The sequence below is a fragment of the Proteocatella sp. QWL-06 genome (genome assembly GCF_058684135.1).
Genome location: NZ_CM178755.1, coordinates 2,129,694 through 2,187,364, shown reverse-complemented (window position 1 = coordinate 2,187,364; position 57,671 = coordinate 2,129,694). Strand labels below are relative to the sequence as shown.

The 57,671-nt window shown below is 36.5% G+C and carries 56 protein-coding genes (2 of these 56 cut by a window edge); 52 read left to right on the top strand and 4 right to left on the bottom strand.

All coding sequences use genetic code 11. From position 1 onward, the window contains the following. Positions 1-774, top strand: the 3' portion of a protein-coding gene (galU, locus tag AC4PGZ_RS10520) for a UTP--glucose-1-phosphate uridylyltransferase GalU (RefSeq protein ID WP_492158577.1). The gene continues 90 nt to the left of window position 1, outside the view; the window shows 774 of its 864 coding nt (coding positions 91-864); its start codon lies off the left edge, out of view; the stop codon is at positions 772-774. On the opposite strand, the gene AC4PGZ_RS10515 is transcribed toward galU (AC4PGZ_RS10520), so the two are convergent. Continuing rightward, positions 771-1,526 carry an exodeoxyribonuclease III gene (locus AC4PGZ_RS10515; protein ID WP_492158576.1) on the bottom strand — a complete coding sequence of 252 codons (756 nt, stop codon included), beginning with the start codon at positions 1,524-1,526 and terminating at the stop codon, positions 771-773. The two genes, galU (AC4PGZ_RS10520) and AC4PGZ_RS10515, sit on opposite strands and share 4 nt — an antisense overlap. A 280-nt stretch (positions 1,527-1,806) precedes the next feature. Between AC4PGZ_RS10515 and AC4PGZ_RS10510 the strand changes: the two genes are divergently transcribed. The 30 genes from AC4PGZ_RS10510 to AC4PGZ_RS10365 all read left to right on the top strand — a co-directional run bounded on the left by AC4PGZ_RS10510 (position 1,807) and on the right by AC4PGZ_RS10365 (position 31,781). Then, positions 1,807-2,310 carry an NADH-quinone oxidoreductase subunit NuoE family protein gene (locus AC4PGZ_RS10510; protein WP_492158575.1) on the top strand — a complete coding sequence of 168 codons (504 nt, stop codon included), beginning with the start codon at positions 1,807-1,809 and terminating at the stop codon, positions 2,308-2,310. Between the two features lie 26 nt (positions 2,311-2,336). Next, the gene (locus AC4PGZ_RS10505; RefSeq protein WP_492158574.1) at positions 2,337-2,696 is read left to right on the top strand and encodes a (2Fe-2S) ferredoxin domain-containing protein; all 360 of its coding nucleotides are present in this window, start codon (positions 2,337-2,339) and stop codon (positions 2,694-2,696) included. A 15-nt stretch (positions 2,697-2,711) separates the two neighbouring features. Further along, entirely contained in the window at positions 2,712-4,499 is a 1,788-nt protein-coding gene (nuoF, locus tag AC4PGZ_RS10500) for an NADH-quinone oxidoreductase subunit NuoF (protein WP_492158573.1), read from the top strand. Positions 4,500-4,524: 25 nt separating this feature from the next. Continuing rightward, positions 4,525-6,264 carry an NADH-dependent [FeFe] hydrogenase, group A6 gene (locus AC4PGZ_RS10495; protein WP_492158572.1) on the top strand — a complete coding sequence of 580 codons (1,740 nt, stop codon included), beginning with the start codon at positions 4,525-4,527 and terminating at the stop codon, positions 6,262-6,264. Then, positions 6,197-7,567: an ATP-binding protein gene (locus tag AC4PGZ_RS10490; RefSeq protein ID WP_492158571.1), complete on the top strand. Its 1,371-nt coding sequence runs from the start codon at positions 6,197-6,199 to the stop codon at positions 7,565-7,567. The genes AC4PGZ_RS10495 and AC4PGZ_RS10490 overlap by 68 nt, the downstream gene beginning before the upstream one ends. After that, positions 7,557-8,240 carry a hypothetical protein gene (locus tag AC4PGZ_RS10485; protein WP_492158570.1) on the top strand — a complete coding sequence of 228 codons (684 nt, stop codon included), beginning with the start codon at positions 7,557-7,559 and terminating at the stop codon, positions 8,238-8,240. The genes AC4PGZ_RS10490 and AC4PGZ_RS10485 overlap by 11 nt, the downstream gene beginning before the upstream one ends. 75 nt (positions 8,241-8,315) lie before the next feature. After that, a complete protein-coding gene (locus AC4PGZ_RS10480) occupies positions 8,316-8,885 on the top strand; it encodes an N-acetylmuramoyl-L-alanine amidase family protein (RefSeq protein ID WP_492158569.1) in 570 nt (189 codons plus the stop codon). 105 nt (positions 8,886-8,990) lie between these two features. Further along, the gene (rfbA, locus tag AC4PGZ_RS10475) at positions 8,991-9,869 is read left to right on the top strand and encodes a glucose-1-phosphate thymidylyltransferase RfbA (protein ID WP_492158568.1); all 879 of its coding nucleotides are present in this window, start codon (positions 8,991-8,993) and stop codon (positions 9,867-9,869) included. A gap of 48 nt (positions 9,870-9,917) precedes the next feature. Next, positions 9,918-10,466 carry a dTDP-4-dehydrorhamnose 3,5-epimerase gene (gene rfbC / locus AC4PGZ_RS10470; RefSeq protein WP_492158567.1) on the top strand — a complete coding sequence of 183 codons (549 nt, stop codon included), beginning with the start codon at positions 9,918-9,920 and terminating at the stop codon, positions 10,464-10,466. A gap of 30 nt (positions 10,467-10,496) precedes the next feature. Further along, positions 10,497-11,516: a dTDP-glucose 4,6-dehydratase gene (rfbB, locus tag AC4PGZ_RS10465; protein ID WP_492158566.1), complete on the top strand. Its 1,020-nt coding sequence runs from the start codon at positions 10,497-10,499 to the stop codon at positions 11,514-11,516. Further along, on the top strand, positions 11,470-12,441 hold the full coding sequence (locus AC4PGZ_RS10460; protein WP_492158565.1) for a glycosyltransferase: 972 nt from the start codon (positions 11,470-11,472) through the stop codon (positions 12,439-12,441). Before rfbB ends, AC4PGZ_RS10460 begins: the two co-directional genes overlap by 47 nt. Before the next feature lies 1 nt (position 12,442). Beyond that, positions 12,443-13,288 (top strand): dTDP-4-dehydrorhamnose reductase, encoded by an 846-nt coding sequence (gene rfbD / locus AC4PGZ_RS10455; RefSeq protein ID WP_492158564.1) that lies wholly within the window; start codon positions 12,443-12,445, stop codon positions 13,286-13,288. Positions 13,289-13,292: 4 nt separating this feature from the next. Further along, the gene (locus AC4PGZ_RS10450; RefSeq protein WP_492158563.1) at positions 13,293-14,069 is read left to right on the top strand and encodes an ABC transporter permease; all 777 of its coding nucleotides are present in this window, start codon (positions 13,293-13,295) and stop codon (positions 14,067-14,069) included. Positions 14,070-14,078: 9 nt separating this feature from the next. Beyond that, the gene (locus AC4PGZ_RS10445; RefSeq protein WP_492158562.1) at positions 14,079-14,801 is read left to right on the top strand and encodes an ABC transporter ATP-binding protein; all 723 of its coding nucleotides are present in this window, start codon (positions 14,079-14,081) and stop codon (positions 14,799-14,801) included. 18 nt (positions 14,802-14,819) lie between these two features. Then, on the top strand, positions 14,820-18,923 hold the full coding sequence (locus tag AC4PGZ_RS10440) for a glycosyltransferase (RefSeq protein ID WP_492158561.1): 4,104 nt from the start codon (positions 14,820-14,822) through the stop codon (positions 18,921-18,923). A 3-nt stretch (positions 18,924-18,926) separates the two neighbouring features. After that, on the top strand, positions 18,927-19,955 hold the full coding sequence (locus tag AC4PGZ_RS10435) for a GHMP family kinase ATP-binding protein (protein ID WP_492158560.1): 1,029 nt from the start codon (positions 18,927-18,929) through the stop codon (positions 19,953-19,955). Positions 19,956-19,976: 21 nt separating this feature from the next. Beyond that, complete coding sequence (locus AC4PGZ_RS10430; RefSeq protein WP_492158559.1) at positions 19,977-20,624, top strand: D-sedoheptulose-7-phosphate isomerase; 648 nt, start codon at positions 19,977-19,979, stop codon at positions 20,622-20,624. Positions 20,625-20,629: 5 nt separating this feature from the next. Next, positions 20,630-21,331 (top strand): nucleotidyltransferase family protein, encoded by a 702-nt coding sequence (locus AC4PGZ_RS10425; RefSeq protein ID WP_492158558.1) that lies wholly within the window; start codon positions 20,630-20,632, stop codon positions 21,329-21,331. Then, positions 21,324-21,797: a D-glycero-alpha-D-manno-heptose-1,7-bisphosphate 7-phosphatase gene (locus AC4PGZ_RS10420; RefSeq protein ID WP_492158557.1), complete on the top strand. Its 474-nt coding sequence runs from the start codon at positions 21,324-21,326 to the stop codon at positions 21,795-21,797. The genes AC4PGZ_RS10425 and AC4PGZ_RS10420 overlap by 8 nt, the downstream gene beginning before the upstream one ends. Beyond that, entirely contained in the window at positions 21,778-23,979 is a 2,202-nt protein-coding gene (locus AC4PGZ_RS10415; protein WP_492158556.1) for a hypothetical protein, read from the top strand. Before AC4PGZ_RS10420 ends, AC4PGZ_RS10415 begins: the two co-directional genes overlap by 20 nt. A gap of 40 nt (positions 23,980-24,019) precedes the next feature. Further along, on the top strand, positions 24,020-25,162 hold the full coding sequence (rffA, locus tag AC4PGZ_RS10410; RefSeq protein WP_492158555.1) for a dTDP-4-amino-4,6-dideoxygalactose transaminase: 1,143 nt from the start codon (positions 24,020-24,022) through the stop codon (positions 25,160-25,162). A gap of 1 nt (position 25,163) precedes the next feature. Then, positions 25,164-26,186, top strand: a complete 1,023-nt coding sequence (locus AC4PGZ_RS10405) for an ATP-grasp domain-containing protein (RefSeq protein ID WP_492158554.1) — start codon at positions 25,164-25,166, stop codon at positions 26,184-26,186. 20 nt (positions 26,187-26,206) lie between these two features. After that, positions 26,207-27,097 (top strand): NAD-dependent epimerase/dehydratase family protein, encoded by an 891-nt coding sequence (locus AC4PGZ_RS10400; RefSeq protein WP_492158553.1) that lies wholly within the window; start codon positions 26,207-26,209, stop codon positions 27,095-27,097. Then, the gene (locus AC4PGZ_RS10395) at positions 27,094-27,795 is read left to right on the top strand and encodes a metallophosphoesterase family protein (RefSeq protein WP_492158552.1); all 702 of its coding nucleotides are present in this window, start codon (positions 27,094-27,096) and stop codon (positions 27,793-27,795) included. The genes AC4PGZ_RS10400 and AC4PGZ_RS10395 overlap by 4 nt, the downstream gene beginning before the upstream one ends. 13 nt (positions 27,796-27,808) lie before the next feature. Continuing rightward, a complete protein-coding gene (locus tag AC4PGZ_RS10390) occupies positions 27,809-28,456 on the top strand; it encodes an acetyltransferase (RefSeq protein WP_492160270.1) in 648 nt (215 codons plus the stop codon). Between the two features lie 35 nt (positions 28,457-28,491). After that, positions 28,492-29,424 (top strand): glycosyltransferase, encoded by a 933-nt coding sequence (locus AC4PGZ_RS10385; protein ID WP_492158551.1) that lies wholly within the window; start codon positions 28,492-28,494, stop codon positions 29,422-29,424. After that, on the top strand, positions 29,417-29,782 hold the full coding sequence (locus AC4PGZ_RS10380) for a DMT family transporter (protein WP_492158550.1): 366 nt from the start codon (positions 29,417-29,419) through the stop codon (positions 29,780-29,782). Before AC4PGZ_RS10385 ends, AC4PGZ_RS10380 begins: the two co-directional genes overlap by 8 nt. After that, the gene (locus tag AC4PGZ_RS10375; protein WP_492160269.1) at positions 29,772-30,116 is read left to right on the top strand and encodes an EamA family transporter; all 345 of its coding nucleotides are present in this window, start codon (positions 29,772-29,774) and stop codon (positions 30,114-30,116) included. Before AC4PGZ_RS10380 ends, AC4PGZ_RS10375 begins: the two co-directional genes overlap by 11 nt. A gap of 18 nt (positions 30,117-30,134) precedes the next feature. Next, positions 30,135-30,653 carry an acyltransferase gene (locus AC4PGZ_RS10370; RefSeq protein ID WP_492158549.1) on the top strand — a complete coding sequence of 173 codons (519 nt, stop codon included), beginning with the start codon at positions 30,135-30,137 and terminating at the stop codon, positions 30,651-30,653. Positions 30,654-30,680: 27 nt separating this feature from the next. Beyond that, positions 30,681-31,781, top strand: coding sequence for a glycosyltransferase family 4 protein (locus tag AC4PGZ_RS10365; RefSeq protein WP_492158548.1), 1,101 nt, complete (start codon positions 30,681-30,683; stop codon positions 31,779-31,781). Positions 31,782-31,798: 17 nt separating this feature from the next. Here AC4PGZ_RS10365 and AC4PGZ_RS10360 read toward each other — a convergent pair whose 3' ends face one another. Further along, complete coding sequence (locus tag AC4PGZ_RS10360; protein ID WP_492158547.1) at positions 31,799-32,248, bottom strand: COG2426 family protein; 450 nt, start codon at positions 32,246-32,248, stop codon at positions 31,799-31,801. A gap of 134 nt (positions 32,249-32,382) precedes the next feature. Next, entirely contained in the window at positions 32,383-33,246 is an 864-nt protein-coding gene (locus AC4PGZ_RS10355; RefSeq protein ID WP_492158546.1) for a hypothetical protein, read from the bottom strand. 201 nt (positions 33,247-33,447) lie between these two features. Between AC4PGZ_RS10355 and AC4PGZ_RS10350 the strand changes: the two genes are divergently transcribed. The 3 genes from AC4PGZ_RS10350 (at position 33,448) to AC4PGZ_RS10340 (ending at position 40,048) form a co-directional block, all read left to right on the top strand. Further along, positions 33,448-35,559: a stalk domain-containing protein gene (locus tag AC4PGZ_RS10350; protein WP_492158545.1), complete on the top strand. Its 2,112-nt coding sequence runs from the start codon at positions 33,448-33,450 to the stop codon at positions 35,557-35,559. A 244-nt stretch (positions 35,560-35,803) separates the two neighbouring features. Continuing rightward, the gene (locus tag AC4PGZ_RS10345; RefSeq protein ID WP_492158544.1) at positions 35,804-38,005 is read left to right on the top strand and encodes a stalk domain-containing protein; all 2,202 of its coding nucleotides are present in this window, start codon (positions 35,804-35,806) and stop codon (positions 38,003-38,005) included. A 156-nt stretch (positions 38,006-38,161) separates the two neighbouring features. Beyond that, entirely contained in the window at positions 38,162-40,048 is a 1,887-nt protein-coding gene (locus tag AC4PGZ_RS10340; protein WP_492158543.1) for an O-antigen ligase family protein, read from the top strand. A gap of 99 nt (positions 40,049-40,147) precedes the next feature. On the opposite strand, the gene AC4PGZ_RS10335 is transcribed toward AC4PGZ_RS10340, so the two are convergent. Beyond that, on the bottom strand, positions 40,148-41,533 hold the full coding sequence (locus AC4PGZ_RS10335) for an undecaprenyl-phosphate glucose phosphotransferase (protein WP_492158542.1): 1,386 nt from the start codon (positions 41,531-41,533) through the stop codon (positions 40,148-40,150). A gap of 269 nt (positions 41,534-41,802) precedes the next feature. On the opposite strand from AC4PGZ_RS10335, the gene AC4PGZ_RS10330 reads away from it, so the two are divergent. The 18 genes from AC4PGZ_RS10330 to AC4PGZ_RS10245 all read left to right on the top strand — a co-directional run. Next, positions 41,803-42,003, top strand: a complete 201-nt coding sequence (locus tag AC4PGZ_RS10330; protein WP_492158541.1) for a stalk domain-containing protein — start codon at positions 41,803-41,805, stop codon at positions 42,001-42,003. Positions 42,004-42,279: 276 nt separating this feature from the next. Then, positions 42,280-42,657 (top strand): hypothetical protein, encoded by a 378-nt coding sequence (locus AC4PGZ_RS10325; protein WP_492158540.1) that lies wholly within the window; start codon positions 42,280-42,282, stop codon positions 42,655-42,657. 253 nt (positions 42,658-42,910) lie between these two features. After that, positions 42,911-44,746 (top strand): vWA domain-containing protein, encoded by a 1,836-nt coding sequence (locus AC4PGZ_RS10320; RefSeq protein WP_492158539.1) that lies wholly within the window; start codon positions 42,911-42,913, stop codon positions 44,744-44,746. Between the two features lie 17 nt (positions 44,747-44,763). Continuing rightward, positions 44,764-46,218 carry an NADase-type glycan-binding domain-containing protein gene (locus tag AC4PGZ_RS10315; RefSeq protein WP_492158538.1) on the top strand — a complete coding sequence of 485 codons (1,455 nt, stop codon included), beginning with the start codon at positions 44,764-44,766 and terminating at the stop codon, positions 46,216-46,218. Between the two features lie 15 nt (positions 46,219-46,233). Next, positions 46,234-47,238, top strand: coding sequence for a UDP-glucose 4-epimerase GalE (gene galE / locus AC4PGZ_RS10310; protein WP_492158537.1), 1,005 nt, complete (start codon positions 46,234-46,236; stop codon positions 47,236-47,238). Continuing rightward, positions 47,238-48,131: a UTP--glucose-1-phosphate uridylyltransferase GalU gene (galU, locus tag AC4PGZ_RS10305; RefSeq protein WP_492158536.1), complete on the top strand. Its 894-nt coding sequence runs from the start codon at positions 47,238-47,240 to the stop codon at positions 48,129-48,131. The genes galE and galU (AC4PGZ_RS10305) overlap by 1 nt, the downstream gene beginning before the upstream one ends. 189 nt (positions 48,132-48,320) lie before the next feature. Beyond that, entirely contained in the window at positions 48,321-48,659 is a 339-nt protein-coding gene (locus AC4PGZ_RS10300; RefSeq protein ID WP_492158535.1) for a helix-turn-helix domain-containing protein, read from the top strand. 3 nt (positions 48,660-48,662) lie between these two features. Next, positions 48,663-49,421 (top strand): ImmA/IrrE family metallo-endopeptidase, encoded by a 759-nt coding sequence (locus AC4PGZ_RS10295; protein ID WP_492158534.1) that lies wholly within the window; start codon positions 48,663-48,665, stop codon positions 49,419-49,421. Further along, positions 49,414-49,725, top strand: coding sequence for a hypothetical protein (locus tag AC4PGZ_RS10290; RefSeq protein WP_492158533.1), 312 nt, complete (start codon positions 49,414-49,416; stop codon positions 49,723-49,725). The genes AC4PGZ_RS10295 and AC4PGZ_RS10290 overlap by 8 nt, the downstream gene beginning before the upstream one ends. A gap of 301 nt (positions 49,726-50,026) precedes the next feature. Continuing rightward, complete coding sequence (locus AC4PGZ_RS10285; RefSeq protein ID WP_492158532.1) at positions 50,027-50,839, top strand: DUF6602 domain-containing protein; 813 nt, start codon at positions 50,027-50,029, stop codon at positions 50,837-50,839. A 286-nt stretch (positions 50,840-51,125) separates the two neighbouring features. Continuing rightward, positions 51,126-52,538, top strand: coding sequence for an ATP-binding protein (locus AC4PGZ_RS10280; protein WP_492158531.1), 1,413 nt, complete (start codon positions 51,126-51,128; stop codon positions 52,536-52,538). 240 nt (positions 52,539-52,778) lie between these two features. Continuing rightward, a complete protein-coding gene (locus tag AC4PGZ_RS10275; RefSeq protein WP_492160268.1) occupies positions 52,779-52,913 on the top strand; it encodes an NAD-dependent epimerase/dehydratase family protein in 135 nt (44 codons plus the stop codon). 356 nt (positions 52,914-53,269) lie between these two features. After that, the gene (locus AC4PGZ_RS10270) at positions 53,270-53,626 is read left to right on the top strand and encodes a VOC family protein (protein WP_492158530.1); all 357 of its coding nucleotides are present in this window, start codon (positions 53,270-53,272) and stop codon (positions 53,624-53,626) included. 253 nt (positions 53,627-53,879) lie between these two features. Further along, a complete protein-coding gene (locus AC4PGZ_RS10265; RefSeq protein ID WP_492158529.1) occupies positions 53,880-54,062 on the top strand; it encodes a hypothetical protein in 183 nt (60 codons plus the stop codon). 2 nt (positions 54,063-54,064) lie between these two features. Continuing rightward, positions 54,065-54,289 (top strand): DUF3791 domain-containing protein, encoded by a 225-nt coding sequence (locus AC4PGZ_RS10260; RefSeq protein WP_492158528.1) that lies wholly within the window; start codon positions 54,065-54,067, stop codon positions 54,287-54,289. A gap of 111 nt (positions 54,290-54,400) precedes the next feature. Next, complete coding sequence (locus AC4PGZ_RS10255) at positions 54,401-55,858, top strand: lipopolysaccharide biosynthesis protein (protein ID WP_492158527.1); 1,458 nt, start codon at positions 54,401-54,403, stop codon at positions 55,856-55,858. A gap of 46 nt (positions 55,859-55,904) precedes the next feature. Then, the gene (locus tag AC4PGZ_RS10250; RefSeq protein ID WP_492158526.1) at positions 55,905-56,537 is read left to right on the top strand and encodes a DsbA family oxidoreductase; all 633 of its coding nucleotides are present in this window, start codon (positions 55,905-55,907) and stop codon (positions 56,535-56,537) included. A gap of 24 nt (positions 56,538-56,561) precedes the next feature. Then, on the top strand, positions 56,562-57,671 hold the 5' portion of the coding sequence (locus AC4PGZ_RS10245) for a transporter substrate-binding domain-containing diguanylate cyclase (RefSeq protein ID WP_492158525.1). Its footprint extends 588 nt past the window's final position; the window shows 1,110 of its 1,698 coding nt (coding positions 1-1,110); its start codon is at positions 56,562-56,564; its stop codon lies off the right edge, out of view.

Below are 57,671 nucleotides of genomic sequence, written 5' to 3'. Positions count from 1 at the left end.
ATCGTGGACAAGCCGACGATCCAGTACATCATAGAGGAAGCCGTAAAGAGCGGCATAACCGACATACTCATAATAACCGGCAGGAACAAGCGGGCCATAGAGGACCATTTCGACAGGTCCATAGAGCTCGAGCTCGAGCTTGAATCAAAGGAAAAATACGACCTTCTCGAAGAAGTCAGATCCATATCCGAGATGGTAAACATACAGTATGTAAGGCAGAAGATGCCAAAGGGCCTTGGCCATGCGGTGCTCTGCGCAAAGAGCTTCGTCGGAAACGAGCCCTTCGCAGTGCTCCTGGGAGATGACATAGTCGACTCTGAGGTGCCGTGCCTCTCTCAGCTGATGAAGATACATGAGACCTTTTCGGCGAGCGTGCTCGGAGTCCAGCAGGTGGATGAGCAGGACGTCAGCAAATACGGCATAGTGGACGGCAGGGAGCTCACCCCGGGCATATACGAGGTAGAAAACCTAATCGAAAAGCCATCCTCAGAGAGCGCACCGTCAAACATAGCGATACTCGGGAGATACATAATATCTCCGGCCATATTCGAGATCCTCGAAAACACCGAGCCGGGAGCAGGCGGAGAGATACAGCTCACCGACGCCCTCAGGGAGCTTGCATCCAGAGAACAGGTGCTCGCATACGAATTCGAGGGAAGAAGGCATGACGTGGGAGACAAGCTCGGCTTTCTCCAGGCGACCGTAGAATTCGCGCTAAAAAAAGAAGACCTCAGAGACAGCTTTACGCAGTATCTCAGAGATCTTATATGTTAAATTTCAATTTCAAGCATTACAGGGCAGTGGTCTGATCCGAGAATAGCGGAGTGGATCTCTGCCTCTTTTATTTTTTCCTTCAGCCTTTCAGAAACGCACCAGTAGTCGATTCTCCAGCCTGCATTCCTGTCTCTGGCCTTTCCAAGGTATGACCACCACGAATAAGCGCCCTCGGCATCAGGATAAAGGTACCTGAAGGTATCGATAAACCCTACGCCTAGCAGCTCCGTCATCTTGCCCCTCTCCTCATCCGTAAACCCGGCAGAGCGCCTGTTGGTCTTTGGATTCTTGAGGTCTATCTCATTGTGCGCCACGTTGAGGTCTCCGCAGAAAAGCACGGGCTTCTTCTCGTCGAGCGCAAGCAGGTGATTCCTGAAGGCATCGTCCCACACCATGCGGTAATCGAGCCTCTCGAGCTCCGTCTTGCTGTTCGGGGTATAGCAGGTCACCACATAATAGTCCTCGTACTCCGCGGTTATCACTCTTCCCTCATTGTCATGCTCCTCGATTCCGAGGCCATAACTCACAGAGATCGGCTCCTTCTTAGAAAAAAGCGCCGTCCCGGAGTAGCCCTTCTTCTGAGCATAGTTCCAGTACTGGTGGTAGCCGGGCAGGTTCAGATCTATCTGGCCCTCCTGCAGCTTGCTTTCCTGAATGCAGAACACGTCCGCATCCACATCGTTGAAATAGTCCATAAAGCCCTTATTCACGCAGGCCCTTATTCCGTTCACGTTCCAGGATATCATCTTCACAGGCATTCTTCCTTTCTGTCTCAAACATCATATTCCATATTCAAAAACCATCCGCATGGAGCGCGAATGGTTTTACCAAATTTATGTCAATTAAATTTTCAGAGGGCACACATTACCCTGACTATATTCTATAATATACTGAGGAGATATGCAAGACCATTTATTTTTTTAACAGATTGCCTAAATATTTTTGCAATATTGTAAAGATACAGAAAATATAGTAAAATAAGATAGCAAAACTAAACAAATTAAACTTTGTATAAGCAGGAGGCTACATGTGATGTGCGATTGTAAACCAGGTGTCAAATTTGCAGGCACCATAGAACAGGAACAGAAACTGAAAAGCATAATCGAAGAGCACAGGGAAATGCCGGGAGCCCTTATGCCGGTGCTCCAGAAGGCTCAGGAGATTTACGGCTATCTTCCTATAGAGGTCCAGAAGATGATAGCAAAGGGACTGGGGATGCCGCTCGAAGAAGTGTATGGAGTTGTGACATTTTATTCACAGTTCTCGCTGGCTCCAAAAGGCAAGTACAAGATTTCCGTATGCCTTGGTACGGCGTGCTATGTAAAAGGCTCAGGCGACATCTACGAAAAATTCGCCAAAGAGCTGGGCATAAAAGACGGTGCATGCACAGAGGACGGAATGTTCTCGCTCGAGGCCTGCCGCTGCATAGGCGCATGCGGACTCGCACCGGTAATAACGGTAAACGAAGACGTACACGGAAGGCTTACAGTGCAGGACGTAGAAAAGATAATCGATTCTTACAAGCAGAAAGGCTAAATACCGCGGTATAAGAGGAGGAAAACATGAAAAGCATACAGGAGCTTAATCAGGCAGCAGCAGAAGCAAAAAGGCAGCTGGGAATAAGAGAAGCCGACACATGGAGATACAGGATAAACATAGCAATGGGAGACTGCGGGATCGAAAAAGGGGCAAAGGGCATAGTACATACAGCGATGGAAGAACTCGAAAGGCTTGACCTCCATGACGTAGCGGTAGTACAGACAGACTGCATGGGCATGTGCAACTACGAGCCCACGGCAGAAGTCATAGACTCCGGCGGCAAAAAAACGACATACCTCAATCTCACCCCACAGAAAATGAGAGACATAATAGAAAAGCACATATCCGGCAATCAGCCAGTCACTGAATATACCAAAGCCTAAGAGGAGGAAAACTACATGTACCGTTCACATATACTTGTTTGCGGAGGAACCGGCTGTACCTCGTCAAACAGCGAAAGAATAATACAGCTCCTTGAAGAAGAAATCCAGAGCAGATCCCTTCAGGACGAAGTAAAGGTAATAAAGACAGGCTGCTTCGGACTCTGCGCCCTCGGCCCTATAATGATAGTGTATCCTGAGGGAGCATTCTACTCAAGAGTAGAGCCTGAGGACATAAAGGAAATAGTTTCAGAGCACATCGAAAAAGGAAGAGTCGTAAAGCGCCTCCTCTACCAGGAAACCGTAAAAGACGGCAAGATAGAGCCGCTCACACATACAGACTTCTACAGAAAGCAGAAAAGGGTAGCCCTCAGGAACTGCGGAGTCATAGACCCTGAAAACATAAACGAATACCTTGCTACAGACGGCTACCAGGCGATAGCGAGAGTACTTACAACCATGAGCCCGGATCAGGTCATAGACACGATCAAGGCATCAGGCCTAAGAGGAAGAGGAGGCGGCGGCTTCCCTACAGGGACAAAATGGGCCCTTGCGAGAGCCAATGAAGACGACCAGAAATACGTATGCTGCAACGCCGACGAAGGAGACCCGGGAGCGTTCATGGACAGGAGCATACTTGAGGGAGACCCTCACGTGCTCATCGAGGCCATGGCCATAGCAGGATATGCTATAGGAGCCACAAAGGGCTTCGTATACGTGAGAGCAGAGTACCCGATAGCGGTACACAGGCTCCAGATAGCTATAGACCAGGCCAAGGAGAGAGGCATGCTGGGAACAGACATCCTCGGCACAGGCTTTGAGTTCGATCTTGAGATAAGGCTCGGAGCAGGAGCATTCGTGTGCGGCGAGGAGACTGCCCTCATGACCTCGATAGAAGGAAAAAGAGGAGAGCCACGCCCAAGACCGCCATTCCCTGCGCAGAAGGGACTATTCGGCAAGCCGACAGTATTAAACAACGTGGAGACCTACGCCAACATCCCGAGGATAATAATGAACGGGCCACAGTGGTTCGCAGCCATGGGCACCGAAAAATCAAAGGGCACCAAGGTATTCGCGCTCGGCGGAAAGATAAACCACACAGGACTCGTTGAAGTACCTATGGGCACCACACTAAGAGAGATAGTAGAAGAAATCGGAGGCGGAATCCCGGGCGGCAAGAAATTCAAGGCAGCTCAGACAGGCGGACCGTCAGGCGGCTGCATACCGGCTCACCTCATAGATACCCCGATAGACTATGACAACCTCATAGCCATAGGTTCCATGATGGGCTCAGGCGGACTTATAGTAATGGACGAAGAAAACTGCATGGTAGACATAGCCAAATTCTTCCTCGAGTTCACCGTGGACGAGAGCTGCGGCAAATGCTCCCCTTGCAGGATAGGAACAAAAAGGCTCCTCGAGATCCTCGAGAGGATAACCAAGGGCCAGGGCGAGATGGCAGACATAGACAAGCTTATAGAGCTTAGCAACCACATAAAGCAGAACTCGCTGTGCGGACTCGGACAGACAGCGCCAAACCCTGTGCTTTCAACGCTCAACTATTTCAGGGACGAATATATAGCGCACATAAAGGATAAGACATGTCCATCAAAGGTATGTCGAAGCCTTCTCAGCTACTACATCCTCGAAGACAAGTGCGTAGGCTGCACCGCATGCGCGAGAGTATGCCCGGCAGATGCTATCACAGGCGAAGTAAAGAAGGTCCACAGGATAGATCTCGAAAAATGCATCAAGTGCGGAGCCTGCATGGAGAAATGCAAATTCGGCGCCATAATAAAAAAATAGTCCACTGAATGTCAAGGAGGAAAAGATGAGTACCGTAAACGTTAAGATAAACAACATATCATATCAGTTTCCCAAAGGACTGACCATACTGCAGGCCTGCAACCAGATCAACATAGAGGTCCCAACCCTCTGCTATCTCAAGGAGATAAACGAGATAGGCGCCTGCAGGATATGCGTAGTAGAAGTAAAGGGAGCAAGAAACCTCGTAGCATCATGCGTGCATCCGCTCTCAGAAGGAATGGAGATACTCACGCATTCAGAAAGAGTCCTAACCGCGAGAAAGCTAACCTTAGAGCTCATACTCTCGACTCATGACCGCAGCTGCCTCTCATGCATCAGGAGCGACAACTGCGAGCTTCAGAAGCTCTGTCATGACTTCAAGGTAGACGATGAGGCCAAATTTGACGGCCACAACCAGGTATACAAGACTGACGACTCAGCCATCCACATGTACAGAGACGACAACAAGTGCATCCTGTGCAGAAGATGCGTCGCGGCCTGCAGCAAGCTCCAGAGCGTAGGCGTAATCGGCGTGAACGACAGGGGCTTCAAGACCCATGTAGGCTGCGCATTCGAAGAAGATCTGGGCAAGACCGACTGCGTATCCTGCGGCCAGTGCATAGTGGTCTGTCCTACAGGAGCAATAGCCGAAAAAGACGACACCGACAAGGTTTGGGCAGCCCTCGCAGACCCGAGCAAGCACGTAATAGTGGCAACGGCTCCATCGATCAGGGTAACCCTTGGAGAGGCATTTGGAATGCCAGTGGGCACCAACGTCAAGGGCAAGATGGTAACCGCCCTCAAGCACCTTGGATTCGCAGGAGTGTACGACACGGATATAGCCGCAGACCTTACCATAATAGAAGAATCGCAGGAGCTCATCAGCAGGATACAAAACGGAGGCCCACTTCCGCTCATAACCTCATGTTCACCGGGCTGGATCAAGTTCTGCGAGCACAACTTCCATGACTTCATACCAAACCTCTCAAGCTGCAAGTCACCGCAGCAGATGTTCGGAGCAGTCGTAAAGACCTGGTACGCCGAGAAGAACAACCTCGATCCGCACGATATAGTGGTGGTATCTGTAATGCCTTGCACCGCAAAGAAATTCGAGGCAAGAAGAGATAACCAGTCCGCAGCCGGAGTTTATGACATAGACATAGCTATCACGACGAGAGAGCTCGCAAGGATGATAAAGAGAGCTGGAATCCAGTTCAAAAACCTCGCAGACAGCAACTTCGATGATCCACTTGGAGTATCCACAGGCGCAGGCGCTATATTTGGAGCTACAGGAGGCGTTATGGAAGCAGCCCTTCGTACCGCAGTCGAAAAGCTCACAGGACAGGAGCTTACGAACCTTGACTTCACAGAGGTCAGGGGAACAAAGGAAATCAAGGAAGCTACCTACAAGGTGGGCGACCTCGAGGTAAACGTAGCAGTAACGAGCGGCCTTGCAAACGCAAGACATCTTCTCGACGAGATAAGAGCAGGCAGAAAGAACTACCACTTCATAGAGATCATGGGATGCCCTGGAGGCTGCATCAACGGCGGAGGACAGCCGGTACAGCCTGCATCGGTGAGAAACTTCGTGGACCTCAAGACCGAGAGAGCAAAGGCCCTCTACGAAGAGGACAAAAACCTTCCACTCAGAAAATCTCATGAGAGCCCGGTAATAAAGACCCTCTACGAAGAATATTTTGGAGAGCCAGGCAGTCACAAGGCCCACAAGGTGCTCCATACAACATACAAGGAAAGGGAGTATTAAGATTATAATACGAATCCGAAAGATAGGACTGAAAGACTTCAAGAATGTCGAAAACGGCACCATCAGCCTTCCCTGCGCAGACAGGGAGCTCGATGAGGACATGGAGTCTGAAATAATAGGAATATACGGACAGAACGGATCCGGAAAAACCGCTGTGGTTGAGGCTATGCACATGCTAAGGCTCATCCTCAGCGGGAATCCGCTTCCCGAAAACTCAGGAGACTACATCCACCAGGCGGCAGAAAGCGCAGAGCTGAGCTTTGAATTCGACGTACAGCTCCATCAGGAAACCTGCGCAGTCTATTATCAGGCCCAGCTTGAGAGATACGGCTCCAGCAGCGCAAACATCTCAAAGGAAAAGCTCTCATATAAGATTCTCCCATCGAAGAAGGAGACCATAATAGAGTTCGACGCTCAGGAAAAGGGCTATGCCTTCAGGCCGCTCAAGAATCTCAAGCGGCTCAACCACAAGAGCCCCGAGAACAACGTGGACCTTCTTGTCTCCAAAAAGATGTCCCAGAAAAACAGGACCTCCTTCATATTCAGTGATGACACCTATGAGATCCTGAGGAATGCATACGACTTTGCTGACTACAGGGATATAATATTCGGCCTCAGGCATTATGCGCACTCAAAGCTGTTCATAATACAGCACGGCAATGGATATCAGGACTCCCCGCTTGCACTCAGAGAACCTTCAGTAGTGCCTGCAGAGCTGTATGAGTCCATGAAAAAGGCAGCAGAGCAGATAAACATCGTGCTCAGCGCGATAATCCCCGGCCTTGAGACGGACATAAAAAATTACGGCAGCCAGCTCGGCGCAGACGGCAGCAGGGGAATAAGGGTAGAGACAGTATCAAGGAAGCAGGGCCTCGAGATCCCTATGAGATATGAATCAGACGGCATAAAGAAGATAATATCCATACTCAGCTCCATGATAAAGATGTACAACGACCCGTCGGTGTGCCTCGTAGTGGATGAGCTCGATTCAGGGATATTCGAATATCTTCTGGGAGAGCTGCTTGAGATACTCGCAGAAAATGCGAGAGGCCAGCTCATTTTCACGTCCCACAACCTCAGGCCGCTCGAAAAGCTCAGCACGGACTCGCTCATATTCACCACCACCAATCCCAAAAACAGGTACTACAGATTCTCAGGAAAAAACGGCAGAGAAAGCCTGAGAGGAAGATACTACAGATGCATAAGCCTCGGAGGTCAGAGAGAAAATCTCTACGAGCAGACAGACCACTTTGAGATCAGCCGGGCCTTCAGGACAGCCGGGAGGATGACAGATGAAAGCTAAAAAAGCAGTCATATTCATAGTAGAAGGAATAACAGATAAGATATCCCTGGGCTCCATAACGAGCAGGCTCTCAAGAGACAGGGATATCCGTTTTTATATAATGAACGGAGACGTAACGAGTGACGGCGCCACCAACAGAAAAAACGCCGTAGACAAGATGACCTCGAGGATAAACCGCTACTGCAGGGACAACTTCCTCAAACGCTCGGACGTAGAACGGATAGTCCATCTCGTAGATGCAGACGGAGCATATATCGAGGACAAGTATATAGAAAGAGCCAAGGCAGGCGGCCTGAGATACACGACCAAGCATATCTATGCCAAGAGCGTAAAATATGTAGCGGAGCGAAACGAAAAAAAGCGTGAGATCATGGACGTCCTTTCCGCATGCCCTTCGATACTCGGAATCAGCTACAGAGTGTACTACTTCTCCTGCAACCTCGAGCACGTCCTCCACAAAGAAATAAGCATGCAGGACCGAAGAAAAAAGCATAAGGCCGAAGAGTTCGCAGACAGGTTCTACAAGAGAGAAGAGGACTTCTTAGATTTCATAAACGACCCCGAATTCGCAGTGCCCGGGAGCTATAACCAGACCTGGGAGTTCATAAGGCAGGAACGCAATTCCCTGAACAGGTACAGCAACTTCCACCTCTTTTTCGAAAGAAATAATTAACACCTTTAAGGATATTTCTTCCATATGTATATGTGTACGCAGAAAATCTGCAATATATACAGAAGGGAGAATTATATGAAGGTATTCATTGGAGTAGGACATGGAGGCACAGATCCTGGAGCGGTAGCAAATGGCTTCATGGAAAAGGATCTGAATCTTGACATGGCTATAATGCTTAAATCAGAGCTTGAAAAATACGGAGTAACCGTAGTGATTTCAAGGACGTCAGATATAAGCCGCAGCGCTGCTCACAGGATAAGAATGGCAAACAGTTCAGGGGCAGACATAGCGATAGATCTTCACGTAAACGCAGGTGCCGGAAGAGGCTTTGAGGCATATGTGCCGCTCTACAGAGACGCAGCTCAATCAAGAAATCTCGCAGGACGAATTGAAGAAGAGATAAAAGGTATAGGCCATATCAGCAGAGGAATAAAGACCCGAAAGAATGAGTTTGGATATGACCATTACGGATTTCTCAGGAGCATAACCTGCCCGAGAGTAATACTCGAATGTGCATTCATAGATTCAGTAGATATAAACAAAATAAATACCCCTCAGAAACGCATGGTTATAGTAAAGGCATACGCAAGGGGAATAATAAAGTATACGGCTAGCCTCAGGAATAATATTCCTGAGGTTTTTTGATGAGCTTATAGACAGGCAATGTCCCATAAAAGGTTTGTATTTAAACTGTGTCTATGTTAAAATTAATATTGGTATTACATATTAAAAACAAGGAGAGATATCCACATGAAGGGAATAATTTTAGCAGGAGGAAGTGGAACAAGGCTTTATCCACTTACTATGGTAGTATCAAAACAGCTTTTACCGGTATATGACAAACCGATGATATATTATCCGCTTTCAACACTCATGCTTGCAGGCATAAAGGACATACTTATAATATCTACGCCTCAGGACATACCAAATTTCGAGAAACTTCTCGGAGATGGTTCAAGATATGGAATAAATCTTTCATACGCAGTGCAGCCATCACCGGATGGACTGGCACAGGCATTCATAATAGGGGAAGAGTTCGTTGGAGATAATCAGTGTGCCATGATACTTGGAGATAACATATTCCATGGAAACGGGCTTACTCAGCAATTGAAAAAAGCAGTAGAAAACAAAGGAAGAGCGACTGTATTCGGATATTATGTAAACGATCCGGAGAGATTTGGTGTAGTGGAATTCGACAAAGATGGAAAAGCAGTATCACTTGAAGAAAAGCCACAGAACCCTAAATCCAACTATGCAGTGACAGGTCTTTATTTTTATGACAGCAAAGTATGTGAATATGCAAAAAATCTCAAACCATCTGCAAGAGGAGAGCTTGAGATAACAGATCTCAACAGAATATATCTTGAAAACGACAGGCTTGACGTAATTACACTTGGAAGAGGATATGGCTGGCTGGACACAGGTACAGTAGACAGTCTCACAGAAGCTGCAGAATATGTAAAAGTAGTGGAAACAAGACAGGGACTCAAGATTGCCTGCCTCGAAGAAATTTCGTACAGAAACGGATGGATAGACAGAGATACACTTCTTAAGAGTGCAGAAGATTATGGCAAGAGCGTATATGGACAATATCTTAAGCAGGTAGCAGGTGGAAATATCCTGTATTAAATATATGATTTGCGAGTAACATAACATAAAAATAAGGCAGGAAATATAATGAATCTTATAAAGACAAAGCTGGAAGGCGTTTATATATTAGAGCCAAGAGTATTCGGAGATGAAAGAGGATGGTTCATGGAGACCTACTCAAAAATCAAGACTCCGGAGATTGCTGCCTGTGATTTTGTGCAGGACAATCATTCATACTCAAAGGAAAAAGGCATACTCAGAGGTATACATTTTCAAAACGGGGAGCATGCACAGGCAAAGCTCGTAAGATGCATAAGAGGAGCGGTGCTTGACGTTGCAGTGGACCTTAGAAAAGGCTCGCCGACATACATGCAGTGGGAGGCCGTAGAGCTTTCGGCAGAAAACAAGAAACAGCTTTTTATCCCGAGAGGCTTCGGACACGGATTTCTTACGCTCACAGAAGATGTAGAGTTTGTGTACAAAACTGACAATTATTACAACTATGAAAGTGACAGGAGCATAATCTGGAATGATCCTGACATTGGAGTTGACTGGGGAACAGAAAATCCTGTTCTCTCGGAAAAGGACAGCAGCGCTCCAAGGCTCAGAGACAGTGACTGCAGCTTCAGATATTAAGAAAATACCCGATAATAAGGAGAATCATATATGAAAATATTAGTTACAGGTGGGGCAGGGTTCATAGGGGCAAACTTTGTGTACTTCATGCTCGATAAATACAGCAGCTACGACATACTTTGCGTAGATGCGCTTACTTATGCAGGAAATCTAGAAACACTCGAAAATGCAATGAAAAATGACAGATTCAAATTCATAAAGGCTGATATCGCAGACCGGGAGGCGATATATGAGATATTTGAGCAGGAAAAACCTGATATCGTAGTAAACTTTGCTGCAGAAAGCCATGTAGACAGATCCATAGAAAATCCGTCCATATTCCTTCAGACGAATATCATGGGAACTCAGGTTCTTCTCGATGCATGCCGAAAATATGGTATACAGAGATTCCACCAGGTATCAACGGATGAGGTATATGGAGATCTTCCGCTTGACAGGCCTGACCTGTTTTTCACGGAGGAAACGCCTATCAATACATCGAGCCCATACTCAGCATCCAAGGCTTCGGCAGACCTTCTGGTACAGGCATATCACAGAACATTCAAGGTACCGGTGACTATATCAAGATGCTCAAACAACTATGGTCCATATCATTTCCCGGAAAAGCTGATACCACTTATGATAGCAAATGCACTGAACGACAAATCACTTCCAGTATATGGAAAAGGTGAGAATGTAAGGGACTGGCTTTATGTCGAAGACCATTGTTCAGCAATAGACCTTATAATCCATAATGGAAGAGTCGGAGAAGTATATAATATAGGCGGACATAACGAAAAGACAAATCTTGAAGTTGTAAAGACTATAATACACGAGCTTGGAAAATCAGAAGACCTTATAACATACGTTACAGATAGAGCAGGCCATGACATGCGTTATGCGATAGATCCTACAAAGATACACAACGAAATTGGATGGCTGCCAGAAACTAAATTTGACGAAGGTATAAAGAAAACCATAAAATGGTACCTCGATAACAGAAGTTGGTGGGAGAACATAATAAATGGAGAATACCAGGGATATTACGAAAGAATGTATGCAGGAAGATAAAGTTCCTCTTGTATCTATCGTATTAGCATTATATAACCCGAATTTAAAATGGCTTGAAGAGCAATTGATATCAATCAACAGGCAGACCTACGCAAATATAGAGCTTCTTGTTATGGATGATTGCTCTGATTCTATTTCTACTGAAGAAATAAAAAAATTAATTTACAGATGTATAAACAGACTTGAATTCAAGTTTTCTACAAAAGAAGTAAATGAGGGTTCAAATAAGACGTTTGAGCGATTGACTGAATTGGCAAATGGAGAATATATCGCATATTGTGATCAGGATGACATTTGGGATGATATAAAAATTGAAAAATTGATAAATATAATCAAACACGAAAATAGCATACTGGCATACAGCGATATGCGAATAATAGATACGCAGTCGAAAGTATATTCAAAAAGTCTTAAAGAAATAAGACCGAGATTGGAATATTTAAGAGGAGGGAATGTCTTAAACAGGCTGATTTATGCAAACTGTATAGCGGGCTGCTCTATGATTGTAAAAGCTGAAATAGCAAAAAAAGCAATTCCGTTTCATGAAAAAACGGTGTGTGATCATTGGATTGCGATATTTGCAGCAAGTGAAGGAAACATTTCATTTATTGGTGAACAACTTGTTAGTTACAGACAACATGGAAAAAATCAAACTGGGATTTTGGATGGGGTAAGTGATAAAAAAACATACTATGATAATAGGATTAATGTGGCAGTCAGCAGGATAGAACAGCTTAAAAGCAAAATAGATTTACCTGTTTCTGTTTTGCAGTTTGCTGATTCAAGAAAAAACAAAGAGATAATAGGAATATTAAAGAACAGGAATTTGAGTAAAAAAGATGCTTATTTTGATATAGCTATTATGGTATTACCGGAATTTGTGATTAAAATAATAATAGATATTATTAAATGGAAAAGGGACTAAGATGAAAATATTGGTAACCGGTGCAAACGGACAGTTAGGTTATGATGTATGTAAAGTTCTTCAAGAAAGAAACATAGACTATATAGGAACCACAAGAAAAGATTTAGATTTTACTGATTATGAGATGACAAAAGCATTTATTGAGAAAATGAAACCTGATGCTATTATCCACTGTGGAGCGTATACGGCAGTAGACAAAGCAGAGGACGAAGAGTCAGAATGCTATAAAGTAAATGTAAATGGAACTGAAAATATTGCGAACATATGTAAGCAAAGTGATATAAAGTTAATGTATATATCAACCGATTATGTATTTTCAGGAACCGGAGACAAAGCATTTGAAATTGATGATGAAACATCGCCATTAGGTGTTTACGGATTATCAAAATTACAGGGCGAAAATAAGGTTAAAGAACTTTTAGATAGATATTTTATTGTGAGAATTTCGTGGGTATTTGGAATAAATGGAAATAATTTTGTTAAAACTATGCTTAGACTTGGGAAAGAAAAATCTGAGATAAATGTTGTATCCGATCAGATAGGTAGTCCAACGTATACAGCTGACTTGGCGTATCTTTTATGTGATATGATATTGACTGACAAGTATGGTACATATCACGCAACAAACGAAGGTTATTGTTCATGGGCGGAATTTGCAGAAGAAATTTTCAAAATAGCAGGTTATAGCACAAAGGTAAATCATATAACTACTGAAGATTATCCAACAAAAGCAAAAAGGCCTAAGAATTCCAGAATGAGCAAAAAAAGTTTGTTAGATAATGGATTTAATCTAATGTCAAATTGGAAAGATGCATTAACAGAGTATTTTATAGAATTGGAGATGTGATTTAGTGATAAATAGTATTAGAACCGTAAAAAAATATAGTTTTTTATTATCACAATTGGTGGGTAGAGATTTCAAAACAAAATATAAAAGAAGTGTATTAGGTGTTCTTTGGAGTTTGTTGAATCCATTGCTCACTATGTTTGTCCAATATATTGTGTTTAGTGAATTATTCAGGTGGGATATTGATAACTATGCAGTATATTTATTGGTAGGTTCTGTAATGTTCAATTTTTTTGCTGAATCTACTAATCAAGCATTAATATCTATAACTGGAAATGCCAGCTTGATTACAAAGGTGTATGTCCCTAAATATATTTTTCCAGTATCAAAAATTCTTTCGAGTTGTATAAATCTTGGTTTTGCAATGATCGTATTATTTTTAATAGTATTTACACAAGGGTTGAAGCCGAATGTTTATTATTTTTTAATACCGTATGCGGTGATGTGTATGGTCATGTTTGCAACGGGTGTAGGGCTTGTGCTTTCTTCTATGATGGTCTATTTTAGAGACACGCAATTTTTATATGGTGTTGTATTAACACTGTGGACATATCTAACTCCGCTATTTTATCCAGAAAGCATAATTCCAGATAAGTTCATGATAATTATGCAATGTAATCCTATGTATCACTTTATAAGATATGTAAGAAACATACTTATAGATGGGAGCTTGCCGACAATGAAGGCACATTTGATTTGTGGAGTATTTGCGTGCGTTCCATTAATTATTGGAATACAAGTATTCAAAAAGGCTCAAAAAAACTTTATTTTGAATATTTAGGAGATAACAATGATAGAATTGAGAAATGTGACAATGGACTTTAAAGTTCAAAAAGAGAATATAAAAAGCATAAAAGAATACCTGGTAAATATAATAAAAGGCAAAGTCACTTATGAAAGATTCAGAGCAGTAAACGATATAAGTATTTATATAAAGCCTGGTGAAGTATGTGGGATAATAGGGAGAAATGGAGCTGGAAAAAGTACTTTGCTTAAACTTATAGCCGGAGTATTAAATCCAACAGAGGGCCAGGTAACGGTAAAAGGAACTATTGCTCCAATGCTAGAACTCGGGGCAGGTTTCGACCATGACTTAACTGCAAGAGAAAACGTCTTTCTAAATGGAGCAATACTAGGATACAGTAAATTGTTTTTAGAAGAAAAATATGACGATATAGTTGCATTTTCTGAACTTCATGAATTTATGGATCAACCGATAAGAACATTTTCATCAGGAATGATGATGAGATTAGCTTTTTCAATTGCAACTATAGTAGATCCAGAAATCCTGATAGTAGATGAAATACTTTCAGTTGGGGACTCTCATTTTGCAAAAAAAAGTGGAGAAAGAATGAAGCAATTGATGTCTAGTGGAACAACTGTAATTATGGTTTCTCATATACTTTCTCAGATTGAAGAATTATGTGATAGAGTTGTTTGGTTGGACAAAGGGAAAGTTTTAATGGATGGAAAAGCGGCGGACGTATGTAGAAGATATAGAGAAAACATATAAAAAGATGGAGGAAAAAAATTGATTATTAAGAGCCAAAATGGTCAAAAAGTATATTCTGATGGAACCGAAACTGAACAGAGAATGTATGAAATTGCTAAAAATTTCCCAGAAGATTTGTCGCAAGATTATATTTCAAAAAATTATGATTATACTACTAACAATACCTTTTCTGGAGTTAGGCATAATATTTTAAATTGGTATGATTTTAAAGAAGGTGCAAATGTTCTTGAAGTTGGTGCTGGAATGGGATCAATTACAGGAATGCTATGTGACAAATGCAATCATGTAACTGCGGTAGAGATGAATGAAGTTAGAGCAAATATAATAAGGACCAGGTTTCCAAATAGGAAGAATCTTACAGTTGTCACGGATAATATAAATAACTTTGATGATGAACAAAGGTTCGACTATGTTGTTTTCGTAGGAGTTCTAGAGTATGCAGGGGTTTTCTCAAATGCAAATGATCCTTATGTAGAATTTTTATGTACAGTAGAAAAATTGCTAAAAGACGATGGAATACTTTTGTTTGCAATTGAAAATAGATTTGGATTGAGGTATTGGTGTGGAGCTTCAGAAGATCATTTGCAATTACCATTTGTAGGGATAAATGGATATGTTAAAGATGGAACACCAAAAACATTTTCGAAATTTGATTTAGAATGCATATTGGATAAAGCTGGATTATCAGAACATAGATTTTATAACGTATTACCAGACTATAAATTTCCGAATGTTTTGTTTACTGATGAATGGAAACTAAATTATACAGATGTCGAAAAAATACCATTTACTTATGGTAAGAACAGTATTCTTACTGTAAATGAAAAAAAACTGTACAGGGATATTATAGATAATGATGTTTCGGGTTTTTTTGCAAACTCTTTCTTAGTTGAAGCTACGAAGACAAAATTGCCTCAAAAACATAAGATCTTTATAACGGGAAGAGGCGAGTGTAAAAAGGAGTTTAAGATTGTAACAACTATAGACAGCGATGGGACCGTAACAAAGATACCTGCAAATAAATACTCAGAGGAACATTTAAACAATACGCTAAAAAATGAAATCGAACTATCAAAGAATGGCGTTGAGATATTGGAAAGTAAATTGATTAATGGTAAATTAGTTTTGGATTTTTTCAAGGGGACTAGAGCCGATATTGTATTTGAAGACTATTTGTTTGAAAATGATCTGAAAAATGTATTTAAGCTAATTGATTTGCTGAAAATCAATTTATTAAAAAGTTCGGAAATATCTAAAGAAAAAATTACGATTATCGATGATATCAATTTTGGTCATGATAATCAAGATTATGGAATAATTCTGAAAAAAGGTTTCATGGATATGACTTTTTACAATTCTTTTTATCAAAACCATAGATTAATATTTTTTGATCAGGAATGGAGTTTTGATAATATACCTTTAAATTTCATATTATATTATGCAACAAAAACAGCCTATTTTAGAAGTAAGTCAAAAACAAAAATAAGTTTTGAATCAATATTAGCCTATATTGGTGTCTCAGAAGAAAAAGAAGTGTATGATAAATTAGAAGAGCATATTTGGTCGAAGGTAATGTATAGACAAGGTGATTTTTATGGCGAAGGTGGTTATTGTCGTCAATTTGATAAAGAGATGACTTTAGAAGATAAACTGATTGAACTTGATTCCCACAAAAAGTTAAAAGAAGAATTGAATAATAAAGAAGGTCATATAAATCAGTTGATTGAAAGCGAAAGAGAATTAAAAGAAGAATTAAGTAATAAAGAAGGTCATATAAATCGGTTGATTGAAAGCGAAAGAGAATTAAAACAAGAATTAAGTAATAAAGAAGGTCATATAAATCAATTATTAGAAAAAGATAGAGAACTGGAAAGAATAAAAGAGTCTCGTAGTTGGCGATATATGGGGAAAATATGGAAAATAAGAGATTTTTTTATACCTAAAGAGAGTAAATTAAGACTGTTTGTAAAGATTTTAGTTAAATTTATAAAGCATCCAATAAAATTTATGAAAAAGGCATCTCCAAAGAAGATCAAGAAATTCTTTTATCTTTTAAAAAAAGATGGTATTACAAGTGTATCAAATAGAATAGATGATGCATTAATTGGTACAAAAATTAATAAAATAAAAATGGATATTTCTAAAGTTGAAGAGAAATCAAAAAAAACATTTGAGGATTATTCCAGAATAGAGATTTCAAATTATAGAAATCCGAAAGTTTCTATTGTGATACCGGTATATAATGAATTTGAGCATACGTACAATTGCATAAAATCAATTTCAAAGCACAGCGAAGAAGTAGAGTATGAGATTATAATAGCAAATGATTGTTCAACAGATTTAACGATGAGAATAAACGAAATAGTTACTGGGATAAGTGTAATAAGTAATGAAGAAAATCTTGGATTTTTGAAAAACTGCAACAACGCAGCAAAACATGCCAAGGGAAAATATATCCTTTTTTTAAACAATGATACTCAAGTTCAAGAAAATTGGCTTATTCCGCTTATAAACTTAATTGAAAGTGATTCTAAAATAGGAATGGTGGGTTCAAAACTCATATACCCAGATGGAAGATTGCAAGAGGCTGGAGGAATATACTGGAAAGATGGAAGCGCATGGAATTATGGGAATAGAAGTAATCCAGATGAACCGGAATATAATTATGTAAAGGAAGTAGATTATATTTCTGGAGCTGCAATGATGTTGTTAAAAGACTTGTGGGAAGAAGTTGAGGGGTTTGACGAGCGATTTGTGCCTGCATATTGTGAAGATAGTGATTTAGCATTTGCGGTTAGATCAAAAGGCTATAAAGTAATGTACCAACCGCTGTCAGTAGTAGTTCACTTTGAAGGAGTTTCGAATGGTACAGATGTTTCAAGTGGAGTAAAATCTTATCAAATAGTAAATCAAAAGAAATTGTATGAAAAATGGAAGCATGTGCTCGAAAAAGAACATTTTGAAAATGGACAACATGTATTCCAAGCTAGAGATAGAACTCGAAATAAAAAAACAATTCTTGTGATTGATCATTATGTTCCTCACTATGATAAGGATGCAGGGAGTAGAACGGTTTATCAGTATTTAAAACTATTCGTATCTATGGGCTTCAATGTTAAATTCATTGGGGATAATTTTTTTAAGCATGAACCGTACACATCTGAATTACAACAGATGGGAATTGAAGTTTTGTATGGGAATTACTATGAAAACAACTGGAAAAATTGGATTAAAAGTAATGCAGAATATATAGACTTTGTGTTTTTAAATAGACCACATATTTCTGTAAAATATATTGATTATATCAAATCGAATACAGATGCCAAGATAATTTACTATGGACATGATTTACATTTTCTCAGAGAGATGAGAGAGTATGAACTTACAGGAAATAGGGATCTGATAAAAACATCTGAATATTGGAAAAATAAAGAATTGTCACTCATGAGAAAGTCTGATGTGGTATATTATCCGTCGATTGTAGAAGAAAATGAAATAAAGACAATTGATAATAATATTAATGTAAAATCAATACCAGCATATATATTTGATGATGTGGATGAAATACTTTATAATATTGCGGATAGGAACGATATTATGTTTATAGGGGGTTTTAATCACAAGCCAAATGTTGATGCAGTTATATGGCTCGCAGAGGAGATTTATCCCATTGTTTCATCTTATGGTTTAGGTATTAAATTTTATATTATAGGATCAAACCCGCCAGATGAAATAAAAAAATATGCAAATGAAAATTTTATAATCAAAGGCTTTATAGATGACGATGAACTAGAAAAATATTATAATACATCTAGATTATCAATAGTTCCATTAAGATACGGTGCGGGAATAAAAGGGAAAGTTGTTGAGGCAATGAAACATGGCATCCCAGTAATAACAACGCGAGTTGGATCTGAAGGAATAATTGAATCTGAAGAGTTTTTATGTATTGCAGAATCCGCAGTAGACTTTGCAGATAAAATAATATATTTGTATAATAATGAAGTTAAGTTAAGTGATATGAGCATAAAATCTAAGGACTATGTAAGCAAAATATTTAATGTAAAAAATGTGTTAAATATAATTGGAGAAGATTTTGATTTTAAAAAATCAGAGGTGTAATATATGATAGTTAGATCTAAAGCCCCACTAAGACTGGGATTAGCAGGAGGAGGTACCGATGTATCTCCTTACTGCGATGAATATGGAGGGGTCGTTTTAAATGCAACTATTGATATGTATGCATATTGTACAATAGAACCAAATGAAAATGGAAAAATAGAATTTTATGCATCGGATAGAAACGAAAAATTCGAATGTGAAATTGTAAAAGAAATACCACTTGAAGGAGATCTTTTATTACACAAGGGTGTGTACAACAAAATAGTTAAGGAATTTTTGAACGGAAAACCTCTTTCATTTAAAATGACAACTTATTCAGATGCGCCGGCGGGAAGTGGATTAGGATCTTCATCTACAATGGTGGTAGCAATAATTAAAGCATACATGGAGTGGTTAAATCTTCCGATGGGAGAATATGACATAGCTCATCTCGCATATGAGATTGAGAGACAAGATATTGGGCTCTCTGGAGGGAAACAAGATCAATATGCAGCAACATTTGGCGGTTTTAATTTTATTGAATTTTTTTCAGGGGATAGAGTTATTGTTAATCCACTTAGAATAAAAAATTGGATTAAAAATGAGCTTGAAAGTTCTTTGATTTTATACTATACAGGAACATCTAGAGACAGTGCAAAAATAATTGATGAACAAGTTAAAAATACAAAAAATAAAAATGAGAAATCGATTGATGCAATGCATGAATTAAAATCTTCGGCATATAAAATGAAAGAAAGTATTCTAAAGGCGGATTTCGAAGGTTTTGCAAATCAAATGAAATATGGATGGGAATCAAAAAAGAAAATGGCTTCTGTAATTTCAAATTTTGAAATTGACAAGATATATGAATTTATTATGGAAAATGGTGGAAAAGCAGCTAAAATAAGTGGTGCCGGTGGGGGTGGATTTATGATGATAATCTGCGATCCTGTAAAAAAATTTGAACTTGTAGAAAAGCTTAAGCAAAAGGATGGTAATGTTATCTTAACTAGTTTCACGGAAAATGGGACTCAAGCATGGACTATATATTAGCTTAGAATGGAGAATTAAATAATGAAAGAACAAACAAAAGCGAAAATAGAAGATCTCGTTGATAGATACCCAGCACTGAACTTAGTATATAAAGATGTTTTAGAATCTCTGAATATAATTATCGAATGCTATAAATCGGGTGGAAAACTTCTTGTTTGCGGCAATGGAGGAAGTGCAGCTGATGCACAACATATAGTAGGAGAATTGATGAAATCATTTATACTCCCAAGAAAAATATCGTCAGATTTAGAAATTCAGATGAATAATATTGCGGGAGAGGATTGTAGATATTTAATGGATAATTTGCAGGGTGCTTTACCTGCAATATCATTACAGGGTGAGCTTGCGCTTTCAAGCGCGTACGCTAATGATGTTGCGCCAGACCTTTCATTTGCACAACAGATATTTGGACTAGGGAATAAGAACGATGTTTTACTCGCTATATCAACATCTGGACACTCGAAAAACATAATCTATGCATGTAAAGTTGCAAAGTTAAAGGGCATGAAGATAGTAAGTCTAACCGGAATTACAGGCGGAAAATTGAAATTACAAAGTGATGTTACCATATGTGCTCCTGCAAATGAGACTTATAAAATTCAGGAGTATCATTTGCCTATATATCATACGATCTGCTTGGCATTAGAAGAAGAATTTTTTGGAGAATAATAAATATGGAAGCTATAATTTTAGCAGGTGGTTTTGGAACTAGATTGTCTCACATTGTTAGTGATGTTCCCAAACCAATGGCACCTGTAGATAATAAGCCGTTTTTAGATTATATATTGAAGTACCTCACAGAAGGTGGGATTAATAAAATAATAATCGCTGTAGGATATAAGCAAGATATAATAAAACAATACTTTGGTAATAAATATGCTAATTGTGAAATAGAGTATTCTTCTGAAGATAAACCTCTTTATACAGGTGGAGCAATAAAAAAAGCACTTAAACTTTGTAAAGAAGATAATGTTTTTGTAGTTAATGGAGATACTTTTTTTAATGTTTCTCTTAACAAAATGGCTATTTTTCATAAACAAAACAGATCGAATCTAACAGTAGCATTAAAAGAATTAAATAATTTCGATAGATATGGAACAGTCGAAATTGATGAGAACTTTAGAATAACTAGTTTTAAAGATAAAAATCACACTGATTCAGGAAAGATAAATGGCGGACTGTATTTGATGAACAAAGGACTTTTGGATAAGATTGATGAAGAAAAGTTTTCTTTTGAAACGGATTTTATGGAAAAATACACAGAGCAATTCAGTATGTATGGTTTTTTAAGTCAAGGATATTTTATTGATATTGGGATAGAAGTTGACTATAAAAAAGCTCAAATAGATTTCAAATCAGGAGAATATTATGAATAAGGCGGCTTTTTTTGATAGAGATGGGACTATAAATGTTGAGGTAAACTATCTTTATAAGATTGAAGATTTCAGGTTTATAGATGGTATGCCAGAGCTAATTAAAAAATATAATGATGAAGGATATATTGTGATTGTAGTTACAAATCAAGCGGGAATAGCAAGAAGATATTATACAGAGGAAGATATGCACAAACTTCATAAACATATAAATCAAGAGTTAGAAAAAATTGGAGCGCATATTGATGCATTTTATTTTTGCCCTCATCATCCGGATATTACAGGAGTATGTAAATGCAGAAAACCTAAACCTGGAATGATAGAACAAGCAATTAAAGATTTTAATATAGATGTTAGTAAATCCATTTTATATGGAGATAAACCGTGGGATATGGAAGCTGGTAAAAAATGTGGTATAGAGACCATTATTATTGTGGAGGGACAATCAAGTGAAGAAAACGTTAAATAAGAATATTTTTATTGCAATATCACTGTTGACACTTTGCATATGCACATTTATTCCGTTTTACAATATGCTTATAAAAGGTGTTTATAGTTGGCATATAAGACAGCCTGAATTTATTGAAGGCGGTTTGGAGATTGTAATATTTATTATTATTTCATTTTTTTTAACTCAATATAACAGGAAAAATAGTTCAAGAACATTATTGGCATGTGGTATGCTATATTTATCCCTAAACGGAGTTATTATCCCTTTTGTCGTTGTATACATTTATTTTGAAATCATTTCTTTTATTGGTAGTAGAATTTTAGGAAAAAATAAAGGGATTATAAAAAACTTTATTACTGGAATTTCTGTATGGCTTTTTTTTGCGATATTATTTTCTTTAATAAATCATGGAACTATAAATGAATTGAGAATAATTACATTCGTACTATTACTAGTAAGTTTGTTGAAAAAAACAGACCAAGAATATAAAACATTAGCTTCAACTCTTTTTTGTTGGATTAATAGGATTTCAAATGATAAAAAGAGCATTTTCATTTTTACAGTTTTAATATTTTTTATTTTTTCTCTTGTCGCAAAAACAAATACGGCTATAGATTATGACTCTATATGGTATGGTCTTAGACCAGAACATGTACTGGTTGGTGAAAATTCTTTTTATGACTATTTGGGATATTCGGCATTCGTATATTATTACCCAAAACTAATGGAATTATTTTACTTACCAATAAGCGGATTAGGAGACTATAGTTTTATTATAACTGCAAACATATTTATTTTGATTTTTTTTATGACATCGTTTTATGAATTAGTTTCTGTTGTTTTCAAAAAGAACAAATCGTATTTATTTAAGATTAGTTTTGTGTTAGTATTATTTTCAATTCCTGCCATTGCTAATATAGCGACAACGGCTAAACCAGACATTATGGGGGCACTATTTACGTTTTTATCATTTTCATTCTTTGTACAATATATAAATAATAGAGATTTAGATAATATTTATTATTCTCTTATATCCATAGTAATGTTAACTGGAACAAAGCTAACATATTTATTGTGGGGTGGGGTTCTGTTTGTAGCTATTTGTATATTTGTGACTATTGTAATTAAGCCTGGTAAAAATGAATTTAAATCAATATTATCTTTAAAAAACAACAAACAGAATATTGAAATTTTATTTTTCACGATAATTGGTGTTTTAGGAGTACATTATAGGACGTTAAAATTAACTGGATATCCATTATACCCTATTTTAATCGATGCTTTTAATAAAATAGGATTCAAGTCTAAATATCCATTTAAATCAAGCAGTGTTCGAATAGACTTAGAGTTTCCAGATATTAATGGAATTATTTATAGAGTTTACCAATTTACATTTGATCCCAATAATTTGGGGAAAGTAATAATGTTATGGACTTCAAGTATATTGTTTTATCTAATTATGCTGTGTATGTTTAAAAGATTGTTAATAAAATCCAATACAAATTCAAATGAAAGTTCCAAAGATAAAGTTACTTATTATTTTAGAAAATTTTTCAAATGGATTTTATTGTTTTACATTCTGATATCTATATATTATGCGAGTTCACTTGAATCTCCAGATGGGAATTATTTCATAATACCAATAGTTTTTTCTGTATTTATACTATTCTATTACATTCTTGAATGTGATTTTGAATATAAATTAGAAAAGGATATCATCAAATTAAGTTTTGCGGCATTCATATTGCTTCACTTAGTTTTGTCATTTGTTTCACACTCGTCTTGGAGTTATGGGACCAAAGCATTCTCTAGTGAAATCGTAATAAATAATTATGAAACGAGTGAGAGGAACAAACAAATACTGGAATATAATGGAATTTATAATATATCCAATCACCTGGAAGAACAATTTTCAAATAGAAGAGTAATTAGTTCTGCATTTGAACTCACTATGATTGATAGAATTGATGCGCCAATTGAAGCTTTTAATGAGATTGGGAATGATTACTTATCAAACGGAATAATTACAGAAACTTATGAGAAATTTTGCGAATATATTGGGAATGCGAATATAAAAGGTTTTCTTGTTTTGTCTGATGATAATTCGATATTTAAAGATTACGTTTATGAATATATAGCGAAGGCCGGATATAGTTATAAAATAGAGGATAAAAAAGGAATATTTTATTGTATAAATTGAACTTTAATTACAAATTAAATTAGCCTAAAAAGGAGAAAAAATGATGATTTCTTTTAACGTGCCACCATTTATTGGAAAAGAGCTGGATTATATTAAAATAGCAATAGAAAATAAAAAAATTTGTGGAGATGGTGATTTCACAAAAAAATGTAATAAATGGATTGAAGATAAGTTCAAAACACCGAAAGCGTTGCTAACTACTTCTTGTACCCATGCACTTGAAATGGCTGCGGCACTATGCGATATCCAGCCAGGAGATGAAGTTATTATGCCTTCATTTACTTTTGTTTCAACAGCTGATGCTTTTGTGATGCGAGGGGCAAAAATTGTATTTGTAGATATTAGACCGGACACAATGAATATAGACGAGACGTTAATAGAGAATGCTATTACAGAAAGGACAAAAGCTATAGTTCCGGTTCATTATGCTGGAGTTGCATGTGAAATGGATAAGATTATGGAAATAGCTAAAAAACATAAGCTATTTGTAATTGAAGATGCTGCTCAAGGTGTTATGTCAACTTATAAAGGACAAGCGCTTGGAACTATTGGAGATTTTGGTTGTTTTAGCTTCCATGAAACAAAAAACTATAGTATGGGAGAAGGCGGGGCTTTGTTAATAAAAGATCCAAATATGATTGAAAAGGCAGAAATTATTAGAGAAAAAGGTACGAATAGAAGCAAATTTTTTAGAGGACAAATAGATAAGTATACTTGGGTTGATTGGGGTTCGTCATATCTTCCAAGCGAGATAAATGCAGCTTATCTATGGGCACAGCTTGAAAAAGCTGATATGATTAATGAGAATAGGTTGGATTCTTGGAATCTATATTATGAAAATTTAAAGAAACTTGAGGAAAAAGGACATATTGAGTTTTCAACAATACCAAGTGGAATTACTCACAATGCTCATATGTTTTATATCAAAACTAAGGATTATATAGAACGAACAGAATTAATAGAGTACTTGAAAAAATATGATATCCTGGCAGTATTTCATTATGTTCCGCTGCACTCATCACCTGCAGGCAAGAAATTTGGAATAATGAGTGGAGAAGATGTCTATACAACGATTGAAAGTGAAAGGCTATTAAGATTGCCAATGTATTATAAAATAAAAGAGGATGATGTTCATAAAATAACCGAATGTATATGTAAATTTTATGAGATAACAGAGGCGTAAAATGAGAAAAATCAACATATTGATATTAGGGGTTGGGGGAAATGTAAGTCAAGGAATATTAAAGGCTATTTCCTATTCAAAGTTAGATTGTAAACTTATAGGGGCATGTGTTACCGAGGATTCTGCTGGTCTGTATCTATGCGACAAATCATATATATCTCCATTTGCGAATTCAGATTATTTCATTCCTTGGTTAATAAGTATATGTAATAAGGAAAATATCGACATTATAATGACAGGAGTAGAAGAAATCATTTTAAGTATTGCAAGGAATAGGCGAATATTAGAAAAGGGAACTAAGGCTGTATTTATTTCATCAGATATAAAAATGCTTGAAATCGGTCAAGATAAATTATTGACATGTGAATGGTTAAAAAATAGCGGATGTAATTATCCCCAATTTATTCCAAGTGGAAGTCTTGAGGAAGCAAAGAGGTTCGTGTCTGCAATGGGATATCCCCTAATAGCTAAACCTAGAAACGGGAAAGGTTCTAATGGAATAATAAAAGTTATGGATGAAGAACAACTTGAAATTGTGAGTAACATGGACAACTATGTTATTCAAGAATATATAGGCGATGAAGACTCTGAATATACTGTAGGTTGTTATTGCGATAAAAATGGGGCATTGATTGATGTGATTATAATGCATCGTTATCTTAAAGAGGGGACAACTTATAAAGCTACTGTTGTAGATAATAAGGAAATATATGATGAGGTTATAAAAATCTGCAATAATTTCAGGCCAAAAGGTCCGTTGAATATACAGCTTAGATTAGACCGCAGAGGCAGACCAATTTGTTTCGAATTAAATGTAAGATTCTCTGGTACTACTCCTATGAGAGCACATTTTGGCTATAATGATGTTGTTGCACAAATATATGAATATGTCCTTAACAAAAACATAAATGAGTTATTTAAAATAAATAAAGGCACAGCATATAGATATTTAGATGAAGTTTATAAAATGGATTCTGAAAAATTTGAAGTTGAAAAATTGGGAAATCAATATCAAACGTTATAATTGTATTTTGGGAGAATGTTATGAGAATATTGATAACTGGTGTAAATGGTTTTATCGGTCAAAATATTTGCAGATCATTATTGTTAGATTCAAATAATGAAATATATGGTGTAGGTAGAAAAAGTGACATATTTTCGGAAGATATTGAATATATTATAGGAGACATATCGAATGATAAATTTATTTTAGATGTTTCTGAACGTATTCAAAACTGTGATATTATTATTCATTGTGCTGCTTGTATAGATAAAAATGATTTTAATCCGGAATTAATAAAAATCAATTGCATTGGAACTCAAAATGTAGTTAAGGCAGCTATTGGTTTAAATGTGAAAAAAGTCATTTACATTTCAAGTATACCTGTGATAGGTAAACCACAAACTGATCTGATTGATGAAAGTCATCCAGTTGAACCTGAAAGTGTGTATCATGCATCAAAATTAATGGGAGAAAATATAGTACTATTAGCTAAAAAGTACGGGATATTACCGGTTGTTTTTAGAATTCCATCACCTGTTGGAATCGGGATGAATAGTAATACGATATTTTCTAATTTCGTAATTAGATGTATTAGAAATGAAGATATAGAGATATTCGGTAGAGGTGAAAGAGTTCAAAATTATTTAGATGTTAGAGATATATGCAAGGCTGTAGCTTTGAGTATAAATAAAAATGTGTCTGGAGTATTCAACATAGCTTCTGAAAATTCTTACTCTAATATTGAACTAGCAAACATATGTAAAAAAATGACGTATTCATCAAGTGAAATCATATTTAATGGTAAACCGGATAAAGAAGAAGATTATAGATGGAACATTTCTATTCGGAAAGCGAAAATGTTACTTGGTTTTGAACCTAAGTATAATATACAAGACACAATTGAAACTTTAATTAAGGAATTTATAATATGAGAATAGTGTTTTTTTCAGATGTACATGGGAATATATATTCGTTTAATAAGTTTTTGGAAGATATTTCGGATATGGATATAGATAAAATTGTTTTTTGTGGTGACATTTTTGGATATTATTATCACCAAAATGAGATATTGAATATTTTAAGGGCAAGACATGATTTCACAAGCATATTAGGAAATCATGATGAAATGTTCTTAAATGCATTAGATAACAAAAGTTTGGAGAAGGATTTAATTCGAAAATATGGTAATACATATAAAAATGTATTAGCAAAAATAAGTAATGAAAATATTGATTTTTTAAGAACATGGAAAACTAAATTGGAATTAGAAGTAGATAATATTAAGATAGGCATTTTTCATGGATCGCCTATAGATCATTTAAATGGAAGAATATATCCCAATACAGATATAAGTGAAGATGATAGCTTCACAAAATATGATTATGTAATCCTGGGACATACACATCATAAGATGGTAAGATATGTAAAAGAAACAACAATCATCAATCCAGGTTCTTTAGGTCAACAAAGAGATGGAAGAGGATGTTCATACTTAATTTTAGATACAAAGAATAAAAGTATAGAATTTAAGGTAGTGGATTATGAAGTTAGCAAATTGATACTTGATATAGATAAATATGACAAAGGGAATATGAAATTAATTGAAGTATTGATGCGTAAGGAGAATTAGAAACTTGAAAAAAGTGATTATTTTTGGAACTGAACAATTTGGTGAATTATTGTATGAGTATCTATTGGATGATAAGAAATATGAAGTATGTGCATTCACCGTGGATAAGAAATACAGAGACAAAGATGAGTTTTGTAATTTACCAGTAGTAGATTTTGAGAACATTGAAGAATATTTTAGCCCTTCAGAATATGACATTTTTGTTTGTATTGGGTATACGAAAATGAACAATATAAGAGAGCAAAAATTTAAAGAGGTTAAAGAAAAAGGATATAGAGTATTAAGTTACTTCCACCCGACCGCAATAGTTCTTTCTGACAAATTTGGAATAGGTAATATTGTAATGGAGGGGGTAGTTATTGGGAAATCCTGTGAGGTGGGAGATGGGAATGTATTTTGGCCAGTAGCTCATGTAGCACATCACACTAAAATAGGGAATTTTAATTTTTTTACAATATCCGTTGCAATTGCTGGGAACATTACGATTCACAATAATTGTTTTTTTGGAAATAATTGTACAATAAAAAATGGAATTGAGATAATGAGCTACACACTTGTAGGAGCATCTTGTTATATTTCATCTAATACAGAAATGAATGGAGTATATGTACCTCAAAGGAGTATAAAGTTGGAGAATAAGTATAGTATTGACTTAATTTAATTTTTATTTTATTAAATATTAAAAAGGATAAATAAATGGATAAACTTTCTTTTGTAATCCCATGTTACATGTCAGAATTATATGTTGAGAATGTAATTGATGAAATCATAGATATAATGTCAATTAAAGATGATTACGATTATGAAATAATAGCAGTGAATGATTGTTCACCGGATAATGTTATTAGAGTATTGAAAAGCATTGCTAGCGATAATGACAAGATAAAAGTGATAGACCTTGCAAAAAATATGGGGAAACATGCAGCAATGATTGCAGGATATTCGGTCGCTAGTGGTGATTATATTGTTAATTTGGATGATGATGGTCAATGCCCATTAGAGAGGATATGGGATTTATTAGAACCATTGAAAGGTGATTATGATATATCTATTGCATCATATTTTGAAAAAAAGCAATCGGAGTTTAAAAATTTCGGAAGTAAAATTAATCATATAATGGCAAGTGTCTTAATTGGTCAGCCAAAAGACTTACAAATAACTAATTTTAGTATTATTAAAAGATTCGTTATGGAAGAAATACTAAAATATAAAAATCCATATCCTTATATGGCGGGGTTATTTGTTCGTACAACATCAAAGCTAAAGAACATTGATATGGAAGAGCGTAATCGTAGCTATGGCGAGGGCGGATATACTTTAAAAAAATCACTGTCGCTCTGGCTCAATGGGTTTACTGCATTTTCTGTCAAACCTCTTAGAATAGCGTCGGTTTGTGGATTGTTTGTTGCATGTTTAGGATTTTTATTTGGGCTATATACTACGATAAATAAGATTTTAAATCCTCACGTATTAGCTGGATATAGTTCTATGATGGCTGTTATTCTATTTATAGGGGGAATGATAATGCTAATGTTAGGCTTGATTGGAGAATATATTGGACGTATTTACATTAGCATAAATAATTCTCCGCAGTATGTTATAAGAGAAATGATAAATATAGATGAATAATAAATTTAATATTAATATAAAAAGCGGTTTAAGGAAATATGTGTTACTCCACTTAGTTTTAATATTATATTCATTTGTAGGCATATTTTCAAAAATTGCTTCAAATCAAGAGACTTTTAGTATTAAGTTTTGGTTAACATATGGGATAGTGTTAATCATACTTTTTGTATATGCAATATTATGGCAGAATATATTAAAGTCTATCCCTTTGACTATTGCTTTTGCAAATAAAGCAATAGTAGTTATTTGGGGTATTATTTGGGGAAACGTATTGTTTAATGAAATTATTTCAATTAACAATATTGTAGGCGGGTGTTTGATTATAATAGGAATTGTATTGGTGGTGAATTCGGATTAACGATATTTTTTATATACTTCTGTTTATTCTCTGCATATTTTTATCAAGCTGTTCTCAGATTTTATTAAAGAAAGCCGCAATAAATGATAATGAGGGAATGAAATTTTATTTAAATAAGTATGTTATTTTAGGATATTCAATTTTTTTTGTAGTGACTTTTTGTGCTACCTATTTGTATAAATTCATTAATTTATCTACAGGTACAATGCTAGATACCTCTGGATATGTATTTATTACAATTTTAAGTTATATATTTTTGAAAGAAAAAATAAATAAACGTCAGTGCATAGGTATAGTTTTAATTGTTTTTGGAATCATTGTTTGTATATTATAAAAAAGGACCTAAGTTATCATGAAGATTATTCTATTTGGATTGTATTCTTGGATTATGAACTTGTTATGGAGTATTTTAGATTGTTGCCCACAATTTATAAGAAATGTTGTATTTAGATTGATTTTTGCAAAATTTGGGAAATCGGTGATGATTGACTATAAATGTTACTTTAGATATACCTCGAAAATTATCATTGGCAGTGGAGTTACGATAAACAGAGGATGTAAACTGTTCGCATCATTTTACAACAAGTCTGCAAAAATTATTATTGGAAATAATGTCGCAATAGCTCCAGATGTGAGTTTTTTTTCGGCAGGACATGATTACACCTATTTGGATTTACCAGATAATGGTGAATCAATAGTTGTAAAAGATAATGTGTGGATTTGTGGAAAAAGTACTATTCTTCAAGGAGTTACGATAGGTGAAGGGGCAGTCATTGCGGCTGGTTCGGTTGTAAATAGAAACGTTGAACCATATACTATTGTTGGTGGAAATCCAGCCAAATTTATCAAGAATAGAGTTATCCATGATTAAAGGTAGTAATTTCTGAGGAGTAATAATTTGAAAAAGATACTATTTACAGCATCAACTTACAGTCATATAAATAATTTTCATATTCCTTATCTAAAATTCTTTAAAGAAAATGGATTTGAAGTACATGTAGCCGTTGGAGGAAAAGCTCAGGAAATAATATTTGCTGACAGAGTTTTCGATATTCCATTTCAGAAAAACATTACATCGATAGAAAATTTTAAGTTGGCATCCAGGCTTTCAAAAACAATCAAGACAGAGAATTATGATATCATAAGCACGCACACATCCCTGGCAGCATTTTTTACACGCATGGCAGTTGCTTTGAGCAATAGAAGACCTTATGTCATAAATACAGTGCATGGTTATCTCTTTGATGATAATTTCCCATTCATAAAGAAGAATATAATGTTACTGGCTGAGAAAATAATGAGCCCTTGGACGGATGACATCATAGTTATGAACAGAGATGATTATAATATTGCAAAAAAACATAAGCTCTATAAAAATAAACTTCATTTTACAAATGGAATGGGCGTGAATTTTGAAAAATTGAAATTCTGCGAAAATCGAGATGAAGAACGACTAAAACTGAATATTTCAGAAGAGGACCTGGTTCTTGTGTATGCCGCTGAGTTTTCAGATCGAAAAAATCAGGAGATGATTATTCGAGCTTTAGAAAATTTGCCTTCAAATATAAAACTAATACTAATGGGAAATGGACAGAATTTTGAGAAGTGTAAATCTATAGTAGATGAGCTCAATTTAGAGGAAAGAATAATTTTCACTGGATATGTTAAAAATATTGACTATTATTATTCTATAGCAGATGTATGTGTGTCTTCGAGCCGGATTGAAGGTTTGCCTTTTAATATAATGGAGGCAATGTATATGGGGTTACCCGTTGTAGCCTCAAGGGTTAAGGGACATGTGGATCTGATAGAAGAAAATATTAATGGATATCTTTTTGAGTATGGTGATAAAACTGGTTTTTCCGATATCATAAATAAACTCCAGAATAATAAAGAACTGTTGGGTTCGCTTGGAAAAGAAAGTCGAAATTTATCCCAAAAATATTCTCTGGAAAGAGTTTTTCCAGAGATAATCTCCATATTTAAAAATCATATTTAACAGCATAGTTGTAACTGCTAAAACACCATATGCGAAAGCATCATCATTATAAATCCCGCAGCAAAATTTCCAGCTAATATCGCAGGAAAAGAATATTTAAGTCTGATGTCAAATACCGATGCCAGGACAGATCCGGTATAAGCACCTGTAGAAGGGAGCGGAACAGCAACAAAAAGAAAAAGGCCTAATACAGAGGCTTTTTTCAGTTTGTGGGCTTTTTTCTGCACATGGTTGTGCAAAAAATCAGTAAGTTTTGTAAACCAGCCTTTATATTCCAAAAAGTCTAAAATTTTCCTGAAGAAAAGTATTAAAAAAGGTGCTGGCAGTGTAGAACCTGCAACGGCAATAAGATATACGGTCCAGGGACTGAGCCCCATGGCTACTCCCGCGGGTATAGCGCCACGCAGCTCTATTATAGGGGTGGCAGCGAGTAAAAATACAGTTAGATATGGATTAAGTGCGTTCATAAAAAATGTTCCCTTCCAATTTAATTGTTTTTATTAGAAATTTTGAATATGTATGATAATTATATCAAAAAAGTGCATTAAATATCAGATTAAATGATATTTAATGCACTTTTTATCATTAATATATTAAAAATTTATTTTGCAGCATTAAAATCTACATATATTTTGTCTTTTGAAGCTCTGTATTCAGTGTCAACAACTACATTTTTAGCATCTTTATCAGAGTAGATTGATATTTTCACATCGTAGCCTTTGTAGTCCTTCAATGTGCTTTCAAGTTCATCTAGTACTTCTTCAGTAAAATCTTGGAAATCTTCTTCGAGGTCATCATATTTTGAAGAACTGTCCAAAATTGCATTCCAGGATTTTACGTCTTCAGCACTCCAAGTGTCAGATGGTGTAAGTTCAAGTGAAACTGAATCATCACTAAGAGAAGCGCTTACGTTGAATCTCTGGCTTCTTTGAAATATAGAGTCAGCCCTTATAGATCTAAGATCGGATTCTATATCACTAACAAGTTCTCTCTTATCACTTGATTTAAGATTCTTGAAAGGCTTTGTTGTAGAAGTTGAAGTATTTGATGAATTATCTTTCTTCGCCTCTAACTCAGCTTTTAGTTTTGCATTTTCAGTCACAAGATTGTTGTTTGTAGTCAGAAGGCTGTTGTTTTGAGCAATAACTGCGTTGAGCTGGCTTTGAATTTCACTTGAGCTTGGTCCAGATGCAACATTTTTTATGGTTACGGTGCCATCTGCGTAAGTTGAAGTAGCTATTCCCATCTTGCTAAGAGCTGCAACAGAAACATAAGCTCTTCCATCACTCGTCTTAAAAGGTCTTTGATTTTGATCATCTACAGTGTAGTCTTGTCCATTAACTTTAAGTTTCAAATTATAGTTTACCGCGATATTTCTTGTCATTGCGGGAGCTGCAAATGCTATAGATCCTGCACACAGCGATGCGGCCAAAATTCCGGCAACGATTTTTTTGTTGTATTTCATGATTACCTCCTATTAATAAATAATATTAAATACTGTCTATATTATAACAGAAATACCGCGCTATTTTATTACAAAACGGTTAAGTTAGTTGTACAAAGGGGTTACTCCTGGCCAAAAACGAATAAAACATGGTACAATGGGTAAATAAACTAATGTGGCTTTGAAAATTTTTCAACATTTAATTTTAAAGGAGGAGAAATAATGAAAAAGAAACTATCTTTATTAATGGTAATGATTATGACCGCATCACTGCTTCCATTTTCGGCATTTGCCGCAGAGGATTCGGAGAATGTATATGTTACAGATGGAGCACCAAAAGTTGCTCAGTCCGATGACAACGAAGAAATCACAGTAGTGATAGATGTAGGAGACTATTCTTCACTAAAAGAAGGATATGTAAATTTCAAACTGAAAAACGCATATCTTGCAAACGTTAGCAATCCAGTTAGTTACAAACTCGTGCAATCGGGGAAAGAGATAACTACAGGTACAAATTTAAGATTCGAGACAGTATTCCAGCAAGCTCTAGGTGGTGGAGAAAACGAATTTGTAATGAAGGTAAGTGGAAATACTCTTGAAAATAAGGCAAAAGATAACATAAAGATATTTCTTATGATGAAACTCGATTTCAGAGAGTCTAAGCTAGGAGATGTAGATCTTGAAATAACAGATAGAGATCAGACAGGTGTAAAGAATCATAAAGAGACGATAGCTTATCAGGTTGGTGACATGCAAAGAGAAATGAATATAAGAGTAAATGATGATCGTATGAGAATTGGTAAAAATGGTGGAGCTTTATCTCCATTCATGATAGAGACCATGGACAGACTTGACTCGGTTACTTCAAATAATGAAGTTACAATAAGACTTTCAGAGGGAATAAGATTTGGCAAAGACACATTAGTAAAGCTTGACGATAAAGCTATTACTGCATCATATAACTCGGAAAGAACACAGATGAACATAACTGGTATAAATAGCGCAAACAAATTTTTAACAGTTATTCCAGTAATTGACACAAACAAAGATGTGCAATACAAAAACGCAGAAGTTACAGTGACGTATAAAGTTAGAGATAGAGAAACAGATAAAAAAACAGCTATAATAGGTGCGATAACAGATAATGCTCCTAATATAGAAGTGAAAGAGCAAGGGAAATCGGCAATACCTTCAATGCAAAGTTCACAGACGAAAACTGTAGAGGTTACTCTTTCAGGAATAGAAGAAACTTTCCCAAAAGGCGGATATATAGACTTTGATGCAAATGGAGTGGGAGTTGTATTCAAGAGTGTTACAGTCAAATCACCTAAAGGTCAGATTATGCTTCTGGGGGAATCAAATGGAAAAGAAGATAAAAACCTTATAAATGGAAAAGAAGTTTATAAGGATGGAAAGTTTTCAATAAAAACACTCAATTCAAGTGTGCAAAGTATAAGCCTCATAATGGAAATAACAGCAGATCCTGCTCAAAGTGGTAAGGCAACTATGGAGATATCATCAGATAGTTTTAGCATGAAGAAAGTTGAAATAGCAGATATATCATCAAAATTATTCATAGAAGCACCAATGACTTCTTTTGGTCAAAAAGGAATATCTTCAAAAACTAATGATATAAAGATAAGAGAATCAGAGCTAAGGACACTAAAGACAGGTGACAAACTTTATTTTTCATTGGATAATTCGCAAATGGGTTTTGATGACAGCAACGTAGTTATATCGGCGACAGGAGGATTGGAACTTTCAAAACCAAAACTTGATTCAGATTCTAACATGGTGCTTACCGTTTTAAGAGGTAGTCAAAGTACTGCTGCTACAATAAATATAACAGGAATAAAGGTGTATTCACTTGAGACAGTAGTGAGTGGAACTGCAAATCTCGAAATAAAAAATAATAGTGATGTAATATTTGATGCTCCTTACGTTACGATACTTGGTATAGCAAAAACTTCCACAGTATTTAAAATAGGGGATAAAAACTATGCGGTATCAGGGTTAGTTAGACAGGCAACAGAAGCACCATATATAAACAAAGGCTATACTATGCTTCCGGTAAGAGCGCTTGCAGATGGTCTTGGACTTTCCTCAAGCTGGAATAACGATACCAAAACCGCAACATTTTCAGATAAGACGAGAACTGCAGTTGTAAAACTCGGTGACTCGATTATGGTAGTAAATGGCATTGATTACAAACTTGCAGTACCTGCAGAGATTAAAAATGGGGCAACCATGATAGAGCTTAGATCACTTGCAACTGCGTTTGGTGTATCTATCGATTGGAACAATACTCAAAAAAAGGCCACTGTAACAAATTAATCAAAAATGTAATTGACCTGTAACACAACAATGTAGTATGATATGGTATAATGATTTAAGTAATATACTTATATCATCAAATTCAGTAAATTACAGTTTTGTTACATTTGACTTGTTATAATTGACATCACACGAGGGTGTTGATATAATTAAAAACGTAATATCGAGTAATTATACTGGGTAGGGGAGAGAGACCCCTTTAAACTCTCAAAAACATATTAAATTTTCGAGGAGGAAAAACACAATGAAGAAGAGATTATCTCTATTAATGGTGTTAATGATGATTTTATCATTAGTACCAATGTCTGCATTCGCTACAGCTGGTACAGTTCCAGGTGGTAGAGTAGAAGCAGATGACACTGATATTAAAGTTGAACAGGTATCTGTTAAACTAACACAAGCGGCTTACAATGACCTTAAAGAAGGAACAACAAAACTGACTTTAAGCGGTGCTGATTTCGCTAAAGAATTTACTGATCCTAAGATTGAAGGTGCTCCTAAGGTTGACTACGCTGCAAAGCAAAAAATATCATTTAATGCAAATGGTGCAAAAGGCGTTGTGGGAGTTACTACAGGTCAGATCGAAACAATTGATTTAGATTCTGACTTTGACAACATAGCGACTATCGATGTTCCAGCGGTTACTATGGGATCAGAAGATATGGATATGGTTTTAACACTTTGGGTTCTATTTGACGAAGCTGATGCTGGAGATGTAACTCTTGCAGTAGAAGAAGTTGATACTACTGGACTTAAAGTTGCAGATCCTATAAAAGTGGCTGTTGTAAAAGAAGGCCAAAGCTCAGATCTTAAAATGGTTGTAACTGATGCAACTAAAAAAATAGGTTTTGATGGTGGAAAACTTTCAAGAGTAGAAATCAAAGATTTCGACGGCACTAACCCGCTTACAAAAAAATTGGTATTAGAATTACCAGATTCATTTAACTGGGATAAAGATAATACTAAGATTTCTGTAATGGGAAGTGGTTTCGCAAAAGATCTTACTGATGACAACATACTAGTGTTAACTTTTGCTGATCCTGCAAATGCTAAATCAGTAGTTATTGAGCCAATTGTTACTGTTGATAAGAGAGATGCATCAAAAGGTGACATTAATCTTAAGGTAACTTCAAGAGGTGCTTCAAATCAAAAAATCGAATCAGTTGACGAAACAGTAGGTGTTTTAGCTGATTATGATGTAGCAATGACAGCTGTTGAAAAGAACAAAAAAGAAATACCAGCTCTATACGGTGGTGAAGAAGCAACAATAAAGGTTAAGCTTTCAGGAGTTGTTGGATCTTTCACAGCTAACAGAGACATCGACTTTACTATAAAAGGTGCTGATGTAACAACAGATTCAATAAAAGGAACAAAAGGTCTTGATAAAAATGCTAAAAACTTCGGAAAAGAAGATGATGGAACAGCCGAAGATGGTGAATTCACTCTTACAGCAAATGATAGCAAAGAGAAGACTCTTGAATTTGAAATGAAAATTAAAACTGATTATTCTCAATCTGGACCAGTAGTTCTTACTGCAGAGTCAAGAGATTTCGGAACAATTGAATGTGAAATTGCAAAAGTAACTCCTGCTTATACAGTAGAAATTGCAAAAGTAACTCCAATCAAAAAAGGTGAAAGTATAGCAACTGCTGATATAGTAATAAAAGAAGCAAAAGCTGGAATGTTTGATACAGATGAGTATATAGTAGTTAACTTAAGAGATCAAAACATATCTGGACTATATTTCGCAACAGATTACAAAATAGAAGCTACAAACGGAATGAAAATTGATGACAAATTAACAAAAGAAAGTTCAGCTAAAAAATCAGATGAGCAATCAATTGTAATTGATGTAAAATCAACTTCTTCAAAAGAAGCTGGAACAATAACAATTTCAAATCTTGTAGTAATGGCTTATGGATCAGCAGTAGATGGCGAAAAAATGCTTGACACTTATGTAACAGAAGCTACATCTTTCAGTAATGCAATAGATAAAACAGTAAATAATGATAAAAAAGATCCTGATTATACAATAGCATATGCAAACGTAGTTAAAGAGTACGGAGTTACTGCTACTACAACAGTATTTGTAATCGGATCAAAAACTTACACAGTAAACGGAACTCAAATGACTGCTAACGAAGCACCATTTGTAGCTGGTAAAGGTTATACTATGCTTCCAGTAAGAGCACTTGCTGAATCTCTTGGATTAAAAGCTGATTGGAATTCAAACACTAAGACAGCTACATTCACTAACGATTCAAAAGTTGCTTCAGTAGTTATAGGGGCTGATACAATGTATGTAAACGGAACTCCACTTAAATTAAATGCTAAAGCTGTAATCAAAAACGGTTCTACTTTCATAGAACTTAGATCTCTTGCTTCTGCATTCGGAGTAGAACTTCAGTGGGATGCTGCTACAAAAACTGTAACAATAATAGGATAATTATATCAATATAATAAATTTTAAAAAGAGAAGCCTTAGGGCTTCTTTTTTTGTGTTCACTCAGTATATACATACGCGTTAAAATAATGTATAATTAATAAGGATATAAATGTTGCAACTCATTTTGAATTAACTAATAATTATAGGAGTAAATATATGAACAATAAAGCAAATTATCAAAAAAAAATTGAGAAAAATAATAATGAAAGTACATATATAAAGCATATGATTTTTTTACCGATAGTATTGATGCTGGCAATTGTACCGCTTATCGTAAGGCTTAATATTATACCTCTTGATCCTTCTATTGGAATATTTTGGACAAGTAAAATTGAAACAGATATATACTGCTTCAGTAAGAGTGTAATGATAATAAGTCTGGCTGTTGTGATGTTGGTAAGTTTATTTTTTATGGTGAATAAATACAATCTCAAGATAGACAAGATTGCAAAGATAATATACGCATCAGTTGGATTGTTTGTAGTCCTTTCCATACTAAGTTTGTATACATCAGATTACAAGCATGTAGCTCTTTGGGGAGCACCTGAGAGACATGAAGGACTTGTTATGCATATGTGTTATATTACAATGTTTTTGTATACTTATTTTATAATGAGGAGTTCAGAGGATTTTAAGTACATAAAATATGCTTTGATATTTTTATCGTTGATAATGATAATAATTGGAATATCGCAAGTCATAAATAAAGATATTCTTACAAGTGATTTTATATATAACCTGACAACTCCAGACAAATATAAGGATATAGTTAAGCCAGTAAGTACTAATGGTCTTGTATACCTTACTCTGATGAATCCCAACTACGTAGGAAGCTACGCAAGTCTTATAATTCCGTTTTTTTCAGTTATAGCACTGTCAAATCATGAAAATAAAATACTTAGGACTATAATGGGAGTAATTGTAGTTGCCACATCATTAATACTGGTGAAGGCAAACTCTCAGGCGGGACTCGTAGGAGTCTCACTTGGAATATTGGCTGTAATTGCTATAAATTTCAAAATAATATTTAAAAGCAGGAAACTTCTTATTGGAACAATAGTGTGTGCAGTGGCTGCTACTGGCATTGCGAATACAGTCAGTCAGGGTCTTCTTATCCACAATACTGTGGATATAATTTTGGACGCAAAGACGCTGTTTGCAAACAAAGACTCTTATGTATATGACCCAACGTATGGGCTTCCTGTATATGATGTTAAGACTGATGGAAATGAGGCTAGAATAGAAACAGTAGATGGACAATTAAATCTTGATTTTAAGGATGATGCAACTATAGTGATCAAAGATTCTAAAGGGAATCTTGTTGAAAACAAATATAATAGTGAAGAAAAGAATTACACATTAACTGCACCATATGATAAAATGAAAATTTTAAAATCTAGTCAAAGTAACAGTTCGTATGCTCAAATTGCACTATATTATAATGAATTTACTTATTATCTTTTAGAGTGGGTTAAGGGTGATGGGGTATATCTTATAGATGCGCAAGCGAACAGATTTGAACTTGAAGTTGCTCCACACATTGGTTTTGAGGGAAGCGAGAAGGTCGGTTCGATGCGAGGATATATATGGTCGCGTACGTTGCCGCTTATAGCAAAAAAACCTCTTCTGGGATATGGACCAGACAATTTTCTTATGGCATTTCCACAATATGATATAGTCGCCAAGACTTATGCATATGATACTCCGTTCATGATAGTGGACAAACCTCACAACATATATCTCCTATATGCGGTAAACAGCGGAATAATAGCGCTTGGAGCGATGCTTGTCCTTTGGGGAGTGTATATCATAAAATCATTTAAGCTCTATGCTCTGAGGAAAGAGTATACAAAAGGTGAATACTACGGTATCGCATGTACGGTAGCAATAACAGGATATCTGGCTGCTGGATTTTTTAATGATTCTGTACCTGTAGTAGCACCAATTTTCTGGGTGTTGCTTGGAGCGGGTTATGCACTCAACTACATCAACAGTAGAGATCGGATGTCTGTTCTCTCTGTTAAATCGGGCAAAGGGCTTTAGAGACAGAAATTTTACCTTATTTGTACAAAAAAGCATGGATTTCCAGACGAGTTTTAATGCTCGGATTTCCATGCTTTTTATTTGAACTCTTTACGATTTTTATTTTTTTATTTTTTCGTCGTTCACCATTCCCTTGAACGCAGTCATGAATATGATCTTCATGTCAAACAGTGCGCTCCAGTTCTCGATATAGTAGATGTCGTGCTCTATCCTGCCCTTGATCGAAGTATCTCCCCTGAATCCGCACACCTGTGCCCAGCCTGTTATTCCAGGCCTCACCTGATGCTTTACCATATAAAGCGGTATGGTTTCCTTAAATTTATCTACAAAGTGAGGAAGCTCGGGTCTTGGTCCTACGAGGCTCATATCTCCAAAAAGTACGTTAAAGAATTGAGGAAGCTCGTCTATGGAGAATTTCCGCATAAAAGATCCAAATTTTGTTTTTCTTGGGTCGTTATTAGTTGTCCATCCTTTATTTTGCGCGTCATTCACTCTCATGGATCTGAATTTATACATTGTGAAGATGTTTTTGTTTAGTCCTACACGTTCTTGCTTGAATATTATCGGTCCAGGAGAAGACAGCTTTGTACCTATTGCGGCGAATATCATTATTGGCGATGAAATGAGTATAAGGGCTATTGATCCGGCTATATCCATGATTCTCTTTATTAGAGCGTTACCTATGTTATCAAGCGGGATTCTTCTCAAGTTAATCAGTGGGATTCCTTCAATTTCATCTATATATGGTTTGGTTGGCATGTATTTAGAATAGAAAGGAATCATGGAGACCTTAGTACCACTTTTTTCGCATACTTCGATTATGTCTTTAAGTTTTTTAAAATCTTCTATCTCAAGGGCGGCTACCACCTCGTCAAATATTATTTCATCAAGTATATTATCAAGGCTTTCAAAGCCACCATAATATTTATAGCCTTCAAGATTCTTTGAGTTAGAAACATAACCCATTATATTAAAGCCCAGAGACTTGTTTTTATTTATCGCCTGTATATAGTCTTTTGCCAGATCTCCGCTACCAACTATAAGGATGTGCTTTATATTAAAGCCTTTTTTTCTGTAGCTTCTGAGGACGGATCTGAGAGTAAAACGTTTTACTGAAGTAAGCGAAATATTTACAAAAAAGAAAATTACAAGTGCGAGCCTGGATAGATCTATTATTTTGAATACATAAAAGGCAGCAATGAAAATGAGTGCTCCTAAGATATTTGCCTTTATAATGAGACCGAGCTCCTTAAAAAACTGTTTGTTTCTGAAAGAATCATAAAGCCCAAATGTACTGTAAATTAGAAAATATATGGCGACCATAACGACTGATACTCTGAGGTAGTACGGTAGCATTAGATTTCCGGGAATTCCTTCGAGGACTTCAAATCTTAGTATGTAAGCAATAACAAGCGATATTACAATTACAGCTGCATCTGTAAATATGTTGATATAATTTAAAAATTTCTGATTTTCCTTTATCATGATTGATTCTCCCCATTGTTATAAATAGTGCCTTAATTATATCATATAAGGTATAAAAGTTCCATATACAGGATTTAAACATTAATTCAATAATTATACTAAATTGCAATAACAAATTTGAAAAACAAATATACAGCGCCTGTATTGATAAAATGATTGTTATATGGTTTACTTAATATATGTCACGTTAAAGAATAGTCTAAAGTAGGAAATGCATTGAAGAAAATAATAGCACTGTTAACGACTTCAGCTATACTTTTTAATCCAATATGCTCTTCAGCATATTCCAGACAAGCACACTGTTCCCGATAAAAGAACTTTCAGAAAAACTTGGTGGGAAAGTAACGTATGAACCTGAAGGAAAGAAAGGAATGATATTAGTTGAGACAGAGTTCACTGAGGCATTGTTACAGATAGGGAAGAATGAAGTAATAATTAACGGACATAAGGTTCCAGTAAGGCACGAATAGTATCCCATATATACAGATTGCGTAGGAGAGGAAGATGGCTATCAACTCCTACTTCCTTTCGATAGAGTTCATGAATACTTTGGATTAAATCTAAAGACGATGGCAAGAGCTGTAGTAGCAGGATCTGAACCTGGTAAAGATATTCTGAAGAATTTGACAGAAAAGTCAATAAAAAGCAGAATAGAAGCGGACAAAGAAACAAAAGCCTACATGCAAGACACTTCAAATCTTTACGAAAAAACAGGTACCCTATTTGAATAAGATGGAAACAAGCTTGTGGAGATATTGGTAGATAAGTATGAATTTATGTCAAGTGATAGAGCAATGGCCTATTATCAGAGAGAAGGAATATTTAATCCAGAATCATCAGAGATGCAGTTATCAATATATGAAGGATCTGTATTTATTAAGTTAATGTGCTTCGGTCCAGCTGAAAAAGGAAGATTAAAGTTTATATTAAGTAAAGTAATGACAGATAATGAAGCCAAACAGCTTTACATGACCGTGAACAACTTTGCAGCAGCAAATGACGAAAGTATATTGAAGAACATGAAAAAATTAGGAAGTAAAAGTATTGAGATGCTATATTCAGCGATGTATGGTAGTTTAATCATTCATATTAAAGATCCAAAATTAAAAATAAATCTAAATTAAATTACAGATATTAGCATACATGACAACTTCAGCATCCTGCCAGCTATACTGTGATATCAAGTTGACAAAAAAATAATTATACGATATCATTTTAATTATTTGAATAATACTATTTTTTCTAATCATAAAGGGGCGTAAATTAAATATGAATTGTAAAAATTGTGGCAAAGAGCTAAATATAAATGCCAAATTCTGTAAAAATTGCGGAGGGCAAGTATTAAATAATGAGATTGAAAATAATTTAGAGAATTCTTTGGATAATACTCCTGAAGTTATTAAAGATGATATCCAGATAAAAGAATATACACAAGAAGAACTGATTACGGAAGAATCGAAAATTGAAGAAATTGTGAAAAATAGTATTTTCAAGGATAAAAAGAAGATTGGAGTAATCGCGGTAGCAATAATAGTTCTTATTTCGGGACTATATTATTATATGGATAACAGCAGAAGAGTAGAAAATATAATGAAAGAAATAAACATTATAGATTCAAGGTTTGATGAATACATATTGTCAGGTGAAAATAAAGAGTCGTATGATCTTATTTCAAAGGATATAGAAAATATAAGCGAAAATAAGGACTTAAGTATTGTAAAAGACATATATTCTAAAATAAAGTCTCTGGAAGAAAATGTTATAAGTGAGAATACTCTTTTGTTAGATGAAACTATAAAAAAAGTATCAGAAAGAGATTTTTCTAGAGCCTATGAAGATGAGATAGTCAAATTAAATGAATACAAAACAGAGACAGAAAATCTTATAAAGGACGGAAAATTTGTAAGTGCGCAGAATGTTTTAGCTGAATGGGAAGATCTTCTGGATTATATTAATATTGAATATGATAATTATGAAGTACTGGTAAATCAGATAGATTTTTCTGAATACCCGAAGATAAAGACATACATAGAAATAAGAGACAGAGTGACAGGTGAGGTTCCCAAAAATATTGATCCGAGATTCTTTTATATATCCGAGAGAAGATTGAATGATATGGATTTTTTTAAAAAGACAGTCATGAGAGCTTCGCAGTTAGATCAGATTGAAAAACTGAATATAAATATGGTGGCAGATATAAGCGGCAGTATGGAGGGATACCCACTGGAATATGCAAAGAGCATGATGTCGAGCTTTCTGAATCGAGTTCAATTTTCGATAGGGGATATGGCAGAGCTAACAGGATTTGCTGATGGTGTTTATACATTAAAACCATTCACAAACAATGTTCAGGAACTCCAGATGGAGATAGACAACCTTTATACAGGTAATATGACTGCACTTTATGACGCATTATTTGCTTCGGTTAATACTACTGCAGTCCAAAATGGAGCGAAATGTGTAATTGCTTTTACAGATGGAATGGATAATTTCAGTATTTGTACACCGGATGATGTAATAGATGTTTCTCAAAGATATAATGTACCGGTATTTATTGTTGGGGTAGGAGATTATTTAGATGATTCGGATCTCAGGAGAATAGCGGAATCGACTGGTGGAGTATATTACAGCATAAATGATTTCGAAGACATAGGAAGCATATATGATGATATATACAGGCAGCAGAAGCAACTTTATCTGGTGGAATATGAAACTGATATACCGATAAATGATGTAAGCGACAGGATGATAGAAGTCAATGTTCAGACAAGAGAATATGGAGGAAAGTCGGAGCATGAGTTTAGACCTGCAATCCTTGGAGGTACGGGATCGCAACTTAATTATGAGGATGAGATAGACAAGCTGATAGCAGGATATCTGACTAATTATGTTTATGCTATAAATAATCATGATTATAGTTATATTGAGGAATATATTATTCCAGGCAGCAGTATAGAGGGGCAGGTAAAGCCGTATATAATGAAAGATATTAAGGAAAAGCTTCTTTCATTTGAAATACTTGAGAAGAACTTCAAAGATGAAAATACATGCATTGTAAATGTAAGAGAAACCTATGAAATACAGAACTATAAGGAACCGCTTCATATGAGAGCGCTGGAAGGCAAGCTTAAGGTTAAAAAAGATTCAAGCGGTAAATGGAAGTTAGATGATTTTGCAGCAAAATATAAAATAATTTCAAAAATCAATTACTAACAAGGAGAGAAAATGATATGTTTTGTGAAAACTGTGGCAAGAACATTCCGGAAAATAGTGAGTTCTGTGAAGAATGTGGATTAAAAGTATCAAGTGAATCTGAAGTAAGTGTGGAATCCGAATCAGAGGTATTAGAAACGAAAGAAAAATTAGCAAAAAAGCCTTTAAAAATGAATAAAAACTATTTAATTGGAATAGGGGCATTTTTTATTGTATTAATAGTTTCCGGGATATGTATGAATCTTATGTCAAATCCTGAAAAAACTGTAGATCAATTTATTCAGGCAATGAATGCACAGGATTTTGAGGCTCTATCAGAGGTGACTGAAATAAGCGACAGGAACATAGAACTTTCTGAACAGAATATTAAACCAATGTTTGAGCTTTATGCAGAAAAAGGAAAGCTTTACCAAAATATCAATGATTCATTAGAAGAAGATTTGAGAATCGTAGAGATGAGAGAAAAGCTGGAAGGCAACAAAATCGTAAACATATCATATGAAAACTACGTATTATTTAAAAAATATAAAATAGAAATCAATACAGGGAGTGCAAAATTCACTTCCAATCTTAGTAATACAAGAATCTCTTGTCCACTTGGCGAAACCAAAATAGTATCTCTAGGTGATGCGGCGATACTAAGCGGGTTATTACCAGGAAAATATGAGATCACAGCAGTAAGTGATCAGGAAGTATATGGGAATTTCAATATAAGAGAGACCTTGATGGTTGAAGACAGCAAAGAACAGGCTGTTGATATTGAATTTGATGTATGTTCATTAAATCTTATGAAACCAGATATTGACATTTCTTCAACAAGTATATATATAAATGATAAAAAATTAGATAAACCTACAGACAGCGGATATAGCTATGAAATTAAGCCACTTCCAGCAGGTGCCGTTATAAAAATGGAATGCAAAACTCCAAAAGGCACAGATTTAAGTTATAGTTATGTAGTTAATGGCAATGATATTGGAGATAAGGTTGTATATCCGGATTTCAGTCTGCCTATTTCAGAAATGAAAAACCAATATTATAAAGTAATATATTGGGATGATATATGGGATTCATCAAGACTTTATGAAGAAAATTTTGATTATACTCCATACAATTTAAATGATAGTAACATTTCAACTCCTTGGGTAGAAGGTGCATCAGGGTACGGAAAAGGAGAATATATAGTGTTTTCGAGCTTGTATGAAAGAGAAATAGTGCATATAGATTTAAATAACGGTTACGCTGAGAATACAAATTTATTTAATAAAAATGCATCTGTTAAAAAAATCAAGCTGGAATTTTCCGATGGAACAGAAATAGTAAAAGAATTGAAAAATACAGATAATACTCAGGATATAACATTAAACAGACCAATTAGGGCAGATTGGATGAAACTGACAATAATTGATGTTTATCCAGGAACGAAATTTGAAGATACTTGCTTAAGTGAAGTCAGAGTTTATGAAGCGTAGAAATGAGGTATCACAATGAACATATTAGTAACCGGCGGCCTGGGATTTATAGGAAGCCATACAGTCGTAGAACTCATAAAAAATGACCATAATGTAATAATCGCAGACAATCTTGTAAACTCAAAGGTCGAAGTACTGGACAAAATAGCCAGGATAACGGGAGTAAAGCCGCTGTTTTACAAGCTTGATGTTACGCATATAAAAGAGACTGAAGATTTGTTCATAAGCCATAAAATCGATGGGGTGATACACTTTGCAGGCCTCAAGGCAGTGGGAGAATCCGTATCGGATCCGCTTGGATATTATTACAACAATCTTGTATCCACAATGATTGTAAGCGGCATGTGCATAAAGTACGGCGTGAGCAGATTTGTATTCAGCTCTTCTGCTACGGTTTATGGAGATCAGCCTTCTCCTCTGAGAGAGGATATGGAGCTTGGAAAAACTACAAATCCATATGGTGAGACTAAGGCTATGAGCGAGAGGATACTTGCTGATACGGCTTATGCAAACAAGGGATTTTCTGTGTCGCTGCTGAGGTATTTCAATCCGGTTGGAGCTCATGAGAGCGGACTTATCGGAGAGGATCCAAATGGAATCCCAAACAACCTCATGCCTTTTGTCACAAGGGTAGCCAGAGGGCAGCTCGATAAGCTGAGCATATTCGGTAATGACTATGATACTGTAGACGGGACAGGAGTACGTGACTACATCCATGTAGTGGACCTTGCAAAAGGACATGTCAGCGCCATAGAAAAGATGGACTCCGGCGTAAGCGTATACAATCTTGGAACAGGAAGAGGGACTTCGGTATTAGAGATCGTGAATGCCTTCATCAAGGTTACGGGTGCAGATGTCCCATATCAGATTGTCGGAAGGCGTCCTGGGGACATTGCCGTGTGTTTTGCTGATGCAGGCAAGGCTGAGAGGGAGCTTGGATGGAAGGCTGAACTTGGAATTGAAGAGATGGTAAGGGATGCCTGGAGATTTGAACAGAAGAATGCAGGGGGTATTTTATAATGAAAGTAAGAAAAGCAGTAATACCGGCAGCAGGACTTGGGACTCGCTTCCTGCCAGCTACAAAAGCAATGCCAAAGGAGATGCTTCCTATAGTTGACAAGCCGACTATACAGTACATCATAGAAGAGGCAATCGCAAGCGGCATAGAAGAAATCCTTATAATAACTGGAAAGAGCAAGAGAGCCATAGAGGATCATTTTGACAGATCCGCAGAGCTTGAGGCAGAGCTTGAGAAGAAGAAAAACGATGAGCTCCTCAAGATAGTAAAAGACGTATCAGAGATGGTAGACATCCACTATATCCGCCAGAAGGAAGCCAGAGGGCTTGGGCATGCCATATACTGCGCGAGGACATTTGTAGGGAATGAGCCTTTTGCGGTGCTTCTTGGGGATGACGTTGTGTACAATGAGGAAGTGCCATGCCTGAAGCAGATGATGGACTGCTATGATGAGTACCAGACATCAGTGCTTGGCGTTCAGACAGTCAGGGACGAGGATGTATGCAAATATGGAATAGTAGACGGCAGCAGGGTGAGCGACAAGGTATATACGGTAAAAGACCTTGTAGAAAAACCAGCCGTACATGAAGCCCCGTCAAATGTAGCGATACTGGGCAGATATATAATCAATCCGGGGATATTTGACATACTTGCAGAGACAAAGCCGGGAAAAGGCGGAGAGATACAGCTTACAGACGCCCTCAAAGAACTTGCGCTCAAAGAAGACATGTACGCCTACGACTTTGACGGCAAGAGATACGATGTAGGAAACAAGCAGGGATTCCTCGAGGCAACAGTAGAGCATGCACTAAGGCGTGAGGATCTCAGGGACGAATTCCTGGAGTATCTCGTGAAGGTGGTTGAGAAGGAAACTAGAGCACTAAAGGGTATATAAGATATAATACGGGCATTGTTAGTTGGTATAGCGATGCCCTTTTTAAGGAGAGCATGTGTCGGAATATTCTGACAACGAGTCGTTCCGCTTCTTTAATACCGGCACTACGCTATGTCATAATTTATTTAAAATATTAGGTTGCGTTTATGACAAGGCTGACATATAATATAGATAAGAGGAGGTGTAGTTATGTTAAATTTAGAATTAGTTGCACAAAGATTTAGTGAATTGCGAAGTAGAAGTGGTTTTACACAAAGCGTTATAGCTGAATATTTAGATGTTGATCAAAGCTATATTTCAAAATGTGAAAAAGGTGAAAGGCAATTTAGCGTGGATATACTGGATAAAGCGGCAGAGCTTTTTGGATGCAGTATGGATTATTTTGTGAATGAGTCTAGTGAGTTTGTACAAATGCCAATAGCTCTTAGAGCAAAAAATATCACAGTTGAGGATTTAAATACGATAGCTGCCATTAATAAAATAGCACTTAACTTAAGATTTATGGAAGGTTTACTTGAGGGGGAATAAAATTTGAAAGAGAAAATTGAATTAAACAGTGAAGCTGTAAATTTAAGAAAGCAATTTGACGAAGACTCTAATTCCCCAATAGATATATTCTCTCTTATTCATAATAACGATGATTTAACAATAGTGTTTTATCCCATGAGTAGTAGATTGAGTGGTATTTGTATTAGAGATGGAAAGAATAAAATCATCGGAGTTAATTCCAACGCAACTTATGGTAGACAGCGTTTTACAATCGCACACGAGCTTTATCATCTGTTTTTTCATGAAGATTTTAAAAGTATAGTTTGCTTTACAGATCTTGAAATGAACAAGGATTCCCAGGAGAAGGAAGCAGATATGTTTGCTTCTTACTTTTTAGCTCCTTATGAAGCGTTATCTTATTTCATTAAAAATAAACTTGGGAAAGAAAAACAAGAACTCAATATAGAAGATGTAGTAAAAATAGAACAGAACTTTGGTATAAGCAGGCAAGCCATGCTATGGAGATTAATAAATGATGGATATTTAAATCAAACTAAAGCGGACACTATGAAGACTGGAGTAATACATTCAGCTAGAAGACTTGGATATGATGATAAATTATATACACCCACTCCAGAAGATAAGCAGTATGCTACTTTTGGAAAGTATATTAAACTTGCTGAGGAACTTAAAAACAAAGATGCGATATCCCATGGTAAATATGAAGAAATTTTACTAAATGGATTTAGAGGGGATATTTTATATGGTTCAGATTTAAACGAGGAAGACGTGTATGACTGATAAATTATTTTTCGATACAGATTGTATCTCTGCCTTCTTGTGGGTGAAGGAAGAGAACATTCTATTTAAACTATATCCGGGAAAAATAATATTACCTAAACCTGTATTTAGTGAATTATCTAATCCTAGCATTCCACACATAAAGCGTAAGATTAATGAACTATGTTTAAGTGGGGATGTTTCTACAAAAGAAATATTAGTAAATACAGAAGAATATAAACTTTACTGCGAGTTAGCAATTTCACCGCCTAAAGGGGAAAAAGTAATTATAATTCATACTTCGCACATGAATATTATTCTATGAACCTTGAAAATTCAATATTTGACAGAAATCAACTATCTTAGATACACAAACCAAGACACTTTTTCGTTAATGAAGGAAGTGCCTCAAAAAATGAATACATAAATTGCTCTATCCAGCTGACCTGATGTAAGCGAAAGCTTATCTGTTAAAGTTGATAAAAATACATTCATAAGCATTTGAAATGCCTGCATCCAATTTATGTCAGTGGACCATATGTCTATTAGTATGTTGAGTATTATGGAGTGAAATATTAAAATAGGAGAGTATGATATAGTTGTGACCATATCATACAAATGGTTTTATGAATGCAGTAATTGGAGCTATATTTGAGAATATGCAACAAATAAAAATAATATTTGAAGAAACGCATGAAGCATTTAGAAAAGATACAAAAAATACGGGTGATAGTAAGGAAGTTACTATTAAACAATTTTTGGAAAGCTTCTTTCCAGCTTCATATGTCATAAATAAAGGACAGATATTTAATTTGGAAATGTGTTCGCAAGAAATAGATTGTGTAATAAAAGCACCTAATCATCCAGTCCTTTTAACACCTAAGAGAGAAGTTATTTTAGCGGAAGGTGTGTATGCTGCAGTGGAAATAAAACCTGATATTTCAACCCTAACAGTAACATCTGAATTTCATAGGGGGTTGGGACAAATTCAATCAGTAAAAAGATTAAAGAGAACCTTACCTATACTTTTCACAGAAGGATATGTTCCTGAGGATCTTCAAACAATACCCTGTGTAATATTTTCAAAGAAGTCAAGGAATGCAGAATCTATGATTGACTATATGAAAAATTGTGTATTGAATGAGACTATTAAATTCAATGAATTACCTGACTTGATTGTAACGCTTGATAATGGAATAATATTTCATTCATCACATATTGAAAAAACATTGTTTAAAGAATGGGTTAAACAACAGTCTAGTGTGAATGAGGGTGAAAAATATGTACATCTTAAAACTAGTGAAGAAACTACATTAGGTATGTTCTTGCTCATATTACTTTGCTTCAAAAGTCCAGAGCCTTTATTAAATGAACACATTATTAAAGAGTATATAAAAAAAGGACTTAGTGATATTGCGTTCAATGTCATCGAACCATAAAACATTATTAAAAACCTCTGATTCCTAAGAAAATGACGTTGACTGTCAATAACTTACTTTTTTAATGCATGCTTCGATGCAGGTGCAAAGAGTTTGTTATTACCAATTGCATCAGCCGTTGATATACCAACAGTAACAATGGATTTGTTTTAAAAATTTCAAGTATCATTTTATAGTAGTCCAGAAGATGCAGTGTTTAATGTGCTTGGGATTAGTTAAAATTTAACAAGGAGAGTGTTTTAATGAACTCAAATCAATATTTAAAAAGTTTAGTGTCTGAATAACTTTGCTCTCAAATGAAACTGAATGGGTAGAGTTTAAAGTTAATAATAAAGAGCCTCAACTAATAGGTGAGTATATCTCAGCATTAAGTAATTCAGCTGCTCTTGAAGGAAAGAAATATGCTTATTTATTATGGGGAGTTGACGATAACACTCATGAAATAATAGGAACAAATTTCGAGCCAAAAAAATTAAAAAAAGGTAATGAAGAATTAGAAAACTGGCTATATAGACTGATTTCACCAAAAATTAATTTTAAATTTTATGAAGTAGATATAGATTCAAAAAAAGTAGTTCTTCTGGAGATTGAGAAGGCAATTGAAAAACCTGTTCAATTTAGTGGAATAGAATATATTAGAATTGGATCGTATAAAAAATTTCTTAAAGAATTTCCAGTTAAAGAGCGTGACCTTTGGAGAAAATTTGATTTGAGCTCTTATGAAGATCAAATTGCGAAAGCAAATATGGATGAAAGTGAATTACTTAATTTATTAGACTATCCGTCTTACTTTGATTTAATGGATATTCCACTGCCAGAAGAACGTAAAACGATCATAATGAAATTAGCTGAGGAAGAAATAATTAAAAAAAATGATTCGGGTAGCTGGGATATAACTAATTTAGGTGCAATTCTATTTGCAAAAGAGCTATCAAAATTTAAATTTTTAAAAAGAAAAGCAGTTAGAGTAATTCAATATAAGGGAAATAGCAGGATTGAAACAATTAGGGAAAAAGAAGGCAGCAAGGGGTATGCTGTAGGATTTGAAGGACTAATAAGCTATATTGATAATATGCTTCCAAGAAATGAAATAATAGGGAAGGCATTACGAAAAGAACATCCAATTTATCCACAGCTGGCAATTAGAGAGTTGGTAGCGAATGCGATTATCCATCAGGACTTCTCAATAAGAGGAACTGGACCAATGATAGAAATATTTTCAGATCGAATGGAAATAACAAACCCTGGGGTACCTTTAGTTGATATTGAGCGATTTATTGATACACCACCTAAGTCACGTAATGAGTCATTAGCATCATTTATGCGACGCATGGGAATTTGCGAAGAACGTGGTAGTGGATTTGATAAAGTAGTGTTTGAAACTGAATTTTATCAATTGCCAGCTCCTGTTGTCGAAGCATATAGCGAACATACCAAGGTGATTTTGTTTGCACATAAAGATTTCAAAGTAATGACGAAAGAAGAAAAAATACATGCATGTTATTTACATTCATGTTTGAAATATGTTACCAGAGATTATCTTACGAATGCCTCTCTTAGAGAACGTTTTGGATTAGACTCTAAAAGTAGCGCTACAGTATCAAGAATTATAAAGGATTCTCTGGAAAAAGGTGTAGTAAAATTAAAAGATCCAGAGACGGCACCAAGATATTATAAATATGTTCCATTTTGGAGTTAAAGTTTAACTTTAACTTGCTGGTAACTTGCAGAATGGATATAAAATCAATAAGTTTATTAGTATAATGTAGATTTTGCAATGTGTTTGTATTGATAAATTAAACTAATCTAACTTGCTGGTAACTTGCACAGCATTTTATAGAATTTGATTATTACGAAATTCCGGAAATTCCGTGCCTGTCACTAACTTAAAATCAGTTAAATATAATCCGGGTCGAGATGGTTTTTTTAAAATAACTGAATCAACAACAATTTTGTATCCACCATGATTGTAAGCGGCATGTGCATAAAGTACGGCGTGAACAGATTTGTATTCAGCTCTTCTGCTACGGTTTATGGAAATCAGTCTTCTCCTCTGAGAGAGGATACTTGCTGATACGGTTTATGCAAACAAGGGCTTTTCTGTGTCGCTGCTAAGGTATTTCAATCCGGTTAAAGATTGGTAAACTTGATAGACAGACATGATAAAGGGAATTGTTACCTGGTATAGCGGTGCCCTTTTTAAAAAACACATGTGTCAGAATGTTCCGTTAAATACCAAGGGTGTTAACAAGAATGAAAATTATATGCATATTTTTATTTGATATGTGCATAAAATGGTAATAAGATTATGCACATAAAATAAGGAATTCTCTGACAGGGTAGAGGCTGTCGCTGTGGATAAATGGATACATCATAAAAGTAGGATCCGGGTATATAAAAAATGGATAGAAAAGAAAAGAGGTATTTGCCATGCACATCAAACATATAACAATAAGAGTCAAGGATATGGAAGAATCGATACAATTTTATGAGATGATTACAGAGCTGGCTATGTCCCGTCGCTTTACCGAAGGATCTGCAGAAATTGCATTTCTGACAAATGGCGAGGGTGAAACTGAGATTGAGCTCCTCTATATAACAGGAGGGCAGACGTTTGAAGGTAAAGGTATGTTCATCTGCTTTGAGACAGACAAGCTGGATGAGATGCACAAGCTTGCCCAGGATAAAGGACTTAATCCATCTCCTGTACAAATCCCTGGCGATGGCACCCGCTATTTCTATGTTTATGATCCGAACGGAGTGTCTATACAGCTGAGAGTATTTTAAGAGTATTGTACGTTAGTGCCAAACGGTGAGGAATGGACTCTTGAAACAAGTCCTGCTGGAGTTTTTGGCAGACGCTTTAACAAGTATATAAAATCCTTTGATTCAGGCATCAAACATGTAACAGAGAATCAAAATGTACGCCGTGCTGTTTACAAAATCGAATGAATGGAGCCCCAGATACAAAGATAAGAAATTGGGTGGGGTATAATATAAATTACAGGAGGTAAGATGATGAGCGAATCGTCTGGTTCAAATGATTGCACAGGAACTTAATATTTCATCAAAAGATGCATTAGATATGCTTTATTCATCAATGCTCTATGAGAAACTTGAGAAAGAAGAAACAAAAGTCTGGCATCTAAGCGTACCAACTCTGTATAGCCTTTTGATAGAAGAAAAGTTGACAGGGAAAATAACATTCCCAGAGGAGGCATAGCGATGAATGAGAAAATAGATTTTTTAGTATATTGTATAGAAAATTATAAAAATACTAAAGGCCTTAAAGGCAGAGAAGCTATAGATATTTTTAACAGATACAGAGTGATAGATTATATCGATGCGAGCTATGAAGCACTTCATACTACTGGCAAAGATTATATTGTAGAGGATCTTGATATTTATATTGAAGCAAGGAAGAAATTGGATTCTGGATATGAACATTAGCCGAATAGAATGTCGGTGAGAACGTCGGTGAGAACGTCGGTGAAAATGTCGGTGAAAATGTCGGTGATAATCTAAAAAATGAATTTCAGTTATGAATGAGGTGATTTCCTTATGACATCGCAGCACACAAAGTCAAATATCATATCCTCTCTCTTCTGGAAGCTGATGGAGAGGGGGGCTGCGCAGGGGATTCAGCTGGCTGTTCAGATCGTCCTTGCGAGGGTGCTAGCGCCAGAGCAGTTTGGGACTATAGCCATAGTGATGGTCTTCGTGAATCTGGCTCAGGTATTTGTTCAGAGCGGGTTCAGCACGGCTCTCATACAGAAAAAGGATGCGGATTCAGAGGATTTCTCGTCAGTCTTCTACCTCAGCCTTGCTGTAGCGGGGGTCTCATATGTCATAATATTCATCTGTGCGCCATATATTGCGAAGTTTTACGCCATGCCGGTCCTTGAGCCGGTGCTCAGGGTGATTTCGCTCAATCTGTTTGCAGGGGCCTTTAATTCGGTGCAGAATGCGTTTGTAGCAAGAAACCTTCTTTTCAAAAAGCTGTTCATGAGCAGCCTTGGCGCTGTCCTTATCTCGGGTACGCTTGGCGTGGTTGCTGCATACAGGGGATTTGGGATATGGGCGATAGTCATCCAGCAGCTGGCCAATCAGGCAGCGGTCACTGCTATAATGTGGTTTACAGTGAGATGGAGGCCGGAGCTCATATTTTCGATCTCAAGGGTGAGGGAGCTGTTCGCGTTTGGCTCAAGGCTCCTCATATCCAAGCTTATTGAGACCCTATACCGGGAGCTGAGCACTCTCATAATCGGCTGGATGTACACGTCTGATACACTGGGATACTACAGCAGAGGGCAGCTGTTTCCGCAGCTGGTCGTGAGCAACATAGACGGCTCCATACAGTCGGTCATGCTGCCTGCTCTGTCGGCTCATCAGGACAATCAGAAGAGGGTGAAGGAAATGATGAGAAGGGCGGTCGTGTCGAGCTCATTCATCGTGTTTCCGATGATGATCGGCATGGCTGCAGTCGCGGAGCCTCTCGTTAGGATAGTGCTTACGGACAAATGGCTGCCGGCGGTGCCTTTTATGCAGATCTTCTGCTTTCTTTATATCCTGACGCCTGTCCACACGGCGAACCTGCAGGCGATAAATGCCATGGGCAGGAGCGATGTGTTTCTGAGGCTTGAGATGATAAACAAATCCTTAGGGATTGTGATACTGCTGTTGAGCCTTCCTTTTGGGGTGTATGCCATAGCGGCAGGTCAGGTTTTTGCAGGCATGACAGCGTCCTTTATAAATGCCTGGCCTAACAAGGAGCTGCTGGACTACAGCTACAGGGAGCAGCTCGTGGACATACTTCCTGCGCTTCTTATCTCTGCGCTCATGGGAGCAGCTGTATATCTGCTGGGATTTCTGGATCTTGCAGTGTGGCAGAGGTTTTCTGTTCAGGTCATCTGCGGGATACTTATCTACACTGCCCTTGCAAGGCTGTTCAGGATAGAGAGCTACATTTATCTCAGGGATACGATGAAGCAGCTTGTCAGAGGCAGAAATGACCAGTAATAGTTTATGTAAATATTATATATGTAAATAAGAGGAGGAATTTTGTATGAGCAAACTTAGCATAGAGTTTTTTCATGATGTGATCTGCAGCTTCTGTTTTCCGATGTCCTACAGGATGCGCCAGATCGAGAAGCTGATGCCGGATCTGGAGATAATCCACCGCTCCTTTGCGCTTGTGAGGGAGGAATATGATTTTGATGTGATGTTTGGCTCAAGGGAAGAGGCAAAGGAAGAGATCCTCAGCCACTGGGAGCATGCGAACGAGAATGATGACCTGCACAGGTTCAACATAGCAGGAATGCGCAAGGCGGATTTTCTGTTTCCGGGGTCTATGAAGGGCCTTCTGGCGTGCAAGGCGGCTTATCTTGCGGGCGGGAGCGCTTCCTACTGGGATGTATTTGATGCGCTGCAAAATGCCCTGTTTGTAAGGAGCCTGAACATAGGCGATCAGGAAGTCATAGAGAGCGTAGTCAGGGAGACCGGCACTGATTTTGAGGCATGGAAGAGGTATTATGAGGCTCCGGAGACTCTGGAGGCTGTGGAAGCAGACCTTCTTCTTGCGGAGAGATACGGCGTAAGAAGCGTGCCTCACCTTGTCATAAATGGAAAGCATCATGTAAGCGGGGCCATCGAGCTTGATCAGATAATCGAGGCTCTCGGGAGCATAAGTATAGAATAATTGGTTGGAAGGAAGCATAAACGGATGTTAAAGAGGATATTAAGGATATTGCTGCTTTCAATGCTTGTGGGCTTGCTCATTGCGGGGACTACCGTTTCGGCATATAGCGAGATATCTCTGACACAGGAGGAAAGAGATTATATTGAGGCTTCAGGAATCATAAAGGCGGTCTCTCTTGCCGGAGTGGCTCCGCTTCAGTATCTGAACAGCGAAGGCGAAGTTCGGGGAATTTCATGGAGGGTGCTCGAGGAGATTTCGGATATGACAGGGCTTGTATTTGAATACAGACTGTATGATACAGTCGAGGAAGGACTGGAGAGCGACGGAGACATATATTTTACGGCTACGAAAAGCTATGCTCCTGAGAACATGCATATGTCGGATGTATATTTGAAGACGGAGACGATTCTATACATGAATTCAAAGCTGGATGCTAATCAGCTGCATGATGAGATATATGCCGGGGTAAGAGGAGGTTCGTTGCCTGAGGGTGTGAGTGAGGAAAAAAGAGTAGACTACGACACCAGGGAGGACAGCCTTGACGCAGTGGAATCGGGAGAGGCAGGCTATGGATATGGAAATGCATACTCTGTGGCATTCTATACGCTCCAGAACAACTACAGGAATATAATAACTATTCCGAAGGGAAAAGACACGAGAGAGTACCATATTGGAATGATGAAGGACGATGAAGTGCTACTTTCCATAATAAACAAGGGCCTTGCCAACATCGACGAGCAGCAGATGCAGAACCTTATTCTGGACGTTACCTCTCATATAGAGCGGAAAGTAACGGTGAGAGCCATAATGGAATCATACGGTGCTCAGATAATCCTGGGAGCTTCTCTTATTATAGGTTTGCTTCTTTTTAGTGTGATATTCATTTTAAAGGCAAAGAATCGTCTGATGATAAACAACAGGAAATACGAGCTTCTGTCTCGCATATCAAATGAATATCTCTATGAGTATGATATAGCTTCGTGTGAGCTTATCATGTCCGAAGTACTCAGAGACCGGATAGATACTGCAAATCATGCGCAAGAGGTGCAGACAGCTTTCAGAAGCAGGGCTTTTGACAATAAGGAAGAGGAACAGCGAATAATAAGACTGCCGCTAATCAGCGGCGGGGAAGGC

What these genes read in the sequence shown, in the direction of transcription:
- AC4PGZ_RS10510 (WP_492158575.1), top strand. Translation starts at nt 1,807, where the DNA reads ATGTGCGATTGTAAACCAGGTGTCAAATTTGCAGGCACCATAGAACAG.
- AC4PGZ_RS10505 (WP_492158574.1), top strand. Translation starts at nt 2,337, where the DNA reads ATGAAAAGCATACAGGAGCTTAATCAGGCAGCAGCAGAAGCAAAAAGG.
- AC4PGZ_RS10260 (WP_492158528.1), top strand. Translation starts at nt 54,065, where the DNA reads ATGAATGAGAAAATAGATTTTTTAGTATATTGTATAGAAAATTATAAA.
- AC4PGZ_RS10265 (WP_492158529.1), top strand. Translation starts at nt 53,880, where the DNA reads ATGATTGCACAGGAACTTAATATTTCATCAAAAGATGCATTAGATATG.
- AC4PGZ_RS10430 (WP_492158559.1), top strand. Translation starts at nt 19,977, where the DNA reads ATGAAAGAACAAACAAAAGCGAAAATAGAAGATCTCGTTGATAGATAC.
- AC4PGZ_RS10420 (WP_492158557.1), top strand. Translation starts at nt 21,324, where the DNA reads ATGAATAAGGCGGCTTTTTTTGATAGAGATGGGACTATAAATGTTGAG.
- AC4PGZ_RS10290 (WP_492158533.1), top strand. Translation starts at nt 49,414, where the DNA reads ATGACTGATAAATTATTTTTCGATACAGATTGTATCTCTGCCTTCTTG.
- AC4PGZ_RS10460 (WP_492158565.1), top strand. Translation starts at nt 11,470, where the DNA reads ATGGAGAATACCAGGGATATTACGAAAGAATGTATGCAGGAAGATAAA.
- AC4PGZ_RS10315 (WP_492158538.1), top strand. Translation starts at nt 44,764, where the DNA reads ATGTTTTGTGAAAACTGTGGCAAGAACATTCCGGAAAATAGTGAGTTC.
- AC4PGZ_RS10285 (WP_492158532.1), top strand. Translation starts at nt 50,027, where the DNA reads ATGAATGCAGTAATTGGAGCTATATTTGAGAATATGCAACAAATAAAA.
- AC4PGZ_RS10405 (WP_492158554.1), top strand. Translation starts at nt 25,164, where the DNA reads ATGAGAAAAATCAACATATTGATATTAGGGGTTGGGGGAAATGTAAGT.
- AC4PGZ_RS10345 (WP_492158544.1), top strand. Translation starts at nt 35,804, where the DNA reads ATGAAGAAGAGATTATCTCTATTAATGGTGTTAATGATGATTTTATCA.
- rfbD (WP_492158564.1), top strand. Translation starts at nt 12,443, where the DNA reads ATGAAAATATTGGTAACCGGTGCAAACGGACAGTTAGGTTATGATGTA.
- rfbB (WP_492158566.1), top strand. Translation starts at nt 10,497, where the DNA reads ATGAAAATATTAGTTACAGGTGGGGCAGGGTTCATAGGGGCAAACTTT.
- AC4PGZ_RS10495 (WP_492158572.1), top strand. Translation starts at nt 4,525, where the DNA reads ATGAGTACCGTAAACGTTAAGATAAACAACATATCATATCAGTTTCCC.
- AC4PGZ_RS10400 (WP_492158553.1), top strand. Translation starts at nt 26,207, where the DNA reads ATGAGAATATTGATAACTGGTGTAAATGGTTTTATCGGTCAAAATATT.
- AC4PGZ_RS10250 (WP_492158526.1), top strand. Translation starts at nt 55,905, where the DNA reads ATGAGCAAACTTAGCATAGAGTTTTTTCATGATGTGATCTGCAGCTTC.
- AC4PGZ_RS10425 (WP_492158558.1), top strand. Translation starts at nt 20,630, where the DNA reads ATGGAAGCTATAATTTTAGCAGGTGGTTTTGGAACTAGATTGTCTCAC.
- AC4PGZ_RS10380 (WP_492158550.1), top strand. Translation starts at nt 29,417, where the DNA reads ATGAATAATAAATTTAATATTAATATAAAAAGCGGTTTAAGGAAATAT.
- AC4PGZ_RS10445 (WP_492158562.1), top strand. Translation starts at nt 14,079, where the DNA reads ATGATAGAATTGAGAAATGTGACAATGGACTTTAAAGTTCAAAAAGAG.
- AC4PGZ_RS10350 (WP_492158545.1), top strand. Translation starts at nt 33,448, where the DNA reads ATGAAAAAGAAACTATCTTTATTAATGGTAATGATTATGACCGCATCA.
- AC4PGZ_RS10255 (WP_492158527.1), top strand. Translation starts at nt 54,401, where the DNA reads ATGACATCGCAGCACACAAAGTCAAATATCATATCCTCTCTCTTCTGG.
- AC4PGZ_RS10355 (WP_492158546.1), bottom strand. Translation starts at nt 33,246, where the DNA reads ATGAAATACAACAAAAAAATCGTTGCCGGAATTTTGGCCGCATCGCTG.
- rfbC (WP_492158567.1), top strand. Translation starts at nt 9,918, where the DNA reads ATGAATCTTATAAAGACAAAGCTGGAAGGCGTTTATATATTAGAGCCA.
- AC4PGZ_RS10370 (WP_492158549.1), top strand. Translation starts at nt 30,135, where the DNA reads ATGAAGATTATTCTATTTGGATTGTATTCTTGGATTATGAACTTGTTA.
- AC4PGZ_RS10385 (WP_492158551.1), top strand. Translation starts at nt 28,492, where the DNA reads ATGGATAAACTTTCTTTTGTAATCCCATGTTACATGTCAGAATTATAT.
- AC4PGZ_RS10360 (WP_492158547.1), bottom strand. Translation starts at nt 32,248, where the DNA reads ATGAACGCACTTAATCCATATCTAACTGTATTTTTACTCGCTGCCACC.
- AC4PGZ_RS10300 (WP_492158535.1), top strand. Translation starts at nt 48,321, where the DNA reads ATGTTAAATTTAGAATTAGTTGCACAAAGATTTAGTGAATTGCGAAGT.
- nuoF (WP_492158573.1), top strand. Translation starts at nt 2,712, where the DNA reads ATGTACCGTTCACATATACTTGTTTGCGGAGGAACCGGCTGTACCTCG.
- AC4PGZ_RS10435 (WP_492158560.1), top strand. Translation starts at nt 18,927, where the DNA reads ATGATAGTTAGATCTAAAGCCCCACTAAGACTGGGATTAGCAGGAGGA.
- AC4PGZ_RS10270 (WP_492158530.1), top strand. Translation starts at nt 53,270, where the DNA reads ATGCACATCAAACATATAACAATAAGAGTCAAGGATATGGAAGAATCG.
- AC4PGZ_RS10340 (WP_492158543.1), top strand. Translation starts at nt 38,162, where the DNA reads ATGAACAATAAAGCAAATTATCAAAAAAAAATTGAGAAAAATAATAAT.
- rfbA (WP_492158568.1), top strand. Translation starts at nt 8,991, where the DNA reads ATGAAGGGAATAATTTTAGCAGGAGGAAGTGGAACAAGGCTTTATCCA.
- AC4PGZ_RS10395 (WP_492158552.1), top strand. Translation starts at nt 27,094, where the DNA reads ATGAGAATAGTGTTTTTTTCAGATGTACATGGGAATATATATTCGTTT.
- rffA (WP_492158555.1), top strand. Translation starts at nt 24,020, where the DNA reads ATGATGATTTCTTTTAACGTGCCACCATTTATTGGAAAAGAGCTGGAT.
- AC4PGZ_RS10330 (WP_492158541.1), top strand. Translation starts at nt 41,803, where the DNA reads ATGCTCTTCAGCATATTCCAGACAAGCACACTGTTCCCGATAAAAGAA.
- galU (WP_492158536.1), top strand. Translation starts at nt 47,238, where the DNA reads ATGAAAGTAAGAAAAGCAGTAATACCGGCAGCAGGACTTGGGACTCGC.
- AC4PGZ_RS10335 (WP_492158542.1), bottom strand. Translation starts at nt 41,533, where the DNA reads ATGATAAAGGAAAATCAGAAATTTTTAAATTATATCAACATATTTACA.
- AC4PGZ_RS10485 (WP_492158570.1), top strand. Translation starts at nt 7,557, where the DNA reads ATGAAAGCTAAAAAAGCAGTCATATTCATAGTAGAAGGAATAACAGAT.
- galE (WP_492158537.1), top strand. Translation starts at nt 46,234, where the DNA reads ATGAACATATTAGTAACCGGCGGCCTGGGATTTATAGGAAGCCATACA.
- AC4PGZ_RS10480 (WP_492158569.1), top strand. Translation starts at nt 8,316, where the DNA reads ATGAAGGTATTCATTGGAGTAGGACATGGAGGCACAGATCCTGGAGCG.